Origin of the sequence: Bacillus sp. B4EP4a (assembly GCF_006680105.1) — a bacterium.
GTDB lineage: Bacteria > Bacillota > Bacilli > Bacillales > DSM-1321 > Peribacillus > Peribacillus simplex_E.
On the sequence record NZ_VHIK01000016.1, the window covers coordinates 1 to 57,348 of the forward strand.

At 41.0% G+C, this 57,348-nt stretch carries 64 protein-coding genes and 2 riboswitches (1 of these 66 only partly in view); of the genes, 41 read left to right on the top strand and 23 right to left on the bottom strand.

All coding sequences use genetic code 11. From position 1 onward, the window contains the following. Positions 1-251: 251 nt before the first annotated feature. The 4 genes from FNK51_RS08380 to FNK51_RS08395 are packed head-to-tail and all read right to left on the bottom strand — an operon-like array spanning position 252 to position 3,650. A complete protein-coding gene (locus FNK51_RS08380) occupies positions 252-1,040 on the bottom strand; it encodes a carbon-nitrogen family hydrolase (RefSeq protein WP_098372617.1) in 789 nt (262 codons plus the stop codon). A 5-nt stretch (positions 1,041-1,045) separates the two neighbouring features. Next, positions 1,046-2,314 carry an MFS transporter gene (locus FNK51_RS08385; protein ID WP_098372616.1) on the bottom strand — a complete coding sequence of 423 codons (1,269 nt, stop codon included), beginning with the start codon at positions 2,312-2,314 and terminating at the stop codon, positions 1,046-1,048. Between the two features lie 12 nt (positions 2,315-2,326). Then, positions 2,327-2,998, bottom strand: coding sequence for a DUF2848 family protein (locus FNK51_RS08390; RefSeq protein ID WP_141993031.1), 672 nt, complete (start codon positions 2,996-2,998; stop codon positions 2,327-2,329). Beyond that, a complete protein-coding gene (locus tag FNK51_RS08395) occupies positions 2,982-3,650 on the bottom strand; it encodes a GntR family transcriptional regulator (protein ID WP_098372614.1) in 669 nt (222 codons plus the stop codon). The genes FNK51_RS08390 and FNK51_RS08395 overlap by 17 nt, the downstream gene beginning before the upstream one ends. Before the next feature lie 178 nt (positions 3,651-3,828). On the opposite strand from FNK51_RS08395, the gene FNK51_RS08400 reads away from it, so the two are divergent. The 6 genes from FNK51_RS08400 (at position 3,829) to FNK51_RS26480 (ending at position 9,746) form a co-directional block, all read left to right on the top strand. Further along, positions 3,829-4,248 carry a UPF0715 family protein gene (locus FNK51_RS08400; protein ID WP_181762221.1) on the top strand — a complete coding sequence of 140 codons (420 nt, stop codon included), beginning with the start codon at positions 3,829-3,831 and terminating at the stop codon, positions 4,246-4,248. A 432-nt stretch (positions 4,249-4,680) separates the two neighbouring features. Further along, a complete protein-coding gene (locus FNK51_RS08405; protein WP_179891134.1) occupies positions 4,681-4,959 on the top strand; it encodes a hypothetical protein in 279 nt (92 codons plus the stop codon). Positions 4,960-5,141: 182 nt separating this feature from the next. Then, the gene (locus tag FNK51_RS08410) at positions 5,142-6,497 is read left to right on the top strand and encodes an APC family permease (protein ID WP_141993033.1); all 1,356 of its coding nucleotides are present in this window, start codon (positions 5,142-5,144) and stop codon (positions 6,495-6,497) included. Between the two features lie 27 nt (positions 6,498-6,524). Next, the gene (locus FNK51_RS08415) at positions 6,525-8,150 is read left to right on the top strand and encodes an amidohydrolase (RefSeq protein ID WP_286178609.1); all 1,626 of its coding nucleotides are present in this window, start codon (positions 6,525-6,527) and stop codon (positions 8,148-8,150) included. A 31-nt stretch (positions 8,151-8,181) separates the two neighbouring features. Beyond that, complete coding sequence (locus FNK51_RS08420) at positions 8,182-9,081, top strand: carbon-nitrogen hydrolase (protein ID WP_141993035.1); 900 nt, start codon at positions 8,182-8,184, stop codon at positions 9,079-9,081. Between the two features lie 524 nt (positions 9,082-9,605). Continuing rightward, a complete protein-coding gene (locus FNK51_RS26480; protein WP_157831099.1) occupies positions 9,606-9,746 on the top strand; it encodes a hypothetical protein in 141 nt (46 codons plus the stop codon). A 170-nt stretch (positions 9,747-9,916) separates the two neighbouring features. Here FNK51_RS26480 and uraH read toward each other — a convergent pair whose 3' ends face one another. From uraH to FNK51_RS08440, 4 genes are all read right to left on the bottom strand, one after another. Next, entirely contained in the window at positions 9,917-10,276 is a 360-nt protein-coding gene (gene uraH, locus FNK51_RS08425; protein WP_141993036.1) for a hydroxyisourate hydrolase, read from the bottom strand. A gap of 9 nt (positions 10,277-10,285) precedes the next feature. Continuing rightward, positions 10,286-11,779 (bottom strand): factor-independent urate hydroxylase, encoded by a 1,494-nt coding sequence (pucL, locus tag FNK51_RS08430; RefSeq protein WP_141993037.1) that lies wholly within the window; start codon positions 11,777-11,779, stop codon positions 10,286-10,288. A gap of 15 nt (positions 11,780-11,794) precedes the next feature. Continuing rightward, complete coding sequence (locus FNK51_RS08435; RefSeq protein ID WP_141993038.1) at positions 11,795-13,120, bottom strand: nucleobase:cation symporter-2 family protein; 1,326 nt, start codon at positions 13,118-13,120, stop codon at positions 11,795-11,797. Between the two features lie 162 nt (positions 13,121-13,282). After that, entirely contained in the window at positions 13,283-14,899 is a 1,617-nt protein-coding gene (locus tag FNK51_RS08440) for a PucR family transcriptional regulator (protein ID WP_141993039.1), read from the bottom strand. Positions 14,900-15,187: 288 nt separating this feature from the next. On the opposite strand from FNK51_RS08440, the gene FNK51_RS08445 reads away from it, so the two are divergent. The 4 genes from FNK51_RS08445 (at position 15,188) to FNK51_RS08460 (ending at position 20,385) form a co-directional block, all read left to right on the top strand. Then, a complete protein-coding gene (locus FNK51_RS08445; RefSeq protein WP_141993040.1) occupies positions 15,188-16,243 on the top strand; it encodes a Rieske 2Fe-2S domain-containing protein in 1,056 nt (351 codons plus the stop codon). Between the two features lie 206 nt (positions 16,244-16,449). Then, on the top strand, positions 16,450-17,697 hold the full coding sequence (gene allC / locus FNK51_RS08450) for an allantoate deiminase (protein WP_141993041.1): 1,248 nt from the start codon (positions 16,450-16,452) through the stop codon (positions 17,695-17,697). A gap of 15 nt (positions 17,698-17,712) precedes the next feature. Beyond that, a complete protein-coding gene (locus FNK51_RS08455; RefSeq protein WP_141993042.1) occupies positions 17,713-18,975 on the top strand; it encodes a pyridoxal-phosphate-dependent aminotransferase family protein in 1,263 nt (420 codons plus the stop codon). Between the two features lie 30 nt (positions 18,976-19,005). Next, positions 19,006-20,385 carry an allantoinase gene (locus FNK51_RS08460; protein ID WP_141993043.1) on the top strand — a complete coding sequence of 460 codons (1,380 nt, stop codon included), beginning with the start codon at positions 19,006-19,008 and terminating at the stop codon, positions 20,383-20,385. Between the two features lie 164 nt (positions 20,386-20,549). On the opposite strand, the gene FNK51_RS08465 is transcribed toward FNK51_RS08460, so the two are convergent. From FNK51_RS08465 to FNK51_RS08475, 3 genes are read right to left on the bottom strand one after another with little or no spacing between them, the layout of a single operon-like run. After that, the gene (locus FNK51_RS08465; protein WP_098372592.1) at positions 20,550-20,999 is read right to left on the bottom strand and encodes a PaaI family thioesterase; all 450 of its coding nucleotides are present in this window, start codon (positions 20,997-20,999) and stop codon (positions 20,550-20,552) included. Between the two features lie 15 nt (positions 21,000-21,014). Continuing rightward, the gene (locus FNK51_RS08470) at positions 21,015-22,565 is read right to left on the bottom strand and encodes a solute symporter family protein (protein ID WP_141993044.1); all 1,551 of its coding nucleotides are present in this window, start codon (positions 22,563-22,565) and stop codon (positions 21,015-21,017) included. Then, positions 22,562-22,915, bottom strand: a complete 354-nt coding sequence (locus FNK51_RS08475) for a DUF485 domain-containing protein (RefSeq protein WP_141993045.1) — start codon at positions 22,913-22,915, stop codon at positions 22,562-22,564. The genes FNK51_RS08470 and FNK51_RS08475 overlap by 4 nt, the downstream gene beginning before the upstream one ends. Before the next feature lie 264 nt (positions 22,916-23,179). On the opposite strand from FNK51_RS08475, the gene FNK51_RS08480 reads away from it, so the two are divergent. From FNK51_RS08480 to paaX, 14 genes are all read left to right on the top strand, one after another. Continuing rightward, entirely contained in the window at positions 23,180-24,508 is a 1,329-nt protein-coding gene (locus FNK51_RS08480; RefSeq protein ID WP_141993046.1) for a phenylacetate--CoA ligase family protein, read from the top strand. Positions 24,509-24,708: 200 nt separating this feature from the next. Next, entirely contained in the window at positions 24,709-24,948 is a 240-nt protein-coding gene (locus tag FNK51_RS08485) for a ferredoxin (protein WP_141993047.1), read from the top strand. 127 nt (positions 24,949-25,075) lie between these two features. Next, entirely contained in the window at positions 25,076-26,032 is a 957-nt protein-coding gene (gene paaA / locus FNK51_RS08490) for a 1,2-phenylacetyl-CoA epoxidase subunit PaaA (RefSeq protein WP_141993048.1), read from the top strand. Between the two features lie 19 nt (positions 26,033-26,051). Then, the gene (paaB, locus tag FNK51_RS08495; protein WP_076367474.1) at positions 26,052-26,411 is read left to right on the top strand and encodes a 1,2-phenylacetyl-CoA epoxidase subunit PaaB; all 360 of its coding nucleotides are present in this window, start codon (positions 26,052-26,054) and stop codon (positions 26,409-26,411) included. Further along, positions 26,401-27,201, top strand: coding sequence for a 1,2-phenylacetyl-CoA epoxidase subunit PaaC (gene paaC, locus FNK51_RS08500; protein ID WP_141993049.1), 801 nt, complete (start codon positions 26,401-26,403; stop codon positions 27,199-27,201). The genes paaB and paaC overlap by 11 nt, the downstream gene beginning before the upstream one ends. Before the next feature lie 24 nt (positions 27,202-27,225). After that, positions 27,226-27,723: a 1,2-phenylacetyl-CoA epoxidase subunit PaaD gene (paaD, locus tag FNK51_RS08505; RefSeq protein ID WP_098372585.1), complete on the top strand. Its 498-nt coding sequence runs from the start codon at positions 27,226-27,228 to the stop codon at positions 27,721-27,723. Between the two features lie 20 nt (positions 27,724-27,743). Beyond that, positions 27,744-28,049 carry an EthD family reductase gene (locus FNK51_RS08510; protein ID WP_098372584.1) on the top strand — a complete coding sequence of 102 codons (306 nt, stop codon included), beginning with the start codon at positions 27,744-27,746 and terminating at the stop codon, positions 28,047-28,049. Then, on the top strand, positions 28,046-28,822 hold the full coding sequence (locus FNK51_RS08515) for an enoyl-CoA hydratase/isomerase family protein (protein WP_141993050.1): 777 nt from the start codon (positions 28,046-28,048) through the stop codon (positions 28,820-28,822). Before FNK51_RS08510 ends, FNK51_RS08515 begins: the two co-directional genes overlap by 4 nt. A gap of 10 nt (positions 28,823-28,832) precedes the next feature. Beyond that, positions 28,833-29,606 (top strand): enoyl-CoA hydratase-related protein, encoded by a 774-nt coding sequence (locus FNK51_RS08520; protein WP_141993051.1) that lies wholly within the window; start codon positions 28,833-28,835, stop codon positions 29,604-29,606. Between the two features lie 23 nt (positions 29,607-29,629). Further along, on the top strand, positions 29,630-31,147 hold the full coding sequence (locus tag FNK51_RS08525) for an aldehyde dehydrogenase family protein (RefSeq protein ID WP_141993052.1): 1,518 nt from the start codon (positions 29,630-29,632) through the stop codon (positions 31,145-31,147). Between the two features lie 120 nt (positions 31,148-31,267). Continuing rightward, complete coding sequence (locus FNK51_RS08530) at positions 31,268-32,140, top strand: 3-hydroxyacyl-CoA dehydrogenase (protein ID WP_098372580.1); 873 nt, start codon at positions 31,268-31,270, stop codon at positions 32,138-32,140. Continuing rightward, positions 32,137-33,345, top strand: a complete 1,209-nt coding sequence (locus FNK51_RS08535; protein WP_141993053.1) for an acetyl-CoA C-acyltransferase — start codon at positions 32,137-32,139, stop codon at positions 33,343-33,345. Before FNK51_RS08530 ends, FNK51_RS08535 begins: the two co-directional genes overlap by 4 nt. 66 nt (positions 33,346-33,411) lie before the next feature. After that, positions 33,412-34,188, top strand: coding sequence for an enoyl-CoA hydratase-related protein (locus FNK51_RS08540; RefSeq protein ID WP_141993054.1), 777 nt, complete (start codon positions 33,412-33,414; stop codon positions 34,186-34,188). Between the two features lie 85 nt (positions 34,189-34,273). Further along, positions 34,274-35,155 carry a phenylacetic acid degradation operon negative regulatory protein PaaX gene (gene paaX, locus FNK51_RS08545; protein ID WP_098372643.1) on the top strand — a complete coding sequence of 294 codons (882 nt, stop codon included), beginning with the start codon at positions 34,274-34,276 and terminating at the stop codon, positions 35,153-35,155. A 76-nt stretch (positions 35,156-35,231) separates the two neighbouring features. Here the strand turns inward: paaX and FNK51_RS08550 are convergent, their stop codons facing one another. After that, entirely contained in the window at positions 35,232-35,744 is a 513-nt protein-coding gene (locus FNK51_RS08550) for a gamma carbonic anhydrase family protein (protein WP_098372577.1), read from the bottom strand. Positions 35,745-35,823: 79 nt separating this feature from the next. Between FNK51_RS08550 and FNK51_RS08555 the strand changes: the two genes are divergently transcribed. Beyond that, a complete protein-coding gene (locus FNK51_RS08555; protein WP_141993055.1) occupies positions 35,824-36,789 on the top strand; it encodes an NAD(P)H-dependent flavin oxidoreductase in 966 nt (321 codons plus the stop codon). A 331-nt stretch (positions 36,790-37,120) separates the two neighbouring features. Next, positions 37,121-37,732 (top strand): DedA family protein, encoded by a 612-nt coding sequence (locus FNK51_RS08560; protein ID WP_076367448.1) that lies wholly within the window; start codon positions 37,121-37,123, stop codon positions 37,730-37,732. A 45-nt stretch (positions 37,733-37,777) separates the two neighbouring features. Here FNK51_RS08560 and FNK51_RS08565 read toward each other — a convergent pair whose 3' ends face one another. Beyond that, a complete protein-coding gene (locus tag FNK51_RS08565) occupies positions 37,778-37,921 on the bottom strand; it encodes a YjcZ family sporulation protein (RefSeq protein WP_098372575.1) in 144 nt (47 codons plus the stop codon). A 216-nt stretch (positions 37,922-38,137) separates the two neighbouring features. Between FNK51_RS08565 and FNK51_RS08570 the strand changes: the two genes are divergently transcribed. The 5 genes from FNK51_RS08570 to FNK51_RS08585 all read left to right on the top strand — a co-directional run bounded on the left by FNK51_RS08570 (position 38,138) and on the right by FNK51_RS08585 (position 42,630). Further along, positions 38,138-38,881 carry a metallophosphoesterase family protein gene (locus tag FNK51_RS08570; RefSeq protein WP_141993056.1) on the top strand — a complete coding sequence of 248 codons (744 nt, stop codon included), beginning with the start codon at positions 38,138-38,140 and terminating at the stop codon, positions 38,879-38,881. Positions 38,882-38,979: 98 nt separating this feature from the next. Then, on the top strand, positions 38,980-39,114 hold the full coding sequence (locus FNK51_RS27140) for a hypothetical protein (protein WP_260398019.1): 135 nt from the start codon (positions 38,980-38,982) through the stop codon (positions 39,112-39,114). 208 nt (positions 39,115-39,322) lie between these two features. Next, positions 39,323-40,246 (top strand): cation diffusion facilitator family transporter, encoded by a 924-nt coding sequence (locus FNK51_RS08575; protein WP_141993057.1) that lies wholly within the window; start codon positions 39,323-39,325, stop codon positions 40,244-40,246. Positions 40,247-40,520: 274 nt separating this feature from the next. Then, a complete protein-coding gene (locus FNK51_RS08580) occupies positions 40,521-41,210 on the top strand; it encodes a response regulator transcription factor (protein ID WP_141993058.1) in 690 nt (229 codons plus the stop codon). After that, positions 41,200-42,630, top strand: coding sequence for a HAMP domain-containing sensor histidine kinase (locus FNK51_RS08585; RefSeq protein WP_260399655.1), 1,431 nt, complete (start codon positions 41,200-41,202; stop codon positions 42,628-42,630). Before FNK51_RS08580 ends, FNK51_RS08585 begins: the two co-directional genes overlap by 11 nt. Before the next feature lie 54 nt (positions 42,631-42,684). On the opposite strand, the gene spx is transcribed toward FNK51_RS08585, so the two are convergent. Next, the gene (spx, locus tag FNK51_RS08590) at positions 42,685-43,080 is read right to left on the bottom strand and encodes a transcriptional regulator Spx (RefSeq protein ID WP_034314875.1); all 396 of its coding nucleotides are present in this window, start codon (positions 43,078-43,080) and stop codon (positions 42,685-42,687) included. Positions 43,081-43,327: 247 nt separating this feature from the next. Here spx and modB point away from each other — a divergent pair, with 247 nt between their 5' ends. Next, the gene (gene modB, locus FNK51_RS08595; RefSeq protein WP_141993059.1) at positions 43,328-43,981 is read left to right on the top strand and encodes a molybdate ABC transporter permease subunit; all 654 of its coding nucleotides are present in this window, start codon (positions 43,328-43,330) and stop codon (positions 43,979-43,981) included. Here modB and FNK51_RS27515 read toward each other — a convergent pair. After that, positions 43,959-44,207: a GNAT family N-acetyltransferase gene (locus tag FNK51_RS27515; protein ID WP_141993060.1), complete on the bottom strand. Its 249-nt coding sequence runs from the start codon at positions 44,205-44,207 to the stop codon at positions 43,959-43,961. The two genes, modB and FNK51_RS27515, sit on opposite strands and share 23 nt — an antisense overlap. 86 nt (positions 44,208-44,293) lie before the next feature. Further along, positions 44,294-44,428 (bottom strand): hypothetical protein, encoded by a 135-nt coding sequence (locus FNK51_RS27145; protein ID WP_286177161.1) that lies wholly within the window; start codon positions 44,426-44,428, stop codon positions 44,294-44,296. A 110-nt stretch (positions 44,429-44,538) separates the two neighbouring features. On the opposite strand from FNK51_RS27145, the gene FNK51_RS08605 reads away from it, so the two are divergent. Both FNK51_RS08605 and FNK51_RS08610 read left to right on the top strand, forming a co-directional pair. Continuing rightward, entirely contained in the window at positions 44,539-45,030 is a 492-nt protein-coding gene (locus FNK51_RS08605; RefSeq protein ID WP_076367434.1) for a hypothetical protein, read from the top strand. Positions 45,031-45,228: 198 nt separating this feature from the next. Continuing rightward, on the top strand, positions 45,229-45,426 hold the full coding sequence (locus FNK51_RS08610; RefSeq protein ID WP_028393295.1) for a cold-shock protein: 198 nt from the start codon (positions 45,229-45,231) through the stop codon (positions 45,424-45,426). Between the two features lie 41 nt (positions 45,427-45,467). On the opposite strand, the gene FNK51_RS26485 is transcribed toward FNK51_RS08610, so the two are convergent. The 4 genes from FNK51_RS26485 to FNK51_RS08625 form a co-directional block, all read right to left on the bottom strand. Further along, positions 45,468-45,635, bottom strand: a complete 168-nt coding sequence (locus tag FNK51_RS26485; protein ID WP_181762223.1) for a hypothetical protein — start codon at positions 45,633-45,635, stop codon at positions 45,468-45,470. Between the two features lie 122 nt (positions 45,636-45,757). Then, positions 45,758-46,195: a flavodoxin domain-containing protein gene (locus FNK51_RS08615; RefSeq protein ID WP_141993061.1), complete on the bottom strand. Its 438-nt coding sequence runs from the start codon at positions 46,193-46,195 to the stop codon at positions 45,758-45,760. Next, complete coding sequence (locus tag FNK51_RS08620) at positions 46,167-47,219, bottom strand: ribonucleotide-diphosphate reductase subunit beta (RefSeq protein ID WP_098372568.1); 1,053 nt, start codon at positions 47,217-47,219, stop codon at positions 46,167-46,169. The genes FNK51_RS08615 and FNK51_RS08620 overlap by 29 nt, the downstream gene beginning before the upstream one ends. A gap of 45 nt (positions 47,220-47,264) precedes the next feature. Next, on the bottom strand, positions 47,265-49,562 hold the full coding sequence (locus tag FNK51_RS08625) for a ribonucleoside-diphosphate reductase subunit alpha (protein ID WP_098372567.1): 2,298 nt from the start codon (positions 49,560-49,562) through the stop codon (positions 47,265-47,267). A 138-nt stretch (positions 49,563-49,700) separates the two neighbouring features. Then, positions 49,701-49,881, bottom strand: a riboswitch (cobalamin riboswitch). Between the two features lie 293 nt (positions 49,882-50,174). Between FNK51_RS08625 and FNK51_RS08630 the strand changes: the two genes are divergently transcribed. Then, positions 50,175-51,104 carry a manganese-dependent inorganic pyrophosphatase gene (locus FNK51_RS08630; protein ID WP_098372566.1) on the top strand — a complete coding sequence of 310 codons (930 nt, stop codon included), beginning with the start codon at positions 50,175-50,177 and terminating at the stop codon, positions 51,102-51,104. A gap of 99 nt (positions 51,105-51,203) precedes the next feature. Here FNK51_RS08630 and FNK51_RS26490 read toward each other — a convergent pair whose 3' ends face one another. Next, complete coding sequence (locus FNK51_RS26490; protein ID WP_179891129.1) at positions 51,204-51,350, bottom strand: hypothetical protein; 147 nt, start codon at positions 51,348-51,350, stop codon at positions 51,204-51,206. A gap of 85 nt (positions 51,351-51,435) precedes the next feature. Further along, positions 51,436-52,893 carry a SulP family inorganic anion transporter gene (locus tag FNK51_RS08635; RefSeq protein ID WP_141993062.1) on the bottom strand — a complete coding sequence of 486 codons (1,458 nt, stop codon included), beginning with the start codon at positions 52,891-52,893 and terminating at the stop codon, positions 51,436-51,438. Between the two features lie 310 nt (positions 52,894-53,203). On the opposite strand from FNK51_RS08635, the gene FNK51_RS26495 reads away from it, so the two are divergent. The 5 genes from FNK51_RS26495 (at position 53,204) to FNK51_RS26500 (ending at position 54,382) form a co-directional block, all read left to right on the top strand. Further along, positions 53,204-53,374, top strand: coding sequence for a hypothetical protein (locus tag FNK51_RS26495; protein WP_181762224.1), 171 nt, complete (start codon positions 53,204-53,206; stop codon positions 53,372-53,374). Then, positions 53,364-53,555, top strand: a complete 192-nt coding sequence (locus FNK51_RS08640; RefSeq protein ID WP_141993063.1) for a hypothetical protein — start codon at positions 53,364-53,366, stop codon at positions 53,553-53,555. The genes FNK51_RS26495 and FNK51_RS08640 overlap by 11 nt, the downstream gene beginning before the upstream one ends. A gap of 105 nt (positions 53,556-53,660) precedes the next feature. After that, positions 53,661-53,783: a hypothetical protein gene (locus tag FNK51_RS27150; protein WP_260398020.1), complete on the top strand. Its 123-nt coding sequence runs from the start codon at positions 53,661-53,663 to the stop codon at positions 53,781-53,783. Positions 53,784-53,841: 58 nt separating this feature from the next. Continuing rightward, positions 53,842-54,027 carry a hypothetical protein gene (locus FNK51_RS08645; protein WP_141993064.1) on the top strand — a complete coding sequence of 62 codons (186 nt, stop codon included), beginning with the start codon at positions 53,842-53,844 and terminating at the stop codon, positions 54,025-54,027. Positions 54,028-54,211: 184 nt separating this feature from the next. After that, positions 54,212-54,382: a hypothetical protein gene (locus tag FNK51_RS26500; protein WP_179891127.1), complete on the top strand. Its 171-nt coding sequence runs from the start codon at positions 54,212-54,214 to the stop codon at positions 54,380-54,382. 216 nt (positions 54,383-54,598) lie between these two features. Beyond that, positions 54,599-54,689: riboswitch (cyclic di-GMP riboswitch) on the bottom strand. Positions 54,690-55,122: 433 nt separating this feature from the next. Here FNK51_RS26500 and FNK51_RS08650 read toward each other — a convergent pair. After that, positions 55,123-56,334 carry an MFS transporter gene (locus FNK51_RS08650; protein WP_098372561.1) on the bottom strand — a complete coding sequence of 404 codons (1,212 nt, stop codon included), beginning with the start codon at positions 56,332-56,334 and terminating at the stop codon, positions 55,123-55,125. Positions 56,335-56,535: 201 nt separating this feature from the next. Here FNK51_RS08650 and FNK51_RS08655 point away from each other — a divergent pair, with 201 nt between their 5' ends. After that, positions 56,536-57,348, top strand: the 5' portion of a protein-coding gene (locus tag FNK51_RS08655) for a CitMHS family transporter (protein ID WP_098372560.1). It continues 495 nt past the right edge of the window; only the first 813 of its 1,308 coding nucleotides appear in the window; the start codon lies at positions 56,536-56,538; its stop codon lies beyond the right edge, outside the window.

Sequence of the window (57,348 nt, forward strand, 5' to 3'; positions counted from 1 at the left end):
TATATCATAAGGGAAATGAAAATATTAGAGAAAGATATTGACATCCTATTAGCTGGTTTAGCTGAAGATCGAAGCTGTCTTTAAGGCAGCTTTTTCTTTATTCAACTATCGGTGTAGTTAGTTGTATAAGAAATTATCTAAATATAAATATCCTTATCTGAATTTTCCATGTTAAATTTATGCTTTTTTATACCCAAAAGAATTAAACTTAAAAAGCTACACCAGATTGTATCTCTGGAGTAGCTCCTATTTTATAACTTTCTATACTTTTCTGATACTCTGGAAGCGAATATGGGAACATCTTTCCTTATTTGAGGTACTTTTTCTAAATCTAAAGTTGCCTTTAATTCACCAACTTCTTGATCTAATTTTTGAACAATGTCTCCCCATGGATCTACAATTTGTGAGCAACCTGCGAATTCCACTCCTAACTTTGTTCCCGTTACATTTGATGCAACAACATACATTTGGTTCTCAATTGCGCGCGCACGAAGTAACGTATTCCAATGTGTCTCTCTTGCGAGTGGCCATTCTGCTACTATATGTAGCACTTGAATACCTTGTAATGCTAAGTCACGAATAATTTCAGGGAATCGTAAATCGTAACAAATAATAATCCCCATTTTCACACCTTCAAGTTCAAATACTTCCACTTGATTATGACCGCCTGTTAAAAACTTGGGTTCATCTAACATCGGAACAAGGTGCATCTTGTCATATGTATGAACAATCTCACCCATTCGATTTACAATAATTGCACGATTAAAGATATCTTTACCTTCTAGTACGGCAATCGAGCCACCCACCAAGTTTACATTAAACTTCTTAGCCAGTGATTGTAAAAATTCAATTGATTGATTACCATCCACTTTGCAGATTTCTTTCAATTCTTCTAACGCATAACCCGTAGACCACATTTCAGGAAGTACTACAACGTCCAAATCATCACTGTAGTTAGCTTCTAACCAGCGTTCAATGATTTTCCTATTCTCTTCTGGATTCCCAACTTCTAAATCCATTTGAAATACCAAATAATTCACATTATTCACTCCTCAATATTATTTAGTAACGAAGTATCCGGTTTTACAAACAACCATAATATAGCTGCAATAAACACAGGGATTATAGTTACTCCCAGTGTGATATTCCACCCAAAGTTTTCTGCTAACCAACCACATAATAACGGTGATACAAATGCTCCTAGATTTCCCCACAAGTTCATCCAACCTGAAACGGAACCTGAAAAGTTTCTGCCTAAGTCTGTAGCAGAAGCCCATGAACACACTACTGTGAATCCTAGTGAACCCAAGCATAATGATAACCATAAAACATTCATATAAGGCGATACTGTCATAACAGCAAGGTACATTGATATAATAAATACTATTAAACCTGATATAGCTAAAGAGGATCTTGATATTTGCTTTGAAAAACCTTTACGTACTAAGTAGTCAGAAAGAATACCACCAGTCATTACAGTTATCAGTATTGCTAACCAAGGCAGGCTTGCAGCAAATCCCATTTTACTTAATGAGAACCCTCTATCTTCCAGTAAATAGGTAGGTAACCAAACTAAAAAGAAAGTAATGATATATAGAACAACAAAATATTGTAATCCTAACGCCCAAAATCTATAGCTTTTCAGAAAAGTATTCCATGGGGCTCTAACTTTAGCGGTTTCAACAATTTCTCTGTCTTCAAGTATATATTCTTTTTCTTGTTCATTCACTAATTTATGTATCTCAGGATAGTCTCGAGCTATAACATACCATACACCCGCAATGATTATTCCTATTAATCCAAAAATATAAAATACAGCTTGCCAACCAAAATATTGATAGATATAAACCGTAACGATAGGGGCAATAACTGGTCCAAAATATGAACCGGCCAATAAAGCACTAGATGCTCTGGCCTTTTCATCTCTTCTAAACCAGTTTGTATTAAATACGGCGTTAGCTGGAAACATCGGTCCTTCACCTATCCCAAATAAGAATCTCACCATATACAACAGACCGTGAGATTTAACTACACCCGTCAAACCCGTAAATACTGACCACCATACTAGAGCAAAAGTGATCATTTTTCTTGGACCAAACTTTTCTGCCATAAGTCCTGCTGGAATTTGAACTAACGCGTAACCTAATGAGAATAATGATGCAAGCATACCAAACTGAACTTTATCTAAGCCTAAATCATCCATCATTGGTTTTGCTATTATTGAAATATTTGATCTATCCATGTAAGCGATTACACCAATTATAAAGAAAAAGAATGCTAGTCCCCATCTAACTTTAGTAGGTTTCTTTTTCAAAATAGTCCCCCCTTAATAAACCATGGAATAATGATGTTTAATTTTTCTGTTTAATTTGGGATGTTCAATTTCATATTCAAATTTATCACCAAAAATAAATCCATTTTTTGTAGGAACAGTACCTGAAAAAATAACAGTATGCTCTAAATCCTTTTCCCCGAATTTGTCCAGCTTTTCCAATAAAACATCAAACGCTAAGAGTGCTTCTAAAGTGTCTTCTTGATATAAACACTTTTCCCCATTTGAAGTAACATAAGAACGTAAAATAATATTATCCCAGTCTTCTTTTAAATCTGCTAATCTCCAAAAATCAGTTGCAAGAGGTTTATCACATATTGATTTAGACTTTAAAATATCTTCTTTTTCTACTTCTCGATCAGTATGATCGCTGCCAAGGGTAACCAACCATTCTTTACCGTCATGGAATAACACATATTCTGCTTCCCCTGAGGAAAATTTACTTCCATTACATTCATTAGAAAAATTCAGTTGTTCTGTTTTTTGTGGATATATCATCGGTACATGAGGTGGAGGTGCAATCCCTATTTCTTTTAATTCATCTATGTGTTCTTGAATTTTTTCTATATTTCTTCCCCCATATCCAACAACAATTACTTTATTAATATCAATTTCATGTTTTTTAACCTCTCCATTAGAAAGATGTAAATTAATTACTTTTCTCATTTGAATTCCTCCTCAATTGACTAATGATTTCATTTTTTGTATTTTCCACATGGTTATATGATGCTACCAGAAGTTGATTAATATCTTGTGATTTTATACCTTGTACAATTGCTTTATGTTCAGCTATTGTTTCCTCAATACGCGACTTCTCAGTTATGGCTTTTAACCCAAACCATCTAATCTGATCACCAATTTCTTCAAACCATTTTTCTAATCGCTGATTTTTAGTTAATAATACAATTTCAGAATGAAACTCTTTATCTAATTCAATAAATCTTTGGTGATCTGTTTTATTTTTTTCTTGCTCCTCTATGTAACCTTCTAATACTTTTATTTGTTCTGGAGTAATATTTCCACATATTTTTTCTAGTGAGAATCGGTCAAAAATCATTCGAATTTCCATTACTTCAATTACATTTTCTTCTGTTATTTCATTAATAAACGTACCAACCCGTGGTTTTGAAATGATCCATTTTTCTCTTTCTAACAACGACAGAGATTCTCTTACAGGAGTTCTACTTACACCTAACTTTTCACTTAGGTCTCTTTCATAAATTGCTTGACCCGGTAGAAGTTCATAATTCAAAATTGATTTCTTAATTGCCTCAAAAGCTATATCTCTTAACGGCATAACTGTCTCTATTTTTTTCATTTTTCCTCCTATTGGTATGTGGTATACCAAGTATAGTACAAACCTAAAATTCAGTCAATTCAAAATAATAGGATTTCTCCGGTAGCCCTTTTCTTGTTGGACTAAAGGGGCAGATTAGTTGAAAAATTGATGGTAGAATGGAAAAAATTTACATATGTTTTTTGGAAGGTGAGTAATATTGGAAATTTGGAAATTAAGCGAAAAGGTCTCGAAACTTAGCGATGTAATACCTTATTACTTTTTTAGCCTATTTTTTTCTTGTATCTCTTTATCTGTTGTTATAGTTATTTTTAGTGGAGAGCTCTCTTGGTTGTTATCTGGTATTATTGTGTATTCTTTTTATATTGTTATTCCCTACTTAATTTTTGCTGTGCCATTACAAGTTTTTTTCAATAAGTATCCAAGAAAATTTAACTTATTTTACTTATTCGTTTACAATATTTTCTCATTTATAGCCGTATTCATATTTTATATAGTAGAAAATTTAGGCTTTGATATGAATGTAGTAAAAATGAAAGAGTATTATGAATTAAGCCTTTCCGCATCTGTTGTTTTTTGGATTTGGGACTCCATCTTTTTACAAAAGAGAACTGAATAGTTCTTGAACTAACGGGTGCGTTAGTTTAATAAGAAGCATAAGAAGTATAAAAGGATCTTCCAATCGGAGATTCTTTTTTCATTGCCTATATGGTCGCTTATATGTCAATTGCTTGCTATTTTTGTTAAAGTTCTTTCTGATAGTAGAACTACTTTTTTTGCTGTGATTTGCTTAGTGTACAAAATACTGAAATGTTGCGTGACCCCTTCTATACGTCGTTTTCGATTATAAAAAAAGACAAAAAAATGAAAAGTAACAGTATTTATATACTTGCAAAATAACACTTAAAATAAGTGCAAATTATCACCTAAAGTAACAGTTTTTTTTGATTTTAATTGAGCAATTATGAAATATTCATTTTTATCCAAATAATTGAAACGAGATGACCTAGGTGTCAGTCTAACTGTTGTCTGAAAGAAAGGAGCAAAAAATATGTTCCATTTAAATACGGTAAAAAAGGCTCAAAAAGGGGACGACCAAGCATTCATAAATCTGGTTCATAAAGAAAAGGAAAAACTTTATCGAACAGCATTCCTGTATGTAAAAAATGAAAGTGACTCTCTAGACATTGTTCAAAATACGATTTACAAAGCCTACATATCTATTAGAAACCTAAAGGACTCTTTATCGATGACGCCATTGCGGCACGTAGCTTATTTCGAACCTTATTCGGATCAACCAGAATACGCGGTGAGACATCTTCGTCTCTAACGATTAATTATGCAATCTTAAATAATTGATGTAAGATTGCATAAAACTATTAATCTATTAAATAATCTGTATATTGTAATTATTGGGAATATATCAATAATTAAATCGCGAAATAATCAATCTCCGCTTGGTATGGTAGTTGCATATTAGTTAATTAATCACGAATAAGGGTGGAGTGATACATGGAGAATGCAAAATTAAGACGTACGTTAACAGTATTTCCTTTAGTGCTATTTGGGTTGGCTTATATGGCACCTACAACAGTTTTTTCTACTTATGGGGTGGTTGCGGAAATAACGAAAGGGATGGTGCCAGCTGCTTATATTATAGCTTTGGTTGGTATGTTATTTACAGCCTATAGTTATGGTCAAATGGTTAAGGCCTACCCTGTTGCTGGTTCTGCGTATACATTTACTCAAAAGGCTTTTAATCCTCACCTTGGATTCTTAGTAGGCTGGGTTATACTATTGGACTATTTATTTTTGCCAATGATCAATGGATTACTAATCGCTATTTACTTAAACGCATATTTTCCATCCGTTCCTTTTTCCGTCTGGTTAATCGCCTTTGTAATTTTAATCACCATTGTAAATATAATTGGAGTGAAAATAGCAACAAAAATAAATCTTTTATTAGTTGCCTGTCAATTCTTAATAATAGTTATATTTACATTCCTCTCAATTAAAGGGTTACTTAACGGAATGGGTTCAGGAACATTATTCATGAGTTCTCCATTTGTGAATGGAGAGATACCGCTATCTTTAGTATTAGCAGGATCTTCCATTTTATGTTTATCATTTTTAGGATTTGATGCTGTTACTACATTTTCGGAGGAAACCATTAATCCGAAAAAAATAATTCCAAAGGCTATTTTCCTCGTTGCGTTAATAGGGGGAGGTCTGTTTGTCACCATCTCATACATCAGTTACCTTGTTTACCCAAATTTCCAAGCTTTTAAAGATCCAGATTCCGCTTCCTTGGAAATTGCTATGTACATCGGGGGTAATTTATTTCAATCTATTTTTCTAGCAGGTTATATTACCGGGGGGCTGGCGTCTGGTTTATCAGCTCATGCAAGTGTTTCGCGACTTTTGTATGCGATGGGGAGAGATGGGGTTCTTCCAAAGAGAATTTTTGGTCATATTCATCCAAAATTTCAAACTCCAACACACAACATCATCTTAGTGGGCATTTTTGCTTTATCTGCGTTATTTATTGATTTAGTGACAGCATCATCCTTTATTAACTTTGGGGCGCTCGTTGCATTTACATTTGTTAATCTTTCGGTTATTTCCCATTATTTTATTAAAGAAAAACAGCGAAACGGAATTAACACACTAAAGTACCTAATATTGCCGCTGATTGGTACTGGTTTCACAATTTGGTTATGGACCAGTCTTGATTCAAAGGCACTTTTACTTGGACTGGGATGGTTTGGAGTTGGTTTCATCATGCTCCTTTCTAATACGAAAATGTTTAGTGAACGGCCACCAGAGCTTTCTATTGATAGTGCGATTGAAAAAGAAATTCAAGCATAAAAGCTATATTCATTAAGGAGGATAAAAATGGTAAGTGCAGACATCATTCTTTCTGGTCACCATGTATTCACTGGGTTACAAGATGAGCCAATAAAAGCAGCTATCGCTATTAAAGATAATAAAATTATTAAAATCGGTTCTAAAGAAGATATAATGTCATTCCTTGGAAATCAAACAAAAGTGTATGACATGGAAGACGGACTAATTATTCCGGGATTTCATGATTTTCATATGCACATTATGATGGGAAGCATTTTACAGAAGGACAGTGCCAAATTATTTGATGCAGATTCAGAAGAGGATGCAGCCAAAATAGTAGGTGAATTTGCAGAAACGAGACCAAATGATGAGTGGATATTTGGTGTCGGTTGGGATCATACCAATTGGAAGAACAAAGTGTTGCCACATAGAACAACACTAGATAAATATATTAGTGATCGCCCTGTTTTATTATTCAATGCAGAAGTGCATTACGCATGGATCAATAGTAAAGCAATGGAAATGATTCACTTAACGAAGGACACCCCAGATCCGAAATATGGAGAAATTGGAAAAGATGAAAATGGGGAACTGACAGGCCTTCTATTTGAACAGGCAATTGGGTATGCATCGGAACATGCATACAAATTACCGAAAGATAAACGTGTAAGCCTATTCCAAGGTTTTCTTAATGAAACAAAAAGATTGGGAATCACATCCGTTAATGACTTATACGGAGCTAAAATTGCGCCAAATCCATTAGACGATCTTGAAATTTTTAAGGAATTTGAGAGAGAAGGGTTACTTACAACCAGAATTCACTTTTCGCCGGAGTTAAAAATGGATTTAGCTGTCGCAAAGGAATTACAAACAAATTATCAGTCAGACAAGCTCACCTTTTCTGGATTAAAACAATTTATAGATGGTGTTGTGACAAGTCATACTGCTTTTTTATTGGATCATTACAAAGACCGTCCAGATACAAAAGGCGGAACGACTTATCCAGCTGAAACAATTAAACAATTAGTAAAAAAGGCAGATAAGGAAAATTTTCAAATTCGTTTCCATGCTATTGGAAACGGTGCAGTCCGCTTAGCATTGGATGCATTTGAAGAAGCGAGAAACGTAAATGGAGAAAGAGACGCTAGACATGTCATTGAACATGTGGAGGTATTGCATCCTGATGATGTTCATCGCTTTAGGGAATTGGATGTGATCGCTTCCTTTCAACCTAAACACATTGAATTAATGGAAAGTGAGGCGTATACAGCCAGAATCAGTGAAAAACAACAACCTCTCTATTATCCTATCAAAACACTAGTGGATACTGGTGCTAAAATTGCCTTTGGTACAGATTTTCCTGTAGTGCCCCTAAATCCTATGATGGGTATTTATCAGGCAATCACCAGAAAAGATTTAATCGGGAAGGCGTGGCAAGAGTCGGAAGGAGTAACATTGGCACAAGCGTTAAAATACTACACGGCCATACCGGCATACGGGTCATTTAGAGAAAATGAATTAGGTACATTGGAAGCAGGGAAGATAGCGGATATCGCTGTATTAAATAAAAATTTATTTAGCATATCAACAGAGGAAATTCTTGAAACAGAAGTGAAGATGACGATCATGGATGGAAAGATCGTATATGAAAACCCGGTCGTCCAAACTGTATAAGATAAAAAAATAAAAGTGAGGTAGTGAGAAGATGTCAAAAGTAAAAGTTGGTCTTATCCAAATTCATTGTGGAGAATTAATTGAGCAAAATATTCAAAAAACGATAGAGAAAATAAAAGAAACAGTAAATAAAGGTGCACAAATCGTTTGCTTACAGGAATTATTTTCTTCGCAATATTTTCCGCAAACGGTCAGTGTGAAAAATTATGATTTAGCTGAAGATGTAGATAGCGGTACATTAGCCGAAATGGGTGAATTAGCAAAGGAATTAGCAATTGTCTTGATTGTACCTTTTTACGAAAGAGCAGGTGCTGGTATTTATTTTAATAGTGCAGCTGTATTTGATGCTGATGGAGAATGTTTAGGGATTACAAGAAAAAATCATATTCCGGATGGTCCCCAGTATCATGAAAAATATTATTTCGTTCCAGGCAATACTGGGTATCCTGTCTATGAAACGGCTTATGGAAAAATAGGAGTCGGGATTTGTTGGGACGAGTGGTATCCAGAAGTTGCCCGAATTTTGAGCTTACAAGGTGCAGAGATATTATTCTATCCTTCCGCTATTGGTTCAGAGCCAGATCATCCCGAGATATCGACAAGATCATCCTGGGAAAAGGCAATTTCCGCTCATGGCATTTCGAATGGTGTATTTGTTGCTGCGACAAATCGAGTGGGCCAGGAAAAGGACATGAATTTTTACGGTGGTTCATTCATTAGCGATACATTCGGGAATATTTTAGCTTCACTTGATGATGAAGAAGGAATTATTGTGCAAGAAATTGATTTAAAAGAAATAGAAGAGACTAGAAAAATTCTGCAATTCTTTAGAGACCGTCGTGTCGATACTTACGGCCCCATATTGCAAAAAGAAATACTTCCAACTCCATCCCCTTCAAAAAAGGGAACAAACAAAGCGCTGTTTAGTTAATCATTAAAAAATAAAGCAGGTGTTTTCTCTTATCAGGTAGATCACATATCCATCAAGCTAATTTGTTTTTAAAGTAGGGATTGCTATCTTATTTTACGCTTACCACATCGTAAATAAGGCTGTACGCAATCCTTCTTCTCAAAATCGGGTATACTTGGCCTGAAACTTCTCCCCTGGCACTATCCCCAAAAAAACATTTACTGTTTGGGATTTTTCAGCTTGTTTTTCCACTTTTACAACGGTGCATAGTTTTGACTTCCATAAGGATGATTTTAGATTGGAGCTGTCTTTAAGGCAGCTTCTTTTTTTGAGCAAAAAAAAGCATTAATTAAAAAGAGGAGGTATTTAACACCTAACGTACTACTTTTTGTTAAGTGAGACGGTTAGAGAAGAACAATGTGGGAAATACTAAGAAAATGAAAATATTACCGAATTTTCAGATAAATACATTGACGGGAAATTACGGTTGTTATATATTATTAATAAGTTAAATTTATTGTTATATAACAGAAGGGGGAGTCAAGATGATGAACATTCAGGATAAAGCCTATGAAAGTTATTTAAAGATTTGTGAAAGGTATGAAATCGAGTCGATAAACTTCGACCGCTTCATCAAAAATTTAACTAAAGATCAGTTGGATGAATACAGTAAATTAGCCGTTTGAAAGAAAGGACGTGATTGCACAAGATGGACCTCCCGGTTGATGTAGATGTAGAAGCAAGTTAGAAACCCCACCAGTTGCTATGGGAACAGGTGGGGTTTTGTCATGTGGTTTAAGAGCCTGTAATCAATCAAACAAGAAACTGCCGGAGAAGGTCTTCTCCGGCAGTTTCTTTAACTTCCCCGATATACTTGATAGCCCCATGGGGAAACGAGCAGTGGCACATGATAATGAGAGGATGGGGAAGATAATCCGAAACGGACGGGTACCTGGTCCAAGAAGGGCGGATCAGTAAGTTCGATGGACTTATTCCGGAAGTAATCCCCGATATGAAAAACGATTTCGTAGTTTCCCATTTTAGTGTTTTCTGCATTCAGCAGCGGGGCATCGAGCCTCCCGTCTGTATTTGTGACAGCTGTCTTGAGCAGCTGCCAGTCAGCTGTGGATGATTCGGAAAAGTATAATTCAATCGTCACGTTTTCGGCCGGCTGGCCATGCATTAAATCCAATATATGTGTTGTTATACCAGGCATAAATACTCCTTAACCGATGTTTTCTTCAGCAGCAGCCAGGATTTTGTTATTTTCGAGATTTTCTTTATTAACGGTGAAGACCTGAAAACCGTATGGTGGGCGCGGCTCTGTATATACTTTTCCATAGGATTCCGGGATTTCGGAAACGACTGTATCCCATGTGTGGTTTTGGGATTCGAATGTAACTTCAAGAAGCTGAGGGAATCTAGTTAAAATACGGCAGCCGATTTCATAAATCAGATTTTGGATGGAAGGAGTTTCCATTTCATGGAAAACGGATGTAGCAATATCGATTACCTGTTCAGCAGCTACGTATTTAGAAGGATTCAAGCCGAATGCATCCTTTTGATCCTCATAGACCCAATGGAGATTCAAATAGATGAAAAGCGGACGATTTCCATCTTCGGGAAGCGTCGTATATTCATCACGGACAAAACCGACAAAAGAGTTCCCGCTTACTTTGATTAATTGGAGGTCGAGGATGGAACTGCTTTGCTGAACGATTTCGTTGCCATTTTCCCCGCGGATGATTTCGACGGCAGCCTTGGCCCGTTCGTTGCGGGACTTTTTGAATACCAGGTCACTCGGTTTCAAAACGGGGTTCGTTGCTTCAGTCACAGCTTCGAAAGGGATATCTTCGGCAATCAATTTAACAGTATCGATTTGTGGATATTTGTTCAGGAAGGCCTCTGACACATATGAAGCAAATCCTTCTAATGTTGCCCCTTCGAATGTCGCTAAATGCCTTTGGATGAAGTTTTTCATCGAATCTGTCGCGACGACCATGGAATTGTCCCCTTCCGTGAAGGAGGGAAGAAAAGAGGAGCCGCCAACGGAAACTTTTACATTGGTGCCGAAAATGATATGATCCCTGCCTAAAAAAGTGGATTCTGGTATTTGTTTGATTCCGGTTAAAGGAGTTGAATAGGTTCTATAGGCAAAAACATTCCCTTTTCCATAGCTAAGTGTTTGTGCGGCTGATTTATTTTTCATTGAATTCTCTCCTCCAATTTTGATTTTATCCTGTAAACGAAATAGGGCAATTTGATGAATTTCAGATAGAGCCTTATCGAACTCGGCCGTTTCAGAATGGTGAATCCTTGTTTTCATCGATTGATATATGTCATTTTTATCTTTGCCGCGTACAGCTAGAATAAATGGAAAGCCGAATTTATTCAGATATTGCCGGTTCAATGATATGAAACTTTCATATTCATCGGCAGTAAGGTCTTTTAAACCGGCGCCATGCTGTTCCTTAATCGAATCTTCACTCATTTCAACTTTGTCCCCAAGGTTCGGATGCTTCCTGATCAACGTTAACTTTTCTTCCTTTGACGAATTGCTTACAATCTCAACCATGCATCGATGCAGGTTGATTATGGATGAAAAGGGCCTATTGGCTGCCGACTTTTCTGCAATCCAAGGTGAATGTTCGAAAGTATCACCAAGGAACTTCGTGAACTCCTTTTCGCTTAGTGCATTTAGTGACTTAAGAGTAATCATTTTAAAGGCTCCTTCTTATATACTTTTTGCCATGAACTGATCTGTATCAGGGATGGTACTATCTGCCGCCTTTTTCCTTCGCGGAGTCAAGATCACATTCAGGATGATGGCTGTCAGGCTTCCGGTGATGATTCCATCGCCGACAACGATACGGATTGCTTCCGGCAGGCTTGAGAATAACTCGGGAACGACGGTGGCTCCAAGTCCGAGTGAGACTGAACAAGCTATGACCAATAAATTAGCATTATCCGAGAAATCAACGTCATTCAGCATTTTAATTCCTGATGAAACGACCATTCCGAACATGACGACTGTAGCACCCCCGAGGACGGCAGTAGGAATGAGTGTAGCGAGTGCCGCAATTTTCGGTACAAGTCCAAGCCCGATTAAAATAAAGCCGGCTGCAATGGTGATTGTTCTTTTTTTCACACCGGATAATTGAACGAGGCCTACATTCTGGGCGAATGTACTATAAGGAAAGGCATTGAAGATCCCGCCTAAAGTGAATGCCAGGCCTTCTGCCCGATAGCCCTTGACAATATCTTTTTCACTCAATTCCCTGCCGGTTATTTTTCCGAGAGCAAGGAATGCGCCAGTGGATTCGACAAGGATGACTGTGCCAACCAACATCATCGTAAGTATGGGGGCTATTTCAAATGTGGGTGTACCAAAGTACAAGGGAGCAGGGATATGGAACCAAGAAGCCTCGGCAACAGTGGAAAAGTCCATCTTCCCAAAAAACGTTGAAGCGATCGTTCCTGCTATGATGCCAATCAGAACGGAAATGGAGCGAATGAATCCAGTGAAGCAGCGATTGATTAACAGAATAACGGCGAGGACACCTAAAGAAAGCATCAAGTTCTCGGCTGAGCCAAAGTCTTTGCTGCCGGAACCGCCAGCCATATTCTTTATGCCGGTGGGCACTAAGGATAATCCAATGATGATGACGACGGTACCGGTCACGACAGGCGGGAATAATTTAAGCAGTTTACCAAATATGTTGGAGAAAAAAATGATGAATAATCCAGCGGCGATGATTGATCCATAGATAGCGGAAATGCCATAATTGCTGCCGATGGATATCATGGGGGTGACTGCGACGAAAGAAGTTCCCAAAACTATCGGGAGGCCAATGCCAAAGTATTTATTTTTCCAAGATTGCAATAATGTAGCGATCCCGCAGGTCAATAGATCAATGGCAATAAGGTAGGCGAGCTGTTGGGAATTGAATCCCAATGCCCCTCCGACGATGATCGGCACCAAGATGGCACCGGCATACATGGCTAGAACGTGCTGAAGACCTAACGAGAAGACTTTGGACTTGTTAATTCTGTCATTCATAAAAAAACTCCCTTCTTTAATATAATGTCATTTTATATCACGTAACTTTGTTATGATTAATATCATCATAATGAAAAATCAGAAAATTGTCATTAGTTAGATTAGACAATTTTAGGATGTGGATATAGACAACTTGCATAAAGTGAAGGGAGGTTTGTGGTTTTATAAATTAAGTAAGGATTTAATGCGAAGGGCAAGTCGAATCTGGAGTGTGGCCTCTGAATCTTTTAGGCTCTTGCCTAGTAGCTCTTCGCATTTCTCGAGTCTGTATACAACGGTGTTCCGATGTACGAATAGTCTTTTGGCAGTTTCGGATATTTGGCAATGTGTTTCGAGATAGACAGATAATGTCTGTAATAAGGATTGCTCCTCCTCGGTGAAAATCTTTGAAAATCCCTGTAGTGCAAAATGGTAAAAATTCATGAGGTATTCTTCTGGAATGATTCTCAATAATTCCATAATATCCTTCGTCCGGAATATTTGGATGTATTCGGTCCTTTTCGAAAGACCTCCTTCGAGAAGGGAGTCGTTCGCTTCTTTGTAAGCGTTCTTGGACTGTAAAAAACTCTGGCTCATATGGCTCACTCCGAAAGAAATCGTGCAGCCGAACTGGCTGGTTGTTATCCTTTGCAATGATTTTAGCGAGGTTTCGACAGTTTGGAGAACATCAGAAGAGACTTCATTCACTTCATATAAAAGAATGCATTTCTTGCCTTTTGTAAAAAGGTGAATGGGATTAGGTGATAGGTAAAGTTCATCGTCCAAAAACTCGTATATCGAATCAGCCCTTCGTTGCAGCTGTGTGTAACTTATGTCCGATTCGGGTTCATCGATCCTTCCGACTGCACATATATAGGTTTGTTCATTGTGTAAGGAAAACTCTTTTGCTCGATTTATGATTTCCTCTTGGGAGGTGAAACTGCCATCCAGAAAATGAAGGAAGAAATCATTTCGGATATTCCGATCATGCTGTTTAAGGGCATGTTCTTTCAACAAGGCAAAAGAAATGACATTAGTTGCCTGTTCTATCGTCAATGTTATGAGGTTATCGCTAGTCTTGATTTCTCCTGATATCGTCAAATAACCAAATTTTTCTTCATTCATATAAATGGGGAATACGGTATAGGGTTGTTTATTTGAAAGGGATGAAAATGAAAAGAATGAAGTTTTGGTTTTATGGAATCGGAATCCCTCTTCACTCATTTTTTTGATTATTGGAATAATTCCGGATGTTGAGATTGGATGGAAAATCGGTTTTAGGTACTGATCAACTAATAAGATGGGGTATCCGATCATATCCGATAAATGATCAAGCAGCTTTTGAATCCCTTTTCCCCGCATGATTAAGTTTGTGAATTGTTTATGTGTTTCCATGGCAAATGTCAATTCCGCTGCACGTTGATCCAAAATCCCCCGTAATGTATGGTTGATGATTTCCCCGAGTGACAATTCTGCAGGGAGTTCAATGATTGGAAAGGATAAATCATTGGCTAGAACCAGTACGTCCTCGGGTATTTCTTTTAGGTATCTTCTTGTCTTTATCCCTAGGGCGGCGCAGCCTTGGTTTGCCATCGCTTCGACGAGTGATGACAAGTGGTGTGGCTTGTCCTTTACGTGATAAGCCGTTGTTACAAGGAATTCATTTGGTTTTAAAAAGTTGATGATATCCGGAGCGTCCATCATATTGACTGTTTGGACTTCCCGTTCGATTCCTGTTCCTCCGGCTATTAAATGCATGCCGGTTAATGCGGGCAATGTTAAAAGTTCAGTAACTTTCATCTGAAACACCTCATTTTGGAAAATTAGAGTATTGAGTGTGATTTTATAAAGCTGTGTATGAATCCAGGGAATTATTTAGTGCGGTTACTGATGTTACTACCATGCTTTGCGGATTTTCATTATCATATCATACAAATCCTTTGGCATATCCTACAAATTACTTTGTTTGTGTTGTTAGGAAAAATAAAAAGTATTTGTGTGTTAGATTTCATTACATGATTAGTGACAAGTTATCTGAATTTTGTTAATGTTTATAAAAATTAACGTGAGGATAAGGGAGACGATAAAATGAGTGAAGGCACAGTTACTTCCAGTAAGAAAAAAAGAGTGACGCCGTTTCCGAAAGAATGCACATTCAGCAAAGAGGACTGGGATGTATTATCGCAATTTTGGTTTCCTGTAGCTGCAGTGGAAGAGGTGTCGGAAAAACCGATAGGCATTAAACTTCTGGATGTGCACCTCGTCCTTTATCGGGCCAATGGGAAGATTATCGTTGCAAGGGACCTTTGTCTGCATCGCGGTGTGCCATTAAGCATGGGGTGGGTGGAAGGTGATGAAATCGTATGCCCTTACCACGGATTCAGATATGGCCCGGAAGGAAATTGTACGGGGATACCTGCGCATCCCAATGCTAAAATATCCCCGCGTCTTTGCATTAATATTTATCCCACGGCAGAACGCTACGGTTTGGTTTGGACATCGATTGCGAGCGATAAAGAGGATATTCCGAAGTTGCCTGCCTGGGATGATGAGGAATATTTGAACATCCTGCCGCCATCCATAGACATTGCAGGGTCAGCCGGCCGGCAGATGGAAGGATTTTTGGATGTGTCCCACTTTGCTTGGGTTCATTCGGAAAGCTTCGCTGATCGCAATAATCCTATCGTTCCTAGCTATAAGGTGGAAAAAACGGAATATGGCCTGCATGTGGAATACTTAAGTTCCGTCAGTAATTACGGAAAAGGCATGCAGCATTTAGAACCTGCCGACTTTGAATGGCTGCGAGTTTTTGATATCTATCCACCGCTGGCGGCCAGGCTTACCGTCCATTTCCCGCGGGATGGAAAACTTCATATCCTGAACTGTGCCAGTCCGGTTTCGGCACGAAAGACAAGAATGTTTTCGCCGATGGCCCGTAACTTTGATTTAGATGCCCCGATTGAAGATACCTATGCATTCAATTTGCAGATTTTCAATGAAGATAAGGAAATGGTGGAAAATCAAAAGCCAGAGGAGCTGCCACTCGATTTGCAAGCGGAAGCGCATATCGCGGCAGATAAGACGTCGATCGCTTATCGTCAGCTTTTGAGGGAATTGGGCTTAGGTGCGAATTATACAAGTTGAGGAAAAGAGGGTGCCCCTGTTAAAAGGGCACCCTCTTTTTTTGCATGCATAATTGGTTAGGTTTTCTTTGGTTATTTTGCACAAAATAACACCAAAATACTAACAAAAATGTCAATGAAGTTATAGGTGAAAGCAAGTAAAATAATAGATAACATAAATTTGTGAATATTCATAACATGAATGGATATTGGAAGGGAGGCTATGGGATGGGCATTCAAATCGAAAAGTCCATAAACGAAAAGGACGAAGTTGCTTCGATGATTGAATGGTTAGCATCTTTCGGGGCAACGGAGAGTGATGGGGTGACCCGGTTATTATATTCCAAGGAATGGATGGGCGCTCAGCAGGCAATGAAAGCTGAAATGGAAAAAGAAAACCTTATTACATATTTTGATAGTGTAGGCAACTTGTTTGGCAGGCTTGAGGGAACGGGCCCCTCCGGTGAAACCATTCTGACCGGCTCTCATATAGACACGGTCAAGGATGGAGGGAAATATGACGGTGCATATGGGGTCGTCGCTAGTTTCCTGGCAGTTAAGAGGTTGTATAAAGCCTATGGGCAGCCGCGGAAGACGATTGAAGTCGTTTCCTTTTGTGAGGAGGAAGGAAGCAGATTTCCTTTAACGTTTTGGGGATCGAGGAATATTAAAGGAGTCTATGGTCTTGAGCATGTCAGGGATTTAAAGGATACTGAAGGAATTCCTTTTTTGGAAGCCATGAAAAAATCAGGGTTTGAACCTGAAGCCTATATAACCCCGGTCCGCGATGACATTGAACGGTTTGTCGAAATTCATATAGAACAGGGGATGGTGCTTGAAAAGAACGGGAATACGATTGGGGTCGTCAGCCATATTGTCGGGCAGCGCCGTTATACGGTGAAAATCATTGGTGAGAGTGATCATGCGGGCACCACTCCCATGTCATACAGGAAGGATGCAGTCGGTTTTGCTTCTGAATTCATTTCTTTTTTAACGAAAAAAGCGAGGGACATGGACCCGGGTTTAGTTGCGACGGTTGGCAGAATGGATGTTAAACCTAATGTCCCGAATGTCATTGCTGGTGAGGTGGAGTTCAGTCTCGATATCAGGCACTACGAGGAAGTGGTTCTTGAAAGGTTTTGTCAGGAAATCTTTTCGACTTTCGATTCCTTGGCAAAAGAAGGTGAAATGAAGCTGGAGGTTTCACAATGGATGGATGTCAAACCTGTCGCAATGGATCGGGAAATGAATCGCCTTGTCCGAAAGATAGCTGAAGATAAAAATATACCTTACCAAGATATGGTCAGCGGAGCCGGGCATGATGCACAGGTGTTTGGTTCGTATTGTCCGACTTGCTTGCTGTTCGTTCCAAGTAAGGGGGGGATCAGCCATTCGCCTAAGGAGTTTACGAGTGTTGCGGATATGGAAAAGGGAATCGACGTTTTAAGTGAAATACTATATAAATTAGCCTATTAAAAGGAGTTGGTTAAAATGGCATATTCAGAATTGAATGCACCGATGAGAACGATCATGACACCAGGCCCGGTCGAAGTGGACCCGCGTGTCTTAAGGGCGATGAGCACACCGATATTAGGGCAATTCGATCCTGCATTCACTACTATCATGAATGAAGTGATGGAAATGCTTCGTTTGGTTTTTCAAACGAAAAATAAATGGGCGTTCCCGATAGATGGCACCTCAAGATCGGGTAATGAAGCGATTCTATGCAGCATCATTGAGCCAGGGGATAAGGTTCTGGTTCCTATATTCGGAAGATTCGGTCACTTGTTGGTGGAAATTTGTGAGCGATACGGAGCTGAAGTTCATACGATGGAATGTCCTTGGGGAGAGGTGTTCGAACCGCAAGCTGTCATCGCGGAAATCAAGAAGGTATCCCCTAAAATTACAGCGATCGTCCATGGGGAAACTTCCACTGGTTGTATGCAGCCTTTGAAGGAAATCGGGTTGGCCTGCCGTGAATTGGGTGTCCTGCTTGTGGTGGATGCGGTTGCCTCCATCGGGGGCACCGATGTAAAGGTGGATGAATGGTGTATTGATGGATTGATAGGCGGGACACAAAAGTGCTTGTCCGTTCCTTCGGGTATGGCACCGATTACGTATAACGAGCGAATAGAAGAAATCATCCAGTCCCGCAAAAAGGTGGAACGTGGCATTGCGACGGATGAAGACAACCAAAAGGTTTCGGTCCGCCGTCCGATCACCAGTAATTATTTCGATTTAAGCATGCTGCAGGATTATTGGGGGCCGCGCCGTTTGAATCACCATACAGAAGCGACTTCCATGATTTATGCGTTACGTGAAGGATTGCGTCTTGTGCTTGAAGAAGGTCTGGAAACGCGCTTTGCCCGCCATGAACTTCACGAAGCTGCTCTTGTTGAAGGGATCAAGGCGATGGGGCTAACGTTATTTGGGGATGGGAAAAACAAACTTCCATGTGTAACCTGCATCGAAATTCCAAAAGGAATCGACGGTGAAGCTGTAAGAGCCATGCTGTTGAATGAATTCAGTATCGAGATCGCGTCCTCATTTGGTCCGCTTCACGGAAAAATTTGGAGAATTGGGACCATGGGATTCAGTTGTAGGAAAGAAAACATCCTCTTTGTATTGGCCTCCTTGGAAGCTGTCCTTTTGCGCCAGGGATTCCAAGTTAACCGGGGAGAGGCTTTGCAGGCTGCACTTGATGTGTATGTGGGAAAGACGGAGAAAGTGCTTGCATCAAGGGAATCTCTTTGATTATAAAAATATATTGGAGGAGTGGTCCGTGTGTCTATATATGATTTTATTATCCGCAATGGATATGTAGTTTTTCCTGATGAAGTGAAGAAAGCTGATCTTGCCATCCAAGATGGGGTGATTGTTAAGGTCGGGGATCGTCTGGATGATAAAGCGGATGTAGAATATGAGGCGGGTGGCCAGCATATCTTTCCTGGTATGATTGATGTCCATGTGCATTTTAGCGAACCTGGCCGCGCACATTGGGAAGGCTTTGAAACAGGATCGCAAATGATGGCAGCGGGAGGCTGCACCACATATTTCGATATGCCGTTGAATGGAATCCCTTCAACCGTAGATCGAAAGGCTCTCCTTGAAAAGGGCAAGATCGGTGAGATGAAGTCAGTTATAGACTTTGGATTATGGGGAGGATTGGTCCCGGGAAATATCAATGATTTAGAGGATCTCGCCAAATCCGGAGTCATTGGATTTAAAGCTTTTCTCTCAGCGACGGGGAATGAAGAGTTTGAGCGAGCGGATGATTTCACCCTTTTACATGGAATGAAGAAAATTGCAGAATTGGGCAAGGTCTTGGCACTTCATGCGGAAAGTGATCCGATCACTCAGTGGTTTAAGCAGGAAAAAGAGCAGAATGGACTATTCAGTGCGAATGATTATGCAGCTACAAGACCTGTGCAAGCGGAAGCGGAGGCTGTGGGGCGTGCCATTACATATGCAGAGTTAACAGGCTGTCCGCTGCACTTTGTCCATATTAGCAGTGCCTTGGCCATCGAAAAAATTCAATCGGCAAAACAAAAGGGGCTGGATGTGACGGTTGAGACGTGTCCGCATTATTTATTATTCAATCAGGATGATTTAATAGAAAAAGGTGCGGTTGCAAAATGTGCTCCCCCGCTAAGGGGAAGAGAAGAACAAGAAAGATTGATTACCTGTTTAATGGAGGGGAAATTCGATATGATTTCTTCCGACCATTCACCATGCCCTTATGAGCTGAAAGATCCTGCCATACATAATATTTTTGAAGCGTGGGGCGGAATAAGCGGGGGGCAATTTTCGCTGCTGTCGATGATAGAATTGGCAGTTTTACACGGTATCCCGCTTCATAAAGTCGCTGAGTGGACAGCTTCAGCCCCGGCAAAAAGGTTCGGTCTCTCTTCTAGGAAAGGACAAATTAAGGAGGGGATGGATGCGGACCTTGCTATCGTTTCCCTTAATGGGACGCATGAAGTTTCGGAATCGAATTTTTTTGCGAAACATAAGCATAGCGTTTATATGGGCCATATCTTTCCTTGCCAAATCACGGGTACCATTAATAAAGGGAAAATAGTTTATCAGACTGATGTAATAAGTGAAGGGGAGCGTGGGGAGTGGTTAAAAGTGATAGATTCCAGTATTACGGTCAATAACTAGGGAGAAGGCTTTGCAAAAAAAAGGTTCGGGGCAATCGAATTCATTATAAGGGAGGGGGATTCCGAATCGGGAATCCCCCCTTTTTATCAGCTCTGCGTATGTATCATGTGTAAATCAAGGGGAAAAGAAACCGGACAAGTGGATTGCTTGTCCGGTTTCAAACTTTACTTTTCAACTTTGTCGACGAAATATTGATTTTTCCTGAATACCATCGCTTCCATGGTAGCGATCAATTCCCTTTCATTTAACACGTCTATTTTATACCATGCCAGTTTATGGTTTTTCTTTATCTCTTTCGCTCTAGCGGTTAAAGTCTCACCACGTTTGCCAGCTGATAAGAAGTTGATGTTATTTGAAACGCCAACCGCTATTTTGCCATATGAATTGCTGGCTGCTGCGAACACATAATCAGCAAGTGAAAAGATAATGGCACCGTGAACCGTTCCATGTGCATTGAGCATATGGTCACTTGGAGTCAATTCTGCTTCCGCTGTGCCGGGACCGAGTTTCGTCAATCTCATCCCGAGAAAAGAAGCATATGGTTCGTCGACCAGTACTTGTTTGATTTGGTCATAATGCAATTCGTGAATATCCTGATCTAAATGTGTGGTCATGGAAATCCCCCTTTTTTAATGGTCTTTTGCTGAACTTATCCCATATCCGGTGTTAGATTTGAACAGTACTTCAGGAAAACTGTTTTCCTCATCTTTTGTCTTTGACAAGATTGTACCTAAGTAGGCTCCAATAAAGCCAAGCGGTACGGTGAAAATGGTCGGGTTACTCATCGTGAAGAGGGGATTGCCTGTGAAAATACCCATTCCAGGTTCCGGGTTCCATACATTGGGACTGAGCATGACCAGTATGATGGAACTGAGTAACCCGAATAACATTCCTGTGATCGCTCCGGTTGAGTTGAAGCGTTTCCAATATATTGTGCAAAGGATGATCGGTAAATTGGCACTTGCAGCAATTCCAAGCGCAAGGACTGAAAGAAAAGCGACATTCATTGATTGTGCAAATAAAGCGAGTAAAATTGAAATGACAGCTACGCCGACAGAAGCCATTCGGGCGACGAGTATTTGCTGTTTTTCCGTAATCTTTCCTTCCTTGATGATTTCACCGTATATATCATGTGCAAAAGCGGATGCCGACGTTAAAACAAGACCGGATACAACCGCTAAAATCGTGGCAAATGCCACAGCAGAAACGAATGCGAATAAAAATTCACCGCCCATGGTTAATGCAAGAAGGGGCGCGGCCATGTTTCCAGCCGAGTTTGCAGCGACGATCCGCTCAAAACCGACGAAAGATGCAGCACCGAAACCAAGGAAAATCGTCATGATGAAAAATATCCCTATAAACCATGTGGAATATACGACGGATTTCCTTGCGGTAGCTGCGTCCTTTACTGTAAAGAAGCGGACGAGTAAATGCGGAAGGCCTGCTGCTCCAAGGACAAGCGACATATTAAATGAAATCATGTCGAGTCCATCGGTGTATTTATTTCCAGGCTTCAAAAATTCCTTTCCGAGTGGTGTTGCAGTTTGGACATGATGGAACATCTCTGAAATGTTGAAATTAAAACGGGAAAATACGATGAACGTCAGCACAGCGGAACCGCCTAGTAAGAGAACCGCTTTGGTGATCTGCACCCAGCTTGTCGCTCTCATCCCGCCGAAAATTACATAAATCGTCATCAGTACACCGACAAGTAGGACGGATAGCCAATAATCGATGCCGAGCAGCAGTTTAATTAATCCCCCTGCACCAACAAGTTGTGCAATCATGTAAAAGATTGAAATGACAAGTGTATTGGCGGCAGCTATCCCTCGCACTTTTTTTGATTTGAAGCGTGCTGAAATCATGTCTGCCAGCGTAAACTTACCTAGATTGCGAAGTGGTTCCGACACAAGGTACAATAAGACAAGAAAGGCAACAAGGTTCCCGATGCTCATGTAAAAGCCATCGAAACCAATCAGTGCGATTGCACCTGTAATTCCCAGGAAAGAAGCGGCTGACATAAAGTCACCTGCTACGGCCAATCCGTTTTGCCATGCTGTCAATCCGCCGCCGGCAGTATAAAAGTCACTGGCATTTTTCGTTTTCTTAGAAGAGTAATAGGTTATTGTAAGCGTTAACAAAATGATGCCCAAAAATAGTGTGAGGGATAAAATGCTCATTCGCCAAGCTCCTTCTCATATTTTTTTAAGATATTTTTAGCCAGTTTGTCGTACTTCGCCGCTTTTTTGATATAGACAATTCCTCCTAACCATACGACGGCAAATTGGAGAAGTGCATATACCCACGCCCAAGTAATATTGAAAAATGCTTCACCTTTCAATACTTCACTATAAGCAGCTAAAATAGGCAGAACAAAATAAAAAGTAAGAAAGAAGAGAGTGACAGGTACGATGAAAGCTTTTTTCTTTTGAAGCAAATACTTAAATTCTTCCGTTTCAATTAATTGACGATACTTATTTCCGCTGTCATGACCTGATGGTGAATGCCCAGTTTTAGCTGTTGATTCCATAATAAGCCCCCTTTTTGTTGTAGTACGTTTTTAAAACGAATGTTTGATAAAATGATATATCATTGTTAAAATTAACATAGTCTGAAAATTTAGTAAATTAATATTTTTGTTTGTTCGGTCATTTTTCTGAATTAAAAAACATTATTGACAACGTGGAAATGACGTATTAATCTTGAAATAAATCATAACAATAATTTAATCTCCGTTTTATTACCGTTATGTATGTCAGGTGGGACAATAGTAAAATTGAGGGGGACTGAAACAATGTACAATCCGGAAATTGAAACGGCTTCGCGTGCTGAAATGGAAAGTTTACAATTGGCTCGCCTAAAAAAAACGATAAGCCATGTATATGAAAATGTACCTTATTACAGAGAAAAATTTAGGGAGATGGGCCTGGGGCCAGAAGATATACAAACCCTAAACGATGTAATAAAGCTTCCCTTTACAAAAAAACAGACTCTTCGTGATCAGTATCCATTCGGTTTATTCGCCGTTCCGATGGAGGATGTCACACGAATTCATGGTTCATCCGGAACAAGCGGAAAGCCTACAATTGTCGGGTATACGAAAAATGATTTGGAAAACTGGGCAACAATCGTCGCACGTGGAATTGTAGCAGCAGGAGGTCGCAAGTCAGATATTTTCCATAACGCATATGGATATGGTCTGTTTACAGGGGGCCTTGGTTTGCATTGCGGTGCAGAAAAGCTAGGAGTTGCGACAGTGCCCATTTCAGGGGGGAATACCGATCGGCAGATTACCATCATCAATGATTTTAAACCGCGCGGCATTTGTGGAACCCCTACTTATATTTTGAATATCGCCGAAAAGATGGAAGAGATGGGAATTGATCCTGCAGATAATGGGCTTGAGTATGGGATTTTCGGAGCTGAGCCATGGTCAGAGGAAATGAGGGCAACACTTGAGAGAAAACTGAATTTGAAAGCCATTGATATTTACGGACTAAGTGAAATCATGGGGCCCGGAGTCGCAATAGAATGCCATGAAGCACAGGATGGATTGCATATCGCAGAAGACCATTTTCTTGTCGAGGTCATTAACCCGGACACGCTTGAACCAGTGGAGGACGGCGAAGATGGGGAACTTGTCTTTACCAGCCTTACAAAGGAAGCGCTGCCAATCATTCGTTATCGGACGGGTGATATCGCCTCAATTACCCATGAACCGTGTAAATGCGGGCGGACCACAACTAGAATGTCCCGTGTTAAAGGCAGAACGGATGATATGATAATAGTCAGGGGAGTGAATGTATTTCCTTCTGAAATTGAGCGTGTATTATTCCAAATGGAGGGAATTGTGCCTCATTATCAGATTCATCTCGTTAAGAAGGGGAAAATGGACGGTGTTGAACTGCATATTGAAATTGAAAGCGGTTTCTATAGGGAGATTGAAGAAGACTTAACGCATGGGAATGTAGAGATATTAAGGAAAACGATTCAGCATCATTTGAAATCCGCATGTCTTGTAACGATGGATGTTGTTGTCAACATTCCAAAAAGCATACCACGTTCAGAAGGAAAAGCCATTCGTGTCGTTGATAAGCGGAAGGATGAAGTCATTAGTTTATAATTCCGTGCTCATGAACATAATTCTGACGTTCAGTATTTGACTGCTTATGTACCGATTGAAATACGTGAAGCAAAAGAACTCGAACAAGTGGTGCGAAAACGCGATACATAAAGCGGATGCATTCGTGGTTAACCATGGTTCCATCTCTTAATGGAAGCGGAGATGGAACCAATCATGAAATAGAGAAGGAGGAGGGCATCTTGGCTAAATATACAGTTGTTGATCAAGAAACTTGCATTGCTTGCGGTGCATGCGGCGCCGCTGCCCCGGAAATCTTTGATTACAATGATGAGGGGGTGGCATTTGTCATCCTGGATGAAAATGAAGGAACTGCAGAGGTCACGGAAGATTTGTTTGATGATCTGGATGATGCAATGGAAGGCTGCCCAACAGATTCAATTAAAGTTGAAACTTCGCCCTTTAAAGTTTTAGTGGATTAAAAGATTCGTGAAATCCCCTGATAATTTCCTTTTATTATAAAAAAAGACAGAATAGTCTTGCATTGAATATAACAATAAAATATAATAACGTTATATAAACGTTATATTATAAAAAGAGGTGATTTGGATGAACGTTCTTTTAAATGATATGGCAGGAGAAGAAAAGCTCAATCAATTCATTGCCAGAATCGAAGCAGGAGAAAAGATAGAAGCGGATGATTGGATGCCGGAAGAATACCGGGGCACTTTAATCAAGTTAATATCGATGCATGGAATCAGTGAAATCATGGGGGCTCTTCCAGAAAAGGAATGGGTGCCTAAAGCCCCGACCTTAAATAGAAAACTTGGAATCATGGCAAAGGTGCAGGATGAAATGGGGCATGGGCAATTATTACTTCGGGTAGCCGAGGATTTGCTAAAGCCGTATGGAAAAAAACGGGATGACCTAATGCAAGATTTGTTTAAAGGAGATTTAAAGTTTCATAATGTTTTCCATATGGAAGCCAAATCCTGGGGCGATGCTGGATTGATTGGCTGGCTGGTTGATGGTGCGGCCATCATTTCCCAGACGAACATGCTTGGCGCCTCATACGGACCTTATGCCCGGGCGTTACAAAGGATTTGCGCGGAAGAAGTTTTTCACGCCCAACATGGTGAAGCGATAATCATGGCTTTGGCTGAAGGGACGGAAGAACAAAGGAAATTGGTTCAAGACTCCATCGATTATTGGTGGGAATCTTTATTACTTTTCTTTGGACCTCCCAGCAAGAATGAAGTGGGTACATCCAAACAGGATATAACGATTAAGTACAGAATCAGAACCAGTACGAATGAAGAGCTTCGACAAGCCTTTTTTTCTAAATATGTGAAGCGGATCCTTTCACTCGGTTTTAGCATTCCCGATGAATCGCTTAGGTTTGATAAAGCATCTGAATCCTGGATTTACAAACAACCCGATTGGGGGAAATTGAAGGTGTTTGCAAGGAATGAAGGCCCCCGTTCGCAGGATCGCTTAAGCCTTCGAAGAATTTCTTATGAAAATAATAAATGGGTACGTGAGGCGTTGGCGCCAAAGGTCATCTAATGGAGGGGGGAAGGACGATATGGAAACTAGACAAGGAAATTACTTTGAAGAATTTGAAGTATTCAGCCGTAAAACGCAATCATCACCCGTTCAATACCACTTCAGCCTGCTGGCCCCAAATGAGGATATCGCCATCATGATGGCGCAAGAAAACTTCATGAGACGTGAAGCGGTTGATGATATCTGGGTCGTGAAAAGACAGAATATACGGAAAATGACGGTCGAGGAAAAGAAAACGCTTCAACGTATTGATAATAAAGATTACAGGACCACAAAAGGATACGGGTATTTAAAGAAAAAATGGCGGAAGTATGAGCAGGGAATGCTCGATGAAAAAGAGATAATGTCTTGGGCTGGAGGTGTAAAAAATGAGGAATGAATCATTGAAGGACATCGCAATCAAGGAATTGCTGCTTCAACTGGCGGACGATGACTTCATCCATTCATACCGTGGTGCAGAATGGCTTGGACTCGCACCGCATATCGAAGAAGATGTTGCATCCGCTTCGATTTCTCAAGACACGATGGGGCATGCAGCCATATATTATAAATTGCTGGATGAACTCGGTGAAGGCGATGCAGATAAATTGGCTCACGACCGTCCCGCCAAGGAACGGCGCAATGCGATCATTCTCGAATTGGTCAATGGTCCTGGTTACTATTTGAAAGACCCGGAATATGATTGGGCGTTTGCGGTAGTGCGGAATTATTTTTATACCCAAGCCAAAGCGATTAAGGTTCAATCCCTTCATTCATGTTCATATGAACCGCTTGCTGAAGTGGCACAAAAGGTACAGATGGAACTTTACTATCATTTGATGCACTGGAAAACATGGTTCGTCCAATTGCTGGGATCTGGACACTTGGAAGCGGTTTCGAGAATGAAAGCGGCGATTGGGAAAACAATGCCGGATTTTGCCGGCGTATTTTCACTTGGACAATATGGAGAGGAAATGGTGGAGCTTGGCTTGATAGAAGGCGAAGCTGACTTACAGAAAAAGTGGATCGAGGCTATCGCCCCAATTTTTGAAAGTGTAGGCTTAGCAACTACTATTGAAATAGGCATGGCAAGAGGTGATGGTCGTAATGGCCAGCATACGGAAGATTTGGAAAAGGCGCTAGAAACGTTAAGTGAAGTGTACGCAACCGATAAAGCAGCTTCATGGTGAATCAATGGAAAGGGGAGGGGTACCATGTCGACCATACAGTTAAACACAGAAGAAATTTATAAGCTCCTGGAAGACGTTAAAGATCCCGAAATCGATACAGTAAGTATCCTGGATTTGGGGATGGTTGAAGACGTGACGGTTTCGGGCCAGGACGTTTCGGTAAAAATGCTGCCAACTTTTCTTGGGTGCCCGGCATTGTCGATCATCCAAAAAAATGTGGAAACAGCCCTTCGAGAGCTGCCTGCCGTAAGAAATGTAAATGTGGAATTTTTACGTTCCCCTTCGTGGACATCCGATCGAATTACGGAAAAAGGGAAAGCTGGATTGAAGGTTTTCGGAATCTCCCCTCCTCCTCGACAAATGAAAAGTGATGGATCATGGCATGTGGATTGCCCGTATTGTGAATCAACTTATGTCACGATGGAAAATATATTCGGCCCAACGGCTTGCCGCAGCATTTTATACTGCAAATCGTGTAAAAATCCGTTCGAAGCGATGAAACCGATGATAAAAATGATCTAATAAATTGGAGGTTTTCTAAAATGGTAAAACTAATCGCCCTTTATAAACAACCTGAAAACAAGGAAGAATTCGATGAGCACTACTTCAATGTACATGGTCCGATAACGGAAAAAATTCCTGGTCTTCAAAAAATGGAGGTCACTAAAATAGTCGGGACACCAATGGGCAAAGACTCTGAGTATCACATTCTATGTGAAATGTATTATGAAGACCATGATGCACTGCAAAAAGGAATGCGTTCTCCGGAAGGCAAAGCATCAGGGAAAGACTTAATGGGCTTTGCGGGGAAACTTGTAACGATGATGATCGGCGAAGAAATAAAATGAATGCGCTTCAATTCATTGAAACGTCAATCGAGGACGGCATTGGTTATATCTTTTTAAATCGGCCGAAGCAATTGAATGCGCTTAACAGGAAAATGGTCAGGGAAATCGTTTCATCCATGGAGGCATTCGACCTCGACCCACAAGTGAAGGTGATTTTGCTGACGGGCAATGGAAAAGCATTTTCTGCTGGAGCTGATATTGACGAAATGGCTAACGACAATCCAATTAATCTGGAGTTAACGAACCAATTTGCCGATTGGGATCGAATTAGCCTAGTTAAGAAGCCTGTGATTGGTGCGGTGAAAAGTTTTGTATTCGGTGGTGGTTTTGAACTTGCTTTATCCTGCGATTTCTTGATTGCCGCCAGCGACACCCAGTTTTCCTTTCCGGAAGTGACTCTTGGAGTCATGCCTGGTGCAGGCGGAACGCAGAGGCTGACGAAATTGGTAGGCAAAATGAAGGCGCTTGAATGGATATTGTCGGCTGAAAGGATCAATGCTAAGACAGCTTTGCAATACGGTTTCATCAATAAGATCGTTGCTCCTGAATTGTTAATGGAAGAATCGATTGATTTTGCTAGAAAGATAGCAAAGCAACCTCCGTTAGCTGTAAGGCTGATTAAAGAATCCGTCAATAAAGCTGTTGATCTTCCCTTATATGAGGGTATGCAATTTGAACGAAAGAACTTCTATATTCTTTTTGCATCAGAAGACCAAAAAGAAGGAATGAAAGCATTTGTTGAAAAAAGAAAGCCTAAATTCACAGGCGGATAAGGAGTGCTCTATGTTCGAAACGATCACTTATAGGGTTGAAAACGGAGTGGCTTGGCTTACTTTGAACCGTCCTGATAAACTTAATGCCTTTACTTCCCAAATGAATAAAGAAATACAAAAAGCGATCAAAACATCTGCGGGGTCCGATGAAGTGCGGGCCATTATCATCACAGGGGAAGGCAGGGCCTTTTGCTCGGGACAAGATTTATCGGATTTGGATGATAGCATGAATTTAGGTCAATTGCTGCGTGAAAATTACGGTCCAATGATGCAGCAAATAGCAAGCTGTGAAAAACCGATCATCGCAGCGGTCAATGGGGTGGCTGCAGGGGCCGGTTTCAGCCTTGCACTAGCATGCGATTTCCGGCTTGTTTCTGAAAAAGCCAGTTTTATAAATGCCTTTGTCAATATCGGATTGATTCCTGATTCAGGAAATCTGTATTACCTTTCGCGGATTGTCGGTCATGCGAAAGCCTTGGAATTATCATTATTAGGGGAAAAGGTTACGGCTAGCGAGGCGAAAAATATCGGGATCGCTACAAAAGTGATCAGTGTGGAAGCATGGGACGAGGAATTGAAAGCCTTTGCAGAGAATCTCACAAACAAACCAACGAAAGCAATCGGCTTAATCAAAAGATACTTAGAGGCATCCTATCACCTTTCATTGGAAGAATACTTAAAAGAAGAAGCGGAGGGTCAGCGGATCGCTGGCTTAACGAAGGATTATGCAGAAGGTGTGGCAGCATTCATTGAAAAAAGGAAGGCTCAATTCATAGGCAAGTAATATAGAAAAGGGAGTGGGAGTACATGGTAAGAGTTCAAGAGTCAGCATTTGAAAAGGCGGAAACGAAACGTGATTATTACCACCTGATCATTAATGGAGAAAGAGTGGAAAGCTCTAATGGATCCACGATTGATGCGTACAATCCTGCGACTGGTGAAATCATTGCCAAGGTTGCAAAAGCCACTAAGGAAGATGCAGAAAGAGCTGTTCAAGCTGCTCGTGAAGCATTTGATAATGGTAAATGGAAGAAAACTCCGATCAATAAACGGTCTCGTGTATTGAACAAAATTGCTGCAATCATGCGTTCACGCTTCAATGAATTGGTTGAATTGGAAGTCCTGAACAGCGGCAAATCCATTTCTGCAGCGCAAGGCCAAGTCATGCAGGCAATTGAAGATTTCGAGTTTTATGCAGGCGCTTTAGTTGCACACCGCGGATCTGTCAATAATGTTCCTGGTCAATTCCATAACTATACGGAAAAAGAGCCAGTAGGTGTTTGTGCTCAAATCATCCCTTGGAATTACCCTATGATGATGGCAGCGTGGAAAATTGCACCTGCAATCGCAGTTGGCTGTTCAGTCATTGTCAAGCCAGCTTCGTTAACGCCGCTGACTGCCATTGTATTAGGGGAAATCTGTTTAGAAGCTGGTGTTCCTTCAGGCGTGGTCAATATCATTCCAGGGCCTGGATCGGACGTAGGGAATTATCTTGTCGAGCATCCGAAAGTGAATAAGGTGGCCTTCACGGGCTCTACGCCAATTGGCAGGGATCTCATGGGCAAAGCATCACAGACATTAAAAAGGGTGACATTGGAGCTTGGCGGTAAGTCACCTAATATTGTCTTCGAAGATGCGGACCTTGAAGCAGCTATCGATGGATCATTATATGGCATTTTCTACAATACTGGACAGTCTTGCGAAGCTAGATCCCGTTTATACGTTCACGAAGACATATATGATGAGTTCGTTGCCAGATTCGTAGAAAAAACGAAAAAATTGAAATTGGGCAATCCTCTCGACAAAGAAACACACGTCGGTGCAGTCATAGATCAAGGGCAATTGGATGTAATCGACAATTATGTACAATCTGCCATTACTGACGGAGCGAAAATCCTGACAGGAGGAAAGCCAGCGGTAATTGAAGGTTTCGAAAACGGTTATTGGTATGAGCCGACGGTGATAGCGAATGTCAATCATGAAATGGATGTAGTGAAAGAGGAAATATTCGGACCGGTTGTTGTCATAATGAAATTCAAAGATGAAAAAGAAGCTGTGAGACTCGCAAATGATACGGAATTCGGTTTAGGTTCAGCTCTATGGACAAAAGATGGCGGGCGTGCGACTAGAGTGGCCAATCAAATAGAAGCGGGAATCGTCATGGTAAATTGCCCATTCTCCGCATTTCCTGGAACACCTTTCGGAGGGTATAAACAGTCAGGATTCGGCCGGGAACTTTGTATTGAGACACTTGATCTTTATACAGAAACGAAAAGCATCATTTCCTATCATGGAAGCCGTCCCTTAAATCCCTTTGGAATTTAATAAAACATAAAATAGGCGGCTGGCTGAACGGTATGTCGGAAAAGTAATTCAGGTATGGATGAATGCTGATCTGGTTCATCGTAGCCAGCCCCTATTTATTTTTGAAGGAGGAATGAACGAATGATTAGAAATTTAGTGATTGTCGGATCTGGTGTCATGGGCAGGGGAATAGCTTATGTAGGAGCCACAGGCGGCTTTAATGTAGTACTGGTGGATGTGAATCAGGATGCTTTGGAAAGTGCAAGAAAAGAGATCGATTCCATTTTTGAGAAGGGTGTGCGCTACCAAAAAATCACCCAGGAAGAAGCGGCAGCCGCAAAAAGCAGATTTTCCTATTCTTCCAATTTGAAAGAATCAGCAGCATATGCCGACTTGATCATAGAGGCAGTTCCGGAAAAGGCGGAAATTAAGAGGGCAGTCTTCGAAACGATTGAAGTCCATGCAAAAGAAGACTGTTACTTTGCAACCAATACTTCCACGATGAGCCCTACGGAAATTGGTTCTTATGGAAAGCGTCCCGAAAGAACGATTGCCATGCATTTTTTCAATCCTGTACAAAAGATGCCACTCGTTGAAATTGTACGTGGTCTAGAAACCAGCGATGAAACGGCAGCCTTAATAAAAGAGGTAGCCGGAAAAATGGGAAAAGAAACCGTGGTCATAAATGAATTCCCTGGGTTTGTTACCAGCAGGATCAGCTGTTTGGTAGGTAATGAAGCGTTCTATATGCTTCAAGAAGGTTTAGGAACACCAGAAGAAATCGATAAGGCAATAAAGTTAGGGCTGAATTACCCAATGGGACCATTTGAGCTAGGTGATTTGGTGGGATTGGATGCCCGTTTGAATAATTTAAAATACTTACATAGTAAACTTGGTGAGAAATACCGCCCGGCCCCGCTCCTTGAACAGTATGTTAAAGCTGGCAGGCTCGGCAGAAAGTCAGGTAAAGGTGTGTACGATTATACAAAAGATGGCGAGCTGGTGAGGAAATGAAGGATGTTGTGATTATCGATGCTGTGAGAACACCAATCGGAAGATATAAAGGCGCTTTGAAAAGCGTTCGCCCGGATGACCTCGGTGCAATTGTAATCAAGGCGCTGACCGATCGCAATCCAGAGCTGCCGCCAGATCAAATTGAAGATGTCATCTTCGGAAATGCAAATCAAGCAGGAGAGGATAATCGCGATGTGGCCAGGATGTCCGCCCTTTTAGCTGGTCTTCCGGTGAACGTGGCTGGAACGACAATAAATCGTTTGTGTGGATCAGGACTGGATGCCGTCATGTATGCTGCACGCTCCATTGCTGTAGGTGAAGGCGATATTTATATCGCAGGCGGTACCGAAAGCATGACAAGGGCGCCGTACGTCATGGCCAAACCTGAGAGTGAATTTCCGCGGGGTTCAATGGAGCTTCAGGATACAACGATCGGATGGCGCTTCACGAATGAGAAACTTAAAGAAATGTATGGCACGGATTCGATGCCTCAAACGGCTGAAAACGTTGCCCGGCGTTTTTCGGTTTCAAGGGAGGACCAAGATCAATTCGCGTATCAAAGCCAGCAAAAAGCGAAAAAAGCAGTGGAAAATGAGCGTTTCATTAATGAAATCGTACCTGTTCGATATACGGATCGTAAAGGGAATGAAGTCATTGTCGAGAAGGATGAACACCCTCGTCCTGACACGACCATCGAAAAGTTGGAAAAACTCAAACCGATCTTTAAAGACGGCACTATAACGGCCGGTAATGCTTCAGGCGTAAATGATGGAGCCTCGGCATTACTTTTGATGAGTGCAGAAAAGGCACGGGAGCTTGGATTGAAACCTCTGGCCAAATATGTTGTAGGGGCGGTAGCGGGCTTAGAACCGTCCATTATGGGCCTTGGCCCGATTCATGCCACTAAAAAAGCATTGGAGAGGGCAAGCTTGACCATTGAAGACATCGGGCTAGTGGAATTGAATGAAGCATTCGCTTCCCAATCCTTGGAGTGCATCCGCCAATTGAAATTGGATCAGGAGAAAGTGAATGTCAACGGCGGGGCAATAGCGTTTGGCCATCCGCTCGGTGCAAGCGGGGCGCGTATTTTAACAACGCTCGTCCACGAAATGAAAAAGCGGAATGTCCGCTATGGTCTTGCGACGATGTGTGTAGGCGTTGGCCAAGGCATTTCAGCCATTATAGAAAATATTGAAAAAGATTGATGGTGGGGCCGGCCCTTATTAGATTTATCTGCATAAGGGTCATTTTTTTTAAGGGGGAGGAGACTCATGTCCAAGGTTATATATAAAGTGATAAATCAAATCGGCTATGTAACAGTGAATCGGCCCGACGTATTGAACTGCTTCGACTATGAGACACTTTGTGAACTGCAGGAAGTCATCGATGCAGTTTATTATGACGGCGATATCCGTGTCGTCATTTTCACCGGTGCAGGGGAAAAGGCCTTCAGTGCGGGAGCGGATTTGAAAGAAAGGAAGTCTTTGAATGATGCGGAAGTAAGAAGGAACGTTAAAGCGATTCGCGATGTTTTTAATAGTATCGCAGGGCTTCCGCAGCCAACGATAGCTGCCGTCAATGGATATGCATTGGGGGGAGGATTTGAATGGCTGCTTTCATGTGACTTTGCAATTGCTGCCGAAGGTGTTTCTTTGGGGCTCACAGAAACTAGCTGGGCCATTATTCCTGGGGCAGGCGGTACACAGCGGCTGCCGAGATTGATTGGGGAAATGAAAGCGAAGGAATTGATCTTCACCGCTAAAAAACTGACTGCAGAAGAGGCATGTCAATTAGGGATCCTTTTGAGGGTCGTGCCAAGGGATCAACTTATGTCAGCCTGTGAGGAATTGGCAGCCAATATCATGAAAAATGGGCCGATTGCAGTCAAACAAGCCAAATATGCGATTGACCAAGGACTGAATACGGACTTGCAAACCGGAATGGCCATAGAGGGAAAGGCCTATGAATTGACCATCCCGACTCAAGACAGATTGGAAGCACTCCTAGCATTTAGTGAACGGAGAAAAGCACGATTTACTGGTGAATAATATTGCGCTTTCTTTTTAAAAAGATATAATAATTATTATGTCTTCCGTGTGAAAATAGTAACAATGTAAGGGCGAGGTGAGAAAGATAGGTACTAACACTCAATCCATGATTTTCACGATATACGGCGATTATATCCGTAACTATGGAAATAAAATCTGGATAGGCAGTTTAATTCGTTTATTGAAGGAATTCGGTCATAATGAGCAGGGCGTACGTGTAGCCGTTTCACGAATGGTCAAGCAAGGATGGATTCAGTCAGAGAAGCAGGGAAATAAAAGCTATTACTTTTTGACTGATCGCGGTGTGCAGAGAATGGATGAAGCGGCCAATCGCATATATAAGATGAAACCGAATGAATGGGACGGTAAATGGCGTATCTTAATGTATACGATCCCTGAAGATAAGCGGCAATTACGGGATGATCTCCGTAAAGAATTATTATGGAGCGGGTTTGGCAGTTTTTCAAGTGGTTGCTGGATTTCCCCTAATGATTTGGAGAAACAAATCAATCGCTTGATAGAGAAATATGACATCAATGAATATGTTGATTTTTTCATATCGGAGTACAAAGGTCCAAAAGAAAACCAATCGCTTGTAGAGAAAAGCTGGCATTTGGAAGAGATTGAAAATAAATATGAAGAATTCATCGAGAAATACAGCAAACAATTCATCGTTCATCAAAGCATCATTAACAGGGGCGAAATGTCCGATGCCGATTGTTTTGTGGAACGAACGAACTTGGTGCATGAATACCGTAAGTTTTTATTTATCGATCCGGGCCTGCCAAAGGAACTTCTGCCTTCAAAGTGGAATGGGAATCATGCTGCTCTTTTATTTAGCCAGTATTATCAAGTCTTGGCTGAACCAGCAAGCCGTTTCTTTGAAAGCGTATTTCAGGAAAATAATGATTTATGCCGGAAAGACGAAACCTATGATGCCAAGGATCATCCACTTATCATTAAGTGAAAAAGAGCTTCAGCCAGTCGCTAATGACGACTTGCAGAAGCTCTTTTCACATTATCATTTTCGACTTCTGCAATAATTAATCAAGTATCCCTTTGAAGTCTTTCCCTTTTTGAACATATGTATCGATAGAAAGTTGGATCAATTCAAGATCTTTATTATTCAATCTGCGGACCACTTTCCCCGGGGAACCAATAACCAGTGAACGTGGGGGTATGATTTTGCCAGAGGAAATCAATGTATTCGCTCCGATGATGCACTCTTCGCCGATCTCTACATTATCCAATATCGTTGAACCCATTCCAATAATGGATCGTTTGCCTATTTTACAGCCATGCAGGATAACATTGTGACCAACCGTCACTTCGTCTTCAATGACAACCGGGCATCCTTCAAATAAATGAATGGTCGAGTTATCTTGTATACTGCATTTTTCACCTATTGTAATTGAATCTTCATCACCGCGGAGTACGGCATTAAACCAAATGGTAGAGTCTTTCCCAATCGCAATATCACCGATTAAATGAGCGCCAGGTGCCACGAAAACAGTATCATCAATGGATGGTTTTTTATTATTATACGGTATAATCATAGTCTCGCTCCTTTTGAAAAGTCAGAATTGTTTTTCTAATGAATATAGTATAACATTAAATTGACAGGGAGGGATGAAAGTGAAATATATTTGTGAACTTTTTGCGATAAAATATCCTATTATACAAGGCGGCATGGGGAATATAAGCAATGCAAGTCTTGCGGCTGCAGTATCCAATGCAGGGGGACTTGGGACAATAGGGTGCGGTACCATGAATCCTGAACAGGTAGAAGCAATCATTCTCGAAACCAAAGATAAAACCAATAACAATTTTGCGTTGAACATTCCAATAAACGTTAGTCCATATACTGATGAGTTAGTGAATCTTGTCCTGAAGCATGATATACCTGTAGTTTCCTTATCTGCAGGAAATCCTGCCCCTTTCATTCCATTATTTCAAAAAAAGAATGTAAAAGTGATCGCCATCGTTGCGTCGGTCAAGCACGCGCAAAAAGCGCAAGCTGCAGGGGCTGATGTGTTGGTCGCAGAAGGGTTTGAAGCTGCCGGCATCAATTCGAACCTGGAAATGACGACCTTTACACTCATTCCGCAAATCAGCAAGCATGTGACGCTTCCAGTTTTGGCAGCTGGCGGAATAGGCAATGGGCAGGGTTTGGCAGCTGCATTGATGCTGGGGGCTTCAGGAGTCCAATTAGGAACCAGGCTGATCGCTACACAAGAAGCGCCGTTCCATCCGTCATATAAGCAGAAACTAATCGAAGCGATGGGCAATGATACGGTAATTTTGGGAAGAACATTTGGCCAGGTCAGAAGAGTATTGAAGGATCCATATACCGAGAAGGTCCTGGGTTTGGAAAAACAGGGACTATCTCCTGTGAATTATCGTGAAATGACCTCTGAAGTCCATCATATTAATGGGGCGATGAACGGGGATGTTAACAATGGATTCATGAACAGCGGCCAGGTAGCCGGATTGATTGACGATATACCCACTGTTAAGGAATTACTTGATGGCATGATGAAAGATGCGAAAAAACAAATGGGGGATGGATTGAGCAGGCTCTCTGCCCCTTTTATGATTTGAGAGCGGAGGGGCCCATCTTGTCATTAGTTCATGGGTTTATTCCTTGGTAAACTACCGAAAGCTTGAGGTAAATTCGTCCTCAAGCTTTTTTCATTTCTGGACCATCTGAAATTATATGATCATTCTTCATACAATCTGAAATCTTATGTGAATAGCCCGATAACATAAAATGGACTCCATAAGGTACATTGTTTTAGGATAACATTTTGGAAAAATGTGATTGAACTTGTGATACAATGGAGAATGTCCTTTTTGAAATCAAGGGGTGCCCAGAATCAATCTGGGAGCACGCCTTTTATATGTAATAAAAGTTGGAAAAGGGGAAACCTCAATGGAAACTTTAATAATGGATATGATTGAAGCTTTTAAATCTTTATCCTATTTCGGTGTGTTGTTAGCTTTGACTTTTGAATTCATTCCTGCTGAAATAGTTTTGCCACTAGCTGGATACTGGGTTTATCAAGGTGATATGAATTTATACTTGACTATTCTTGCCGGTTCGTTTGGTGGGGTAACGGGCCCATTGACGCTTTATGCTTTAGGCAAGTATGGCGGGAGACCGCTTGTATTAAAGTTCGGGAAATACTTTTTGATCAAAGATGAGCAGTTGAATAAGGCTGACCGATTCTTTGAAAGGTTTGGTGGGGGAATTGCCTTTTTTGGACGGTTTGTACCAGGAATTCGTACCGCCGTTTCGCTGCCATGCGGGATATTGAAAATGAGTATTTGGAAATTCATTTTATATACCTATATGGCGATGCTTCCTGTTACTAGCGTTTATGTTTATCTAGGGTATAAGTTAGGACCGAGATGGGAGCAGGCAGGAGCCATCTTTTCACAATATGCGAATTTCTTGCTTATCCCAATCGCACTTATAATCATTTGGTTCATTATGAAGACTCAAAAACAAAAGCAAAGACAAAAACTAAAAGTCAATTCATAACAAAGAAGGCGCCTTGATCAGGCGCCTTTTTGATTTATGTCATTATTAGCAGCATCCACCGAAGCCGCCGCCGAATCCCCAACTGCTTCCGATGATGATCAACAAGATGAATAATACAATCAGCAATGCAAATCCGTTATCGAAACCGCCAAAGCCGTCGTCGCAACGATCGTTACAATGTCCACCCATTTGATTTCCTCCTCAATACATATTATGAATTACATACCTAGCAAAACATCTTTACCGGGAATACTTCATACTATGTATTCTAGGCCGAAGTGTTTGCTTATTCATAAAAAATGGGCGTGCGCAATAAGGGGAAATAAGCCCGAATATTTTTTTGATTTCGTTTTAAATGTTATAATATACCATGTGGATTGTGGGGGAAGGGAGCTGAACTAAGTCATGAAAGTTGCCATTATAACGGATGTGCATGGAAATGCTTCAGCGTTAAAAGCCGTTCTTAGGGATATTGATCAAAGGGAAGATATAGATCGTCTCTATTGTTTGGGAGATATGGTCGGGATTGGCCCTGATACAAATGAAGTCCTTGAACTTTTATTTTCAAGAAATGATTTATCGATGATAACTGGAAATCATGATGAAGCTGTTCTGGCCATCATTAACGGGGAGCCGCATCCGGACGGTCATATTCATGTAAAGGAGCATCATGAATGGATAGCTGAAAGGATGCAGCGGAAATTCATAAATGAATTGGGAAAATTGCCTCGAACCATACATCATATCATTAATGATCACTCCGTTTACTTCACCCATTATCACATGGAATCGAAGAAATTGGATGAGCACATAAGCCAAAATCCATTTAGTAAAATAGTTGAACCGAATTTAAATAACTTAGAAATGCTTTTCAAAGATCAGCATCACGATTTAATAGGGTTTGGACATCATCATCCTATCCACCTCTTTAAAAATGACCGAACGATATTCCTGAACCCTGGTTCTCTTGGCTGCAATGGTGAACCAATTGCTCCTTATGCCATTGTTACGATTGAAAATAACGGTATACAGGTAAAGCTTGAAAAAGTCGCCTATGATAATACATCGTTCCTGTTATCGTATCAAAGTTTACAAGTTCCAGAGCATGAATTCATTATACGTGCCTTCCATGGCGGGCAGCAGGCCTAATACGTTTATAAATGAGGAAGTATGGGAAAATGTTGAGCATAAAGGTACATGCCTGTGGATACGATAATAGGCAAACATCATGATGCTGGAGGTACGTTATGAAGGAAAAGGAACTGGAACAGGTAAGTCAAGAGCAGGAAGAGATGGAACGGCATAGTCTTGTCTGTAATGATGAATTGTTTAATAAGGATCTGTACGCCATTGTCGATGATACGATGCAAGAGGATAGATAAACGGGAAAAACGCTGCAGGAAAGGTCTGTAGCGTTTATTTTTACTTTGTAATGGTTGAAGGCAGAATTTTGGTTTTTCGAACAACGTCTCGTCCTGCTAGTTTTCATCACCCTTTTTCTTCCATCGAATCCTGGAAATGAATCATTTGAAACCATTCTGGATTTATCCCATACTATATATAAGTTTCAAATCCGAGAGGAGGGATGGCATGGGACATCATCATGGTCACTCCCATGATCATGGGCACGGACACCACCATTCTAATAATAAAAAAGCATTGTTGGCATCTTTCTTATTAATCTCCACTTTTATGATAGTCGAGGTCATTGGTGGTTTCTTGACAAATAGTTTGGCTTTACTGTCGGATGCAGGTCACATGCTTAGCGATGCGGCAGCTTTAGGACTTAGTTATACAGCGATAAGGTTGGGGGAGAGAAAAGCGACATCTTCCAAATCGTTTGGATATAAACGGTTTGAAATCATTACTGCTTGTTTGAATGGATTGACCTTGATCGTCATATCCGTATTCATTTTTGTAGAGGCAATTAAGAGGTTCCTGGATCCCCCTGAGGTGCAAAGCTTGGGAATGCTGATGATTTCAATCATCGGCTTACTTGTTAATATCATTGCGGCCTGGATTTTAATGAGCGGAGATAAGGAAGACAATCTGAATGTACGGAGTGCTTTTTTACATGTTATTGGTGATATGCTTGGATCTGTGGGTGCCATTGCGGCCGCCCTCTTGATTTATTTTTTCGATTGGGGAATTGCAGATCCGATTGCGAGCGTCATAGTCGCGATTTTAATTATTATCAGCGGTTTTAGGGTAGTGAGGGATTCTTTTCATATCTTGATGGAGGGCACACCAGACCAAGTCGATATGGATGAAGTGAAAGCATCCTTGATGGGGTTGGTCGGAGTATCCGATGTCCATGATCTCCATATCTGGACGATCACCTCTGGTTTTTTGACAATGAGCTGCCATGTTGTCATAGATGAGAGCGGTAATCACGATTCAGTATTGGCAGAAGCGCAAAAACTACTTCACGATCGGTTTGGGATCGAACATAGCACGATCCAAGTGGAAAGACAGGAAGCGGGCTGTCCCAATCCACACGAGACTTGTAATTGAAAAGGGCTGGCTCAGTATAGAGCCAGCCTCTTAAAAGTTCAATAAGAAGATCATAGTTTTTCCTGTATGATTTTTACGACCATTTAGCAGCATTCCTGTTAAAATGAATCGAGATCACTTGCACATAATTAGCTAAGTGAAAACATCGGTTAATTTTACTGCGAACATAATCCTGACACATAAAAAGGGTAAGATTGAGGGAAAATGCTTTGAGTTTTATTGGTTAGCATATACAAAATGATTCCACTATAATTCAGGAAGGAGGAATCCATAAATGAAGAAAATTCTTGTAGTAGAAGATGAAATCGCCATATCGATGGTATTGAAAGCATATTTGGAGCGGGAAGGTTTTGATGTAGTCCAAGTTTACGATGGGCTAAAGGCCATTCCAGTGTTTGAAGAAACGAAACCAGAGCTTGTCCTGCTTGATGTCATGCTGCCGGGTAAGGAAGGCTGGGATATATTGAAGGAAATTCGGGAGGACGATACATGTCCGGTTATCATGCTGACTGCACTGACAGATGTCGATTACAGATTATCGGGATTTAAGTCAGGTGCGGATGATTACATCTCCAAACCCTTCGTTGCCGAAGAAGTCGTGGCCCGGGTGCATGCCGTTTTAAGAAGATCCTCATCGGTTGTTACGGAAGATGGTCATGTACATGAGTTTGGGAGTTTAACCATCGATGATCTGTCTTATATGGTGCATTTGAATGGGGAAGAGATAAACTTGACGCCGCGTGATTTGTCGCTGCTCGTTTTTTTCGCTAAGCACCCTAATCAAATTTTCACGAGAGAACAGCTGCTCGACCAAGTGTGGGGCATGGATTATGACGGCAGTGACCGGGCGGTGGACCTGGCGATCAAACGGATCAGGAAGGCGATAGATGCATGGCCTGTAACTGAGGGGGAAATAAAAACATTGCGTGGATTGGGGTATCAATTGAGTGTCTATGAAAACTAAAAAAAGAACCACTTTACAACGCTATTGGACTAAGAGATACGTATTGACCTTGATTTCCGGTTTGATCTTATTGTCTGTTTTTTCCTTATGGTGGATGGAAAAAACGGCTTTGGAATATAGGCTTAGCCTTCTTAAGTACTTAGCTGATGAAACATCCGATCGGGCGATTAAGGAAAATGGTCAGATTGTCGTTGGCCCGATCCTTTCGGAAATTGTAGAGGAAAGGGAGAAAATCCTTCATCTGAACCAACAGCCAATCATCTATATCGTCGATCCCGATGCCACCATCATATATACGATGCCACAATTGTATATAGATCCGGATGAAAATAAACTCCCGGACGTCATCATGAAAAATACGGAGTTAATCCAGAAGGTCAAGATTTCCGACAACAAAGTATATGTCGTCAAATCCCCCATTACGTTTAATGATGAGACGAGAGGCTGGGTGGTCATTGCACAGGAAGAAGGGGCGTTGAAGGAAATCAACCAAGATCATGGCTTGTTGGCGATCATGATTGGAGGCCTACTGATTCTGGGAACGGGGGTCATTTATTTTCTTTCCAGGCAGATTTCACGTCCCATCCAGGACGTAGCTAACGCCGCTGTCCAGGTTCGTGAAGGCAACTATGATATCCATTTCAAAGAGGAAGAGGAGATCAAGGAAGAAGAAATTTATGAACTGATAGAATCATTTAAGGAAATGACCAATCGATTGAAGGTCATGGAGAAGTTACGGGCGGAATTGCTTGCAGGCGTAACCCATGATTTGAAAACGCCAGTCACTTCCATTAGCGGACTGATACAAGCGGTTAAGGATGATGTCGTCAAGGGAGAGCAAAGTAAGGAATTCCTCGATATTTCCTTAAAGGAAACTCAACGTTTACAAGGTATGATAGAGGATTTACTCAATTATAATGCCATATCGGCAGGTGCTTTTAAAATTCGACTGCAAAAAGAGAATATCAATATATTCATCAAGGAAATCGCCTATCGCTGGCAGGTGACCCAGGATGATGATCAAGCGTTCGCTCTTGAGATAAAAGTTCCTGATGAACCGGTCTTTGGTCAAATTGATTCATTGCGGATGCAGCAAATCGTCATTAACCTTTTGAATAATGCCAGACATGCACTTGATGGCAAAGGGAAAATAGCGATTCACCTTTATGAAAAGGATGAAGAACGAATCTGCCTTGATGTACTGGACAGTGGCCGGGGGATCCCAAAACATGAACAACAATTTGTGTTCGAACCATTTTATCGAGGTGAAAACAAAAAGTTGAAGGTACGTGGTTTAGGTTTGGGACTGCCATTCAGTAAGATGCTCGCAAAAGCGCAAAAGGGTGATCTAGTGCTTAAGGATAGCGATGAACAAGGCACCACCTTCACGATTGTCATAGAGAAAGCGGATCAGGTATAAAAAAGGGTTGTCCGATGTAATGGACAACCCTCTTATTATGCGTGACGCTAACTATTAAGCCAATTGGCTGATTGCACGCCATAATTGTACATGACGGACCTTCCTTGGAAGGAAACGTCCCATTTCTTCTTCATTATATCCTGCATGCAAGTTCTTATGGTCGAAAATGATTGGCCGGCGAAGTAAATCCGGGTTATCTTGGATAAGCTTGCATAGATCATTAAGTGGTGTATTATTTATATCGATATTCAGGCTTTTGAATTTTTTGGAACGGGTTGAGATGATTTCATCTGTCCCGCCTTCCGTTTTACGTAAAATCTCTTTTATTTCTTCTATAGAAAGAGGTTGGGAATATAGGTTGCGTTCATTAAAGGAAATTTCGTTCTTCTTTAGCCAAGCTTTTGCTTTACGACAGGCTAGACTGCTTGGAGTAGTATAAATTGTTACCATTAAAATCGACTCCTTCAAAGTTTTCAAGTTTATTGGAATGAAATTATTTTTATATTTGTGATACTCTTACTTTAACGTTTCTTTGTGTCAGCAAGATGTCAAGAAAAATAAACTTAAATGTTATTTTAAAAAGAAAGGGAGAAAATGAAATGAAATCTGCCTTTAATGAAAAAAAAGCCGTTTGGGTAATGATGCCGAACAAGGACCTGCATAGGCCGATATTTAACAGTGATGTGCGGATAGTATCATGACAGGGGATTTTTGGTCACCAGTCAGGCTATCGATACAAGTAGCGGGACTATCGGGTATCCTTGTTTTCATTTTAGGAATTATCATGGCGCGAATGATGGCTAAAAAGCAGTTCAGGGGAAGGGTCCTGTTGGAAACAGCGTTTTTATTGCCGCTTGTTTTGCCGCCTTCCGTCGTTGGGTTTTTATTGATTGTGATTTTTGGCAAGAGTGGAGTGCCGGGACAATTCATTGAAAGGGTTTTTGATCAGCCCCTGATGTTCACGTGGTGGGCAGCGGTAGTTGCATCTACCGTAGTAGCGTTTCCGCTTATGTACCAATCCGCTAAAACTGGCTTTGAAGGTATAGATGAAGAAATCGAAAATGCAGCAAGAGTTGACGGGGCCGGCGAGTGGAGATTGTTCCTGAATGTATCCCTTCCATTGGCGGTGAAATCCATCGTCACAGGTGCCATCTTGAGTTCTGCTCGTGCGTTGGGGGAATTCGGAGCGACACTCATGTTTGCCGGAAACATTCCCGGACAGACACAAACCATACCGACTGCGATATATATCGCCATGGACTCTGGGAATATGACATTAGCCTGGCTATGGGTTGCCGTAATCATTGTCATTTCATTTCTTATGCTTTTTATAGTGACCTACATAAAATGAAAGCTTTTTCTCGAATATGCTTATGAAAAAAGTGAGGTGAGGCTTCTATGTCTTCTTTATGTGTGAAGCCGTTTTTTTCGTAAAGGTTCCGTGCAGGCAGGTTCATTTTACCGGTTGAAACGGATATCTTTTCCCAGTCGCCTTGTAATTGAAGAGCATGCAACAGTGCATCCGCGATACCCTGCCGAAAATAATCAGGGTGGACGACCATTCTGCAAATCAGCATTTGACCATTTTCTTTTGAAAAGATACTGCACCCGCTAAGGCATCACCCTTTAAGTAGCATAAAAACGTTTCATGACAAGGAATGAATTATTCATATGTTTCCAATAGAGGAGGAATATGGGCAAAACCGATCATATCCGCTTCCACCTTATAGGCCTCTTTCTGAAGTTTAAAAAGCTGCTGGCCATAATCGGAGTCCAAATCCCGAATTTTCATGATCAAATCTTATCACTCCCTTTCATTACATTATAATGGAAGAGGGAGATTATTGTTTCTAATCAGTCTGTGTTATAATCGACAAACAATATGAACTAATGAAATGAGGAAGAAATTTGTTAACATTTGAAGAAAAATTGAGCATCATTGAAACTTTTCCGGAATTACAGCGAAAAGATGTTTCATTGGGACGTGTGAACTTTCATTATCCAGATAGTGTCCAGGAGAAAAAGATCGTCGTTCAGCACTTGCATCCCAATGGAAATGGATTCGTTTACGCAGGGCATATGAGAAAAAAAGACACTGACCGTAAAGGTTTTATCAATATTCGTGACTATAATGAAGCGGAATTAAAAGAATTGATCCAAAAAAGCGTCGATTACCTATCTGAACCTCCGGTTGAATTCGAAGAAGAGGAAAACGAGTTCGCTAGGTTGGAAGGGACATGGATTGGCCCTGAAAAGCAAGAGCTTACACTTGAAAGGGAAGACCTGCTATGGAATGTGTATTCAGGCTCGAACCTTGAGGAGTGTTTCGAGAGTCCAGTAGAGGCGGAGCGCTACTTATTGGACGAAGGCTTCCGACAAAGCAAGAAGAGGAATATGTAGAATTTTAGGATAATTTGTCGGTTGATTTACTGTGATAATCTTGTTTTTTTAGGAATTCCCATGATATAATATAAGTAATTATTTTTGTTCGGAATAAGTTTGATAGAAGGATTTACTGTAATAGGATTCCTCTTGAAACATTATCCAGAACCAAAAATAGTAATAAAATGGATTTTTCCAAACACAGGAGGAACTATCATGGTACAAGGTAAAGTAAAATGGTTTAACGCAGAAAAAGGTTTCGGTTTCATCGAAGTTGAAGGCCAAGACGATGTATTCGTACATTTCTCAGCTATCCAAGGCGAAGGCTTCAAAACGCTTGAAGAAGGCCAAGAAGTTTCTTTCGAAATCGAGCAAGGCGCTCGTGGACCACAAGCAGCTAACGTTCAAAAATAATTGAACGCATATAAAAAAAAGACTCCGATTTTGGAGTCTTTTTATTTTTCCTTTTTCTCGGCCATTTCCTTTAATGCTTTGTCCAATTTTTCTTCGATCCGTTTAGAACGATTAAAATGTCCTGCCAGGAAAAACACGATGAATATAATGAATGCGACAAACACAAGCATAAAAAGGATAGGCAGGAACTGGGTTATATCTTCAGTCATTGGATATTATCTCCTTTTTTTTCTTCCATTATACTTCATGCTTACCGCTGCTACGATGAGGGAGCCAAGTTTTTTTAAAAAACACTGAAAGGGGATATGCGAAAACGCATATCCCCTTTCAGTCAGTCCTGGAAAAGCGAGGCGAACTTTTGAAGTCTGGGCAAGTCCGATTCTTGATACATCTGTTCTATCTTCAATGTCACCAATAACTGGCTCTTGGCAAATAACATGTCCCGGAAATGATCGACCGCCCCACAAAAATGATGATAGTTGGTTTCACCAGTGCCGAAGACTCCCGTTTTCAGATGAGCAATAGGCAACTGTTCCAATTCTTTATAAAAGGCTGCTGATTTAGCAGGAAGCTCCCCATTGCCCCAGGTATAGGTGCCGACGATCAATGCATCGTAATCCGGCAATGTGCGTATGTCGAATTCATTCATTCGATATAGTCCAGCTTCAGGTAAAAGGGAAGCAAGAGCTTCAGCAAGCGCTTTTGTATTGCCGCCGGCAGAATGATAGACAATGGCAACTTTACAGCTCATCGAACCCATTACTGGCATTTACTTGACTGTATGTCCTTGACTTCTGTTCGAAGAAATCGGTTTTGGTAAGTCCGATGGATTCATCATCGAACGTTTTGATCCATGGCATCGGATTCTCGCCATACTCTTTATACAAATTTTCAAGGCCTAGCATACGTAACCGTTTGTTGGCGATATATTCGATGTACTCATTGAATTCTTCCAAATCGAGATCGGCTTTGGTTTGGATATCTTCGAGCATATATTCAGACCATTCTTTTTCGAGTTCGACTGCTTTTTCAATCGTTTTATAGATGAACTTCGTGTTTTCTTCATTATTTAACTCAGGATATTCATACATCAAGATTTGAACGAGCATTCCAATGAAATCGAAATGGACCATTTCATCGCGATGAATATAGGATATCATCGTAGCGGAACCAGTCATTAAATTTTGTCGTCCTAAATTATAATAAAAGGCGAAAGCCAGATAGAAATATATCCCTTCAAGGTTCGTTGAATGGATCAGTGCCTCGAATAAATGCTGAGGGCTGGGATCGTCCACGAACGTTTGATAAGCATCAACGATCGGTTGGTTACGCTTAATCACTTCAGGATGTTCTTTAATGCGGTCGAAAAGCTGTTTTTGCTTGCCTACAGGAATCAAGGAAGCAAGGATATAGGAATAAGATTCATTATGGATCGATTCCTGCTGTGCCATGTTGGCCAGGATAGCTTTTGCCGCCGGATCTTTAATGTACCGGAGGATTTCTACTAAAGTTGGCGTTTGAAGACTGTCCATTCCAGCAATCATCGTAAGGATATCGAGAAAAGCGTCCTGGATATCTTCGTCCAATTCGCCCCACTGCTTTTTATCCTGAATCATGTTCACGCTCGAAGGCTTCCAAAAGTTATTGATGAGCTGTGTATAGGTATCATAGAATTTTTCATACTGAATATCGTTCCAAAGGAGGAAGCCTGAAGCTTCTCCTTTGAAAACACCGGTTGCTTTGGTTGGATGCGTAGGTTCGAGCATCCGAATCTTTTTGATATGATTGGTCATTCGTGAAAACTCCTTTAAGAATAGATTACTGGGTTATGATTTTCGTTAACTTGAACAGCTTTCGCAGGCATTGTCATATTCGGAAGAAGTCGAACGAACATAATACGTTGATTTCAATCCGCTTTCCCATGCCGTTAAATGGATATCCAATAGGACCTTCGCTTTGATTGTATTGTGTACATACAGATTAAAGCTGATTGCTTGGTCAATATGGCGTTGGCGCGCTGCATTTTGCCTGATGCTTTCCAGTTGGTCCAAATTAAATCGCGTCTTTTTATAATATTCATACGTATTTGGCGTCAAGCCTGGCGCGGTCACCTTGAATTTGAAGTTTTTCTTTTCTTCGTAAAATTCAATTTCATACAAAGGATCGATTCCATCCGTGGAATTACCGATTTTAGCTGTCGAAGAATTCGGGGCAATGGCCATTAAATAGCCATTACGGGTCCCGTGTTCCTGCACGTCTGCTTTTAAATCCATCCATTTTTGATCTGTATAGTCACGCAGTTCGAAATAGTCCCCTGTATGCCAATCAGATCCTTCAAAATATGGGTATGATCCTTTTTCCTTGGCCAATTCGTTGGATGCCTTGATTGTTAAGTATGCGATCCTTTCGTATAAAGCATCTGCATAGTGAACAGCCTCATCGGATTCCCAATAAATATTCTGCGTGGCAAGTAAATGATGCCATCCAAACGTTCCTAAACCAATTGCCCGGTAACGTTTGTTCGAGATGGATGCTTGTTTGACAGGAAGATTATTTACATCAATGACATTATCCAGCATGCGGATCTGAATGGGAATCAATCTTTCCAAAACATCGCTGCCCACTGCCCGGGGCAAGTTAATGGATGAAAGGTTGCAGACAACGAAATCGCCGCTTTTACGAACGACAACAACATCTCCATCTTCCGTTTCATATTCATCCGTGATCGTCGAAGGGCTTAGGTTTTGGGCAATCTCCGTGCAAAGGTTAGAACAATAAATCATACCTTTATGTTTATTGGGATTCTTCCGATTCACTTCATCACGGTAGAACATATACGGTACGCCTTCTTCTAATTGAGAAATCATGATGCTTTTCATGATGTCCATCGCATTGATTTTTTCAAAACTATAGTTTGGAAGCCTGCCATTTTCTGCGGCCTCGACAGCAAGTGCATAATGATTCCTGAAGCTTCCTTCGCCTTTCTTCTCGTCATAAAGATCTTCAAGTGAAAATCCAAGGGTTTGCTTAACGGTATGCGGATCGAAAAGATACCATTCTTTTCTGTCGCGTACAGCTTCCATGAATAAATCGGGTATACATACACCTGTAAAAATATCATGGGCTTTTAATCTGTCATCCCCGTTTTGTGTCTTCAAATCGAGGAAGCTCATGATATCTTTATGCCAGACATCCAAGTAAATCGCGATGGCACCTTTACGTTGACCCAATTGATCGACACTTACCGCTGTCTGGTTGAATAGTCGAATCCAGGGAGTCGTGCCGGAACTGTTTCCAGAGAAGCCCCGGATATCAGAACCAAGCGAGCGAACCTTACCGACGTAAAGACCGACACCGCCGCCAAATTTAGATACTTTTGCTGCATCGTAGTTTGATAGGTAGATTCCGTCAATGGAATCTTCAATTGCGTCGATAAAGCAAGAGCTTAACTGTCCATGTGTTTTACCTGCATTGGAGAGTGTAGGAGTCGCAACGGTCATATAAAGATTGGACATGGCCCAGTATGCTTCTTTTATAAGTTGCAGGCGGTGCTCCGTTTTTTCCAATCGCATGATTTCCATCGCGATGATCATGAAACGTTCTTGTGGCAGTTCGTAGACCTTATCCTTTTGTGGGCGGGCTAGATAGCGGTCGTTCAATAAGTAGATGCCTATGTAAGAGAATAATTTATCTTTTTCCGGGTCGATCACCGAACCCAATTCCTCAATTTCCGCTTTCGTATATGAAGATAGCAGTTCTGGTTTATAAATGGGATAACGCTGACCTTCTGAAAGCTGGGAGAGTTCCGTGATCAGCTCATAGAATGGGCCATAACTCATACCTTCATAACCTCGATTGGCTTGTGCATCCCTATACATTGTATTCAACAGTTCTGCTGCAGCAACGAACGTCCAATCCGGAGCATCGATATCCACACTTTCAAGAGCGAGCTGAATCAGTTTTCTTGATGCCTGTTCTTCGGTTGAGTCACTTTTGCGATCTAGCCATTTTGTAAAACGCTTTTTGAACTTCTCCATATCGAGATGGCCTTCGAATTCCTTTGATAACATCTCGAGCTGGATGGATTTCGTTTCTGTGTCATTTTCACTTATGGTAGAGTTATATGTTTGAGTCATTAATGATCCTCCTTGTTAACTTCCGCTAAAATAAAAAAACCGCCCAATGAATTGAGCGGATCAAACGATAGAATAAAAGAGCCATGAAAAAATAGCCGTTAAACTATCGTTTCATCATCTCAATCCCCGAAGAATAAGAAACGTGAAAAATTCAAGGCAGGTCTCCTGACTCATGATCACCCTACTTTGAGTCCTTCCCGTATAGAGAGCTATACAGTGGGTATCTCATTTCGTCACATTTACAGTTGCGGGGACAGTTCCGGGTTTACACCGGATTCCCTTTTCAGCCATCACTGGCACCTTGGATTATAAAAAATTCTATATATAGTTATTGTTAATGTTTGTATAATCAATATCTAGTATTTCTGCTTATATTATCGTAAGCCATATACGATGATAATTCAACTAATATATTTGAAAAAAACCAATCCTTATCTATTGACAAAGTGATGGCAGAGTGTGAAGGAATGAAAGATTTTATTGGGGAATGGGTAATTCAAGCGCTGATTTTACGCGATTTTGTGTTAAAATAAATTGTCTAGTAAAGGTGGCTCTCCCTTATTGCAATGAGGGGATTCGCGGAAAAATATTTAAGAAAAAGGGGATAAAATCTTGGAAAAAGTATTAGTTTTTGGACATAAAAACCCGGATACAGACACAATCTGTTCAGCAATCGCTTATGCAGACCTGAAAAAGCAGTTAGGTATCAACGCTGAACCAGTTCGTCTGGGTGAAGTAAATGGTGAAACTCAATATGCATTGGACCAATTCAAATTCGAAGCTCCCCGCCTTGTGGAAAAAGTTGCAGGGGAAGCTGAAGGCGTAATCCTGGTCGATCATAACGAACGCCAGCAAAGTGCTGAAGATATTGACCAAGTCCGTGTGTTAGAAGTTATCGACCATCATCGTATCGCTAACTTTGAAACAAGCGATCCACTATATTACCGTGCGGAACCAGTTGGATGTACGGCAACCATTTTAAATAAAATTTATAAAGAAAACGGCATTGAAGTCCCTAAAGCAATCGCAGGTCTTATGTTGTCTGCCATCATTTCCGATTCGTTATTGTTCAAATCTCCTACATGCACGGAGCAAGACGTTGCAGCAGCAATGGAACTGGCTGCCATTGCGGGAGTCGACGCTGAAACATACGGCTTAGAAATGTTGAAAGCTGGAGCTGACTTGAGCGACAAAACGATTGCCCAGCTTATCACTCTTGATGCAAAGGAATTCTCCATGGGAATGGCTAAAGTGGAGATAGCACAGGTCAATGCTGTAGATCCGAACGAAGTCCTTGCTAAGCAAGCAGAATTGGAAGCGGCGATTGAAGCGGTTATAGCTGAGAAGGAATTGGACTTATTCCTATTTGTCGTAACGGATATCTTGACTAATGATTCTGTTGCCTTGGCTCTTGGTAAAGCAGCTTATGCAGTGGAAAAAGCATACGACGTTTCATTAAACAATAACATCGCCGTCTTAGAAGGCGTGGTATCGCGTAAAAAACAAATCGTGCCGGTCTTAACGGACGTATTCAGCAAATAATACAGTAGAAGGGGTGCTCATTAAAAACATGGGCATCCTTTTTCTGTACATGCAAAAAAAAGACTCAACCACCATTAAGGGTGTTTTGAGTCTTTTTTCTTAATTCAAAGCTTCCTTTTCTTTTTCATAGGCAATGACAATCAGTTCTTTGTTGGCTTCCTCGCCAAGTCTGCTTTCAAAGCTTTTCAGTTCATTCAATAAATCCGGTGACAGATTTGCTGCCGTATAATCCTGCTCGGGTGTCATGCTTTTCGCTCCTTTCAAAAGGAAATCATTCATGTTATCTATTTTGTCGGTTTGAAAAGTTTCTATTCAGCAAAATTTTACAACTTCAAGATATTTTACTTTCTGAGGTGGCGAGTTTTTCAAGCAATAACGAACTTTCTTCATCGAGTCCTTGCACTTGGACAGGTATTCCCAGAAGCTGATATTTAAGAACAACCGTATCAACAGCACCGACTGCTGAAGCATCCCAGATTTTAGAATGGGAAAAGTCGATGACGATTGAATCGGCTTTTTCCTTGAAGTCGAACTTCGAAACAAAGTCCTGGACAGAAGCGAAAAATATTTGCCCGCTGATATGATAAATGATTTTCTTAGCCTGGACATCTTCCGTTTTCACTACAGCCACTTTAGAAATTTTAGCCGAAAAGAAAATCATGCTCAAGAGCACTCCGGCGAATACCCCTTTTGATAAATCATGTGTATAAAGGACAATGAGGACCGTCACGATCATCACGGCTGCATCCGACTTTGGAGCTTTAGCGAGCCTCTTTAGGGAAAACCAGTCAAAGGTCCCGATTGAAACCATGATCATGACTGCGACAAGTGCAGCCATCGGGATTTTAATAAGGACATCATTCAATACCACGATTAATACCATAAGGAAAGCGCCAGCTACAAAAGTGGAGAGCCGGCCCCTTCCTCCCGATTTAATATTGATACCGGATTGGCCGATCATCGCACATCCTGCCATGCCGCCAAAGCATCCGGCAATGATATTCGAAATCCCCTGGCCTTTGGCTTCCTTATTTTTATTACTGTCCGTGTCAGTCATCTCATCGACTATTTGAGCTGTCAATAATGATTCAAGCAGGCCAACAAATGCAAGAGCTATGGAATAAGGGGAAATGATCGCCAAAGTGTCGAAGGTCAAAGGGATATCTGGAAGCATGAACATCGGAAGCGCTTCGGTCAATTGCCCCATATCCCCAACCGTCCGCACCGTAGCCCCCGTGGTAACTGCAACGATCGTCATGAATATAATTGCTACAAGTGGTGAAGGTATGACTTTCGTGATTAGCGGAAAAAGATAAATGATAGCTAAAGAAACGGCTGTCATGACATACATGATCCATGTTTCGCCCACGAAATGGGTGAGCTGTGCCGTGAAAATCAAGATGGCTAAAGAATTCACAAAACCAGTCATGACCGGCTTCGGTATGAACTTCATTAATTTCCCGATTTTTAAAACCCCTAGTAAAATTTGCAGCAAACCAGTCAATATTGTTGCAGCAAGTAAATAGTTCAAGCCATGATCTTTAACAAGATCGACCATGACGAGTGCCATTGCACCAGTGGCTGCCGATATCATTCCCGGCCTTCCGCCGACAAAAGAGATGACGATGGCAATGCAGAATGAGGCATATAGACCAACCATTGGGTCAACGCCAGCAATGATCGAAAAGGCAATCGCCTCCGGAATCAATGCCAAGGCAACGACAATTCCCGATAGGACATCTCCTCTAACGTTGCCGAACCATTCCTGTTTATATCCAGATGTATTCAAAGAAACACTCCTTCTTTCTATCTATGTGTGTTCATTTCTTTTTTAACGCACTAAATTATAGCATGAGTCCTTCTTTCTATCTATATGGATAATATTAACGACAAACCGAGGGCTATTCATTTCTTAGCATTGGCGAAAGAAGTTAAAATTCCTAAAAAAGGAAATCTAGAGAAATGGCGTGGGCATCATCCAATAAGGAAGGGCAAAAAATTTCCAAAGCCTTCTGAATGAATTTCGCTTTCATGATTCAGATTTTTCTGTATTTAAAAGTATTATTCTTTTATTATGAATGAAAATGGGGGTTACTCCTATGAATAAGAGTGAGAAAAGAACGAAACTATTGGAAAAGATTGAGAGTCGTTTAAGATTGACTGCAAGAAATTTAGTGAAATTCGATACAAACCAAGAAACATTGGATTTTACGGTGGAATCATTTCAATTAGAATTTTCGTGGGTTTGTGGCGATCGTATTGAGGGATGATGATCGTTTATATCCAAAAGTATGGAAAGGCGGTTCGCCGCATTTTGCTGATTCTTTTCCCATTCACCTAGGTGAATGTTCCCCGGAAATTTTCAAAGAAGAGGTAAAGGACAGTTACATAACTAAATTGTTTGAAGAGAAAATAGAAGATAAGGCTAAAATAGTCATTGATGAACAATGATCTATACAGGCCACACCGGATTGCCGTTTTGAAACTGGAAGAGGAATCACTTACTGCCCATTCGAATCTGATCGAGAAGCGGAAAAAGCCTCGGAATGGGATCATATGAAAGAACAGCTTTATCTTAAATATAAAGAAATCATCGTGACAAAACGGGATGATATGCTGATTTTGATGATACCGGTGGAAAGGGAAATAAACTCGCATCCTCATACTGGGAAGGGATAAATCATTATCTTAGTGAATATCCGATATTAAAGAAGCTTTCCTTGACGATACTATGAGGGTGGGCGGTACCACCAATAAGCTGGACGATTATTATTATGACTACAAACAGGCCATGCATGCTTATAATGTTCCCCGAAATGGATTCCCGAAAAATGTCTTGGCCATTTTTGACGAATTGGGCTCCTACACGCTATTGAATAACCTGAAAGATCCTGGACTTGCCGAGTTATTACTTGAGAAATAATTGACCCAGTTGATGGAATATCAAAAGGGAAGCGGAGTAGAGCTTATAAACTGCATGATTTATATGAATCGAGCCAGTTATATTCCGCCGCATATTCACTTTACATAGCAATGATAAAAGATCTTGAAAGGATCTTTTTTTTATTCATTTTTGTGTGTAATCTGGGTAAGGAGGCATGAGGAAGATGGCTATTGTTACCGGAACAATAACTTCCCTTTTCAACATACATAGAAGTGGTGAGGGTGAAAAGGCCAGCTCTATCAAAGTTTTTGGAGTAGGAACCCTCCCGGTGTTAAGAGGCTATTCCTTATCAATGATACTTGATTTACATTTAGGACATGTCACTTCTTTATAATGCTTGAACCTGATCTTTCGAAGGTCGCTTCTGGTCAACATTGAGAATACATTATACCTTGTGCCGCATGCACAAGTATTTTGATCTTTAACTATGTGTCTCTCATCCGTAGTAGCTGAATAAATGGTTGGAAAAAACATATATAACCCTCCTATTTTTAATTTTAGGCAAATTAAATAGGGGCAATTGATAATAAGTGATCCATTCAAGAAAAATCTTGGCAGCTCGGCTGCCATGACAACTAAGATGTTGTGTTAGGCCCGTGGCTTTGCGTCTTTTACTTTCATAAAATTTGCCTAAAATAATCTTAACATAAAATTTGATGCGTTATGAAGTGTTTATGACTGCGGCCAACCTTCCCCTTTTATTAAGTATCAACAGCAATCAGCTGGATTGTCCAAATATAGAAGGAAAATAGAGAAGAAAGGTTTGGAACGGGTCCTTTTTTAGTTGCTAGGTATACAAAAGGGTCTCTTCGATTCGTACAAAAAGTACGAATGAAAGAGACTCTTTTGGTATGCTATGTACCTATAGCTTGGGAAACCATGTTCAGCAGCTAGTTTCCAATATTCCTTTTTCATGAGTGCAGGACTCTGGTTCGTTTTTGGCCGCACTGCCTGTATCGGAAAACGACCGAAACGAAATCCAGTTCCAGAAGTATCCAGCACTACAGCTGTATGAGCATTAAACATGAGAAAGCCTGCTTCCATCTGGAAGCAGGCTTTCTTGCCAAAGTGTGATTAATGTGATCTTGCCAATTCCGGATTGCGGTGCATCGCGAAATAGAGGACAAGTCCCGCTATGAGGAGTAACGTGCTGGTCGTGATGAAAACGGCGGAGAATCCGTAGAAACCAGCAACCATTCCGCCCATCGCAGGTCCAATGATATTGCCTAAAAAGCGCAGGCTCGTATTGTACCCAAGTACTTCCCCCTGCATTGCGACAGGAGCTTCCTGGCGAATGTAGGCAATCCTTACAGGGATGATGCCGCCTATTGCCATGCCAAGTATGAAACGTACCAAAACAAGCTGCCAAAAATGATTGATGAAGGCACCGGGCAAGTAGACTGTAGCAGTTAGAAAAAGAAGCAGCACAAGAATCTTCACATGTCCATGACGATCACCTATCTTGCCCCAGTGACGCGCCATCAATAAATTCCCCAGGCCTGCTGCAGAAAAGGCGATACCTGAATAAAATCCAAGATTGGAAGTTCCATGCAGCTCGCCAACATATAAAGAAAGAATGGGCTGGATGCTGAAGTGGGCAACTTGAACAAGTGTCGAAATGAGCATGACATTGACTAGGATGGGATTCCTTAAGATATGCGAGAGAACCTCCCGGCTTGTATAGCTCGACTTTGTTCCCTTCTGCCGTTCCATTCGGTACTCCTTGGTTGCAAAAACAAGAAGTCCAGAAATGAAAATGGTGATGGAGGTGAATTTAAAGGCGGTTGAATAGCCGAGTGTGTCTGCAAGCAGGCCGCCAAGCAAAGGTCCGAAAAGGGAACCGGTTATATTTCCCGTTTGCAAGGTTCCCAGCACACGTCCGGCAATTTCTTTAGGGGTCTGCGTTGATATGAAGGCCTGTGACATGGAAATGAAGCCAGTGAATATTCCGGTGAACATCCTTAAGACGAATAGCTGCCAAACATTTTCAACGAATCCCATCAAGAAAATGGACAGCCCCATCCCAAAGGCACAGGCAATCAAGATTTTTTTTCTGCCGTACCGATCACCAATTCGTCCCCAAATGGGAGAAAATAAAAAGGCAGTCACAAAAGTGATTCCAAATGTCCATCCGGACCAATGCTGGATATATTGAGTCGAATAATCTCCGAATGTACCAATGTATAAGGATATGAATGGGAGAACCATCGTCATGCTCCCGCCTATGAAGAAATTGGCGAACCACATGATGAAAAGATTCCGTTTAGCTATTTTATGATCATTCATTTTACATTCAACACTTCTTTCCTCCGAAAAAAACTTCGGGTTCCTAAATAATAGTATACATAATTTAACTAATTTATTAAACGAATTTGTTTTACAGGTTTTTTAATGAAAATGCAAATGGTATAATGTGAAAATATTGATTTTTCAGAAAAATCAAATTAAACAAAGGTATTCACTTTTTCATTTAAAGGAGTTTTTAACATGTTGACGATTTTAGGATTTTGCATGATTTTAACGTTTCTGGTCTTAGTCATCACAAAACGCTTATCAGTGGTTGTCGCTTTTATCTTCACTGCGATAGCATTTGGTCTGATTGGTGGCTTTGCCTCGGAAATGGGAGATATGATGGTTGCGGGTATTTTAAAGGTGACACCGACAGCAGTCATGATCGTTTTTGCCATTCTATACTTTGGTTTAATGATTGACGTTGGTTTATTCGAGCCCATGATCGCTAAAATACTCAGTTTTGTAAAAGGAGATCCGCTAAAGGTTGTCATGGCAACCGCCATTATAACCATGTTGGTAGGTTTGGACGGAGACGGATCTTCCACATTCATGATCACCGTTTCAGCTATGCTGCCGCTTTATATCAAATTAGGGATGAACAGGCTCGTATTGGCCTGTGTTGTTGGTTTAGCCGCTGGCGTCATGAATATGATTCCTTGGGGAGGTCCTTTGGTCAGGGCGGCCGCGAGCCTTCAGGTTGAAGTATCGGAGTTATTCATTCCTCTCATTCCGGTCATGATTTGCGGTCTTTTATGGACGCTTTTTTCGGCATATGTACTTGGCAAAAAGGAAAGGGAGAGATTAGGAGTCAGTTCGGTGGAGGCGAACATGCAACCTGGTATGGGTGAACAGGCTGCAGCTGTTGAAACCGCACCTAAAGGAACATCCAAGCTTTTTTGGTTTAATTGGTTCTTGACGATTTTACTGATGGTTTTGCTGGTGATGGAAGTGCTGCCGATCCAAATTTTATTTGCCACTGCTTTTGCGATTGCACTATTCGTTAACTTT

Coding starts and splice junctions, on each gene's coding strand:
- FNK51_RS08390 (WP_141993031.1), bottom strand. CDS start 2,998: ATGAGAAAAGTAATTAATTTACATCTTTCTAATGGAGAGGTTAAAAAA.
- FNK51_RS08395 (WP_098372614.1), bottom strand. CDS start 3,650: ATGAAAAAAATAGAGACAGTTATGCCGTTAAGAGATATAGCTTTTGAG.
- FNK51_RS08405 (WP_179891134.1), top strand. CDS start 4,681: ATGTTCCATTTAAATACGGTAAAAAAGGCTCAAAAAGGGGACGACCAA.
- FNK51_RS08410 (WP_141993033.1), top strand. CDS start 5,142: ATGGAGAATGCAAAATTAAGACGTACGTTAACAGTATTTCCTTTAGTG.
- FNK51_RS08415 (WP_286178609.1), top strand. CDS start 6,525: ATGGTAAGTGCAGACATCATTCTTTCTGGTCACCATGTATTCACTGGG.
- FNK51_RS08420 (WP_141993035.1), top strand. CDS start 8,182: ATGTCAAAAGTAAAAGTTGGTCTTATCCAAATTCATTGTGGAGAATTA.
- FNK51_RS26480 (WP_157831099.1), top strand. CDS start 9,606: ATGATGAACATTCAGGATAAAGCCTATGAAAGTTATTTAAAGATTTGT.
- uraH (WP_141993036.1), bottom strand. CDS start 10,276: ATGCCTGGTATAACAACACATATATTGGATTTAATGCATGGCCAGCCG.
- pucL (WP_141993037.1), bottom strand. CDS start 11,779: ATGATTACTCTTAAGTCACTAAATGCACTAAGCGAAAAGGAGTTCACG.
- FNK51_RS08435 (WP_141993038.1), bottom strand. CDS start 13,120: ATGAATGACAGAATTAACAAGTCCAAAGTCTTCTCGTTAGGTCTTCAG.
- FNK51_RS08440 (WP_141993039.1), bottom strand. CDS start 14,899: ATGAAAGTTACTGAACTTTTAACATTGCCCGCATTAACCGGCATGCAT.
- FNK51_RS08445 (WP_141993040.1), top strand. CDS start 15,188: ATGAGTGAAGGCACAGTTACTTCCAGTAAGAAAAAAAGAGTGACGCCG.
- allC (WP_141993041.1), top strand. CDS start 16,450: ATGGGCATTCAAATCGAAAAGTCCATAAACGAAAAGGACGAAGTTGCT.
- FNK51_RS08455 (WP_141993042.1), top strand. CDS start 17,713: ATGGCATATTCAGAATTGAATGCACCGATGAGAACGATCATGACACCA.
- FNK51_RS08465 (WP_098372592.1), bottom strand. CDS start 20,999: ATGACCACACATTTAGATCAGGATATTCACGAATTGCATTATGACCAA.
- FNK51_RS08470 (WP_141993044.1), bottom strand. CDS start 22,565: ATGAGCATTTTATCCCTCACACTATTTTTGGGCATCATTTTGTTAACG.
- FNK51_RS08475 (WP_141993045.1), bottom strand. CDS start 22,915: ATGGAATCAACAGCTAAAACTGGGCATTCACCATCAGGTCATGACAGC.
- FNK51_RS08480 (WP_141993046.1), top strand. CDS start 23,180: ATGTACAATCCGGAAATTGAAACGGCTTCGCGTGCTGAAATGGAAAGT.
- paaA (WP_141993048.1), top strand. CDS start 25,076: ATGAACGTTCTTTTAAATGATATGGCAGGAGAAGAAAAGCTCAATCAA.
- paaB (WP_076367474.1), top strand. CDS start 26,052: ATGGAAACTAGACAAGGAAATTACTTTGAAGAATTTGAAGTATTCAGC.
- paaC (WP_141993049.1), top strand. CDS start 26,401: ATGAGGAATGAATCATTGAAGGACATCGCAATCAAGGAATTGCTGCTT.
- paaD (WP_098372585.1), top strand. CDS start 27,226: ATGTCGACCATACAGTTAAACACAGAAGAAATTTATAAGCTCCTGGAA.
- FNK51_RS08510 (WP_098372584.1), top strand. CDS start 27,744: ATGGTAAAACTAATCGCCCTTTATAAACAACCTGAAAACAAGGAAGAA.
- FNK51_RS08515 (WP_141993050.1), top strand. CDS start 28,046: ATGAATGCGCTTCAATTCATTGAAACGTCAATCGAGGACGGCATTGGT.
- FNK51_RS08520 (WP_141993051.1), top strand. CDS start 28,833: ATGTTCGAAACGATCACTTATAGGGTTGAAAACGGAGTGGCTTGGCTT.
- FNK51_RS08525 (WP_141993052.1), top strand. CDS start 29,630: ATGGTAAGAGTTCAAGAGTCAGCATTTGAAAAGGCGGAAACGAAACGT.
- FNK51_RS08530 (WP_098372580.1), top strand. CDS start 31,268: ATGATTAGAAATTTAGTGATTGTCGGATCTGGTGTCATGGGCAGGGGA.
- FNK51_RS08535 (WP_141993053.1), top strand. CDS start 32,137: ATGAAGGATGTTGTGATTATCGATGCTGTGAGAACACCAATCGGAAGA.
- FNK51_RS08540 (WP_141993054.1), top strand. CDS start 33,412: ATGTCCAAGGTTATATATAAAGTGATAAATCAAATCGGCTATGTAACA.
- FNK51_RS08550 (WP_098372577.1), bottom strand. CDS start 35,744: ATGATTATACCGTATAATAATAAAAAACCATCCATTGATGATACTGTT.
- FNK51_RS08560 (WP_076367448.1), top strand. CDS start 37,121: ATGGAAACTTTAATAATGGATATGATTGAAGCTTTTAAATCTTTATCC.
- FNK51_RS08565 (WP_098372575.1), bottom strand. CDS start 37,921: ATGGGTGGACATTGTAACGATCGTTGCGACGACGGCTTTGGCGGTTTC.
- FNK51_RS08570 (WP_141993056.1), top strand. CDS start 38,138: ATGAAAGTTGCCATTATAACGGATGTGCATGGAAATGCTTCAGCGTTA.
- FNK51_RS27140 (WP_260398019.1), top strand. CDS start 38,980: ATGAAGGAAAAGGAACTGGAACAGGTAAGTCAAGAGCAGGAAGAGATG.
- FNK51_RS08575 (WP_141993057.1), top strand. CDS start 39,323: ATGGGACATCATCATGGTCACTCCCATGATCATGGGCACGGACACCAC.
- FNK51_RS08580 (WP_141993058.1), top strand. CDS start 40,521: ATGAAGAAAATTCTTGTAGTAGAAGATGAAATCGCCATATCGATGGTA.
- FNK51_RS08585 (WP_260399655.1), top strand. CDS start 41,200: ATGAAAACTAAAAAAAGAACCACTTTACAACGCTATTGGACTAAGAGA.
- spx (WP_034314875.1), bottom strand. CDS start 43,080: ATGGTAACAATTTATACTACTCCAAGCAGTCTAGCCTGTCGTAAAGCA.
- modB (WP_141993059.1), top strand. CDS start 43,328: ATGACAGGGGATTTTTGGTCACCAGTCAGGCTATCGATACAAGTAGCG.
- FNK51_RS27515 (WP_141993060.1), bottom strand. CDS start 44,207: ATGCTGATTTGCAGAATGGTCGTCCACCCTGATTATTTTCGGCAGGGT.
- FNK51_RS08610 (WP_028393295.1), top strand. CDS start 45,229: ATGGTACAAGGTAAAGTAAAATGGTTTAACGCAGAAAAAGGTTTCGGT.
- FNK51_RS26485 (WP_181762223.1), bottom strand. CDS start 45,635: ATGACTGAAGATATAACCCAGTTCCTGCCTATCCTTTTTATGCTTGTG.
- FNK51_RS08615 (WP_141993061.1), bottom strand. CDS start 46,195: ATGCCAGTAATGGGTTCGATGAGCTGTAAAGTTGCCATTGTCTATCAT.
- FNK51_RS08620 (WP_098372568.1), bottom strand. CDS start 47,219: ATGACCAATCATATCAAAAAGATTCGGATGCTCGAACCTACGCATCCA.
- FNK51_RS08625 (WP_098372567.1), bottom strand. CDS start 49,562: ATGACTCAAACATATAACTCTACCATAAGTGAAAATGACACAGAAACG.
- FNK51_RS26490 (WP_179891129.1), bottom strand. CDS start 51,350: ATGACACCCGAGCAGGATTATACGGCAGCAAATCTGTCACCGGATTTA.
- FNK51_RS26495 (WP_181762224.1), top strand. CDS start 53,204: ATGAATAAGAGTGAGAAAAGAACGAAACTATTGGAAAAGATTGAGAGT.
- FNK51_RS27150 (WP_260398020.1), top strand. CDS start 53,661: ATGAAAGAACAGCTTTATCTTAAATATAAAGAAATCATCGTGACAAAA.
- FNK51_RS26500 (WP_179891127.1), top strand. CDS start 54,212: ATGGCTATTGTTACCGGAACAATAACTTCCCTTTTCAACATACATAGA.
- FNK51_RS08650 (WP_098372561.1), bottom strand. CDS start 56,334: ATGAATGATCATAAAATAGCTAAACGGAATCTTTTCATCATGTGGTTC.